This window comes from [Collinsella] massiliensis, from assembly GCF_002161605.1.
Classification (GTDB): Bacteria; Actinomycetota; Coriobacteriia; order Coriobacteriales; family Coriobacteriaceae; genus Enorma.
In genome coordinates, this window is sequence record NZ_NFIE01000017.1 from 1 (window position 1) to 54,296 (window position 54,296).

Sequence of the window (54,296 nt, forward strand, 5' to 3'; positions counted from 1 at the left end):
CTCATCTCGCTAATCGAGCTCGGGAGGGGCGGGAGCCCGTCGATGCGCGAGCGGTACCGCGCCTGGGTCGAGGACGGGTTTCCAATTCCCGCGGATCAGGGTTGACAAACAATAGGAGCGTCGCTTTTGTTGGCTCGTGACCCCTTGCTACTTGAGGGGGTGCCGATAAAACGCTCGCTTCGCGCCGTTTGGGTTTGCGAGCCGTCCGCAGCACGAAAAAACCGCCCGATACCGAGGCGCCAACCTGTTTGAGGAACCTCAACGCCCTGAAAAATGGGTTGGTTGGGGACGTGTTCCTTTCAACCCCTTTTTGGGAGATGACTGAAGCGAACGCGTCCCCGACCGAAAAAAGGGGTTGAAAGGAACACGTCCCCAACCAACCCATTCCCAACCTCCGCCACTTCCGGCGCGCGGGGTATATGAAGAGAAACGACCGCAGGGAGGGCGCATGTCCAGCCAGCTCACCAAACGCGCGCTCGAGGAATCGCTCAAGCACCTGTTGCTCCAAAAACCGCTGAGCAAGATCACCATCGCCGACATCACCGACGATTGCGGCATCAGCCGCATGACGTTCTACTACCACTTCCAGGACATCTACGACCTGGTCGAATGGGCGTGCGAGGAGGACGCCGCACGGATCATCGCGGGCAACAAGACCGCCGATACCTGGCAGACCGGCCTGCTCAACATGTTCCTCGCCCTGCGGGACAACAAGCCCTTCGTGCTCAACGTCTACCACAACATGAGCCGCGACCAGATGGAGCGGATCTTCTTCCCCGTGGTGCACGACCTGGTGAAGGGCGTGGTCGACGAGCACGCGGCGGGCAGGCACATCCGCGAGCGGGATAAGGACTTCATCGCGAACTTCTTCGCCCACGCGTTCATCGGGACCGTCCGCGACTGGATCGCCCGGGGCATGAACGACGACCCGCACGCGCTCGTGCAGGGCATCGTCATCATCTCGGACGGCGCCATCGAGACCGCGCTCGGCCGGCTCGAGATCCCCGGCGGCTACGTCGCGGGAAGCGAGGACGCGCTTCCGGACGAACCTGCCGCGTCATAGGATACGTCCCCTGTCATTCTATACAATCCCGCCGCTTTGATAAGAAACCGTACAGAAGCGCTGCTCTGCTCATGGCGCGCCCGGCCACATGGCGCAATCATGGAATGAGATGCGTCGGACTCGGCCGATGCATGCGTGAGAAAGGTGCAGCCATGTACTATTCAAGCGGAAACTACGAAGCCTTCGCCCGCCCCAAGAAGCCCGCGGGCATCGACCATAAGAGCGCCTACATCGTGGGCACTGGCCTGGCAGCGCTCTCCGCCGCGGCCTACCTCGTGCGCGACGCCCAGATGCCGGGCAAGAACATCCACATCTTCGAGAAGGACGACGTGCCCGGCGGAGCCTGCGACGGCCGGAACATCCCCGGCCTCGGCTACGTCATGCGCGGCGGCCGCGAGATGGACAACCACTTCGAGGTGATGTGGGACCTGTTCCGCTCCATCCCCTCCATCGAGACGCCCGGCGTCTCCGTCCTGGACGAGTACTACTGGCTCAACAAGGAAGACCCCAACTACTCGCTCTGCCGCGCCACGAAGGACCGCGGGCACGACGCCGGCTGCGACGGCAAGTTCGGCCTCTCGGACAAGGCCGCCATGGAGATCATGGAGCTCATCTTCACGCCCGATGAAAAGCTCTACGACCGCCCCATCACCGATTACTTCGACGATGAGGTGTTCTCCTCCAACTTCTGGATGTACTGGCGCACCATGTTCGCGTTCGAGAACTGGCACTCCGCGCTCGAGATGAAGCTCTACCTCAAGCGCTTCATCCACCACGTGGCGGGGCTGCCGGACTTCTCCGCCCTGCGCTTCACCCGCTATAACCAGTACGAGTCGATGATCCTGCCGCTCGTCGAGTACCTCAAGGCCGCCGGCGTGCAGTTCCACTTCAACACGAAGGTCGAGGACATCCAGTTCTCCATCGGGGGCGGCCAGGGCCCGGAGCGCCCGCGCACCGGCACCGGCCAGGACACCATCCAGCGCATCCAGCAGGCAGCCTTCCCGCGCAACCCCTATAGCACGCCCGTGAAGAAGGCCGCGACGCGCATCGTGCTGAGCGAGCCCGCCCAAGACGGCGCGGCCAACATCACCTCGATCGACCTCACCGAGAACGACCTCGTCTTCATCACCAACGGTGGCTGCGTCGAGAACTCCACCATGGGCGCGCAGGACAAACCCGCCGCGTGGAAGCCCGACATCGAGCCCGGCGGCGGCTGGGACATGTGGCGCCGCATCGCCGCGCAGGACCCCAGCTTCGGGCATCCCGACGCCTTCTGCGGCGACCCCGAGAAGTCCAAGTGGATGAGTGCCACGGTGACGACCCTCGACGGCGAGATCCCGCCCTACATCCAGGCCATCTGCAAGCGCGACCCCTTCACCGGACACGTGGTCACGGGCGGCATCGTGACCTGCACCGATTCCAACTGGCTCATGAGCTGGACGCTCAACCGCCAACAGCAGTTCCGCGACCAGCCCAAGAACGAGCTGAGCGTCTGGGTGTACGGGCTGTTCCCGGACGAGCCGGGCAACTTCGTGAAGAAGCCCATGCGCGCGTGCACCGGTGAGGAGATCTGCCAGGAGTGGCTCTATCACCTGGGCGTCCCCGAGGAGCGCATCCCCGAGCTCGCCGCGAACCACGCCAACACGGTGCCGGTCATGATGCCCTACATCACGGCGTTCTTCATGCCGCGCGCCGCGGGCGACCGCCCCGACGTGGTGCCCGATGGCGCGGTGAACTTCGCGTTCATCGGCCAATTCGCCGAGACGCCGCGCGACACCATCTTCACCACCGAGTACTCCATGCGCACCGGCATGGAAGCCGTCTACACGCTCTGCGACGTCGATCGCGGCGTGCCCGAGGTGTGGGGCAGCGTCTTCGACGTGCGCGACCTGCTCATGGCGAGCGTGAAGCTGCGCGATGGCAAGCCCATCACCGACATGAAGCTCGGCCTCATCGAGCGGTTCGCCCTCAAAGAGGTGCTCAAGAAGATCGAGGGCACCGACGTCGAGAACGTCCTGAAGGAGTTCGGCGCCATCCAGTAGGCGAAGCTCTCAATAGCTAGCGATCAGCGCGCGGCGGGTTCATCCTCCTCTCCCCACCGCGCGCTGCGCCGTCTCACTGGCCGCCGCGCGCTACTCCACCGGCAGGTACGTGTCGAGGTACTGTTCGACCGTCTCCATCCACTGCCGGTACACGGCGTTATCGTTCTGCAGACCATGGCCGGAGTGGGGGCACTCAAAGTAGCGGTAGTCCACGCCGTTCTCCTCGAGCGCGGCCTTGAGGCGCAGGGACGCCTTGAACGGCTGGACGCGGTCGTGCGTGCCATAGGCAACCACGGTCGCCGGCGCATTCGGCGCGACCCAATCAGCCGCGGAGATGGGCTTCACGCGCTCAAGGTACGCGCCGCTCTCGACCTCCTCGACCGGGATGAGCTCCCCGAGCATCGCGCTGAACAGGGCTGCGGCGGACTGGCGGCTCTCATCCGTGTCGCGGTCGAGCCCGTAGTTGTCCCAGTCCTCCGTGTGGAAGCAGGACGGGCCGACCGCCCCGAAGGTAAGGACGACGGGCACAGGCGCGTCCGCCGCGTCGCGATAGGCATAGAGCATGGCGAGGGTGTGCCCGGCGGATCCACCCGCAATGGCCATCTTGTCGATTGAGTAGCCCGCCTGTGCGGCCGCCTCGACCACCTGCGGGATGGCGGCCTTGATCTCGTTGGATTGCGTGAGGACGCTCGCGTTGTTGGTCTCGGTGCGCAGCGTGTAGTTGATGCCGCAGGCGACGTAGCCCTTGCTGCAGAGCCACGCGAGCGTTCCCTCGTCATCGCTCTTGTCGCCCGAGGTGAAGCCGCCCGCGTGGAGGTAGACCACGAGGCCATAGTGCTCCTTGGTATCGTCCTTCGGCAGGTAGAGGTCGAACGTGTTGGCCTCGCCGTCGCCGTAGGGGATGTCCACCTTCCGCGTGCCGAGCTCGTCGCTCCAGGTGACGCTGTACGCCTGCGCCCATGCGGGCTTGATGACGAACTTCGACGCGACGCCGCCGATGAAGGCGACGACGAAGATCAAGATCCCGATTCCCACCGACATGGCGCGCGGCCCCTTTCCTTTCGTTGTGCGGCTCATAGGAAGTTTCCTCCGAACAGCGTGCCCCCGAGCAGTAGGTTCAGCACCGCGCGGACTGCGAGCCTGCCGAGGAGGAAGGCGGGGACGGCGATGGCGAGCGCGATGAGCAATCGTTGCTGCATGAGCGTCATGCGGACTCCTTGCGGTCGATGATGGCCGCGGCCGGGGCGGGCGCGGCGCATTGCTGCGTTCTGGTGGTGATACAACTGTTTCAGCGATACAATCGTATCATCGAGCTGCCGAATTGCGATGGAGGGTCACCAAATGGGACAAACCGGGGCGTCTGTATCGCCGATGAGCAACAGGGGACGGAACACGTACGTGCGGACGCACATCACCGCGACGCTGCTGCAGCTGCTACGGGAGCGCCCGCTCGAGGCGATCTCCATCAGCGAAATCTGCTCCCGCGCCGGCGTCGGCCGGGCGTCCTTCTACCGGAATTTCGCCAGCAAGGAAGCCGTGCTTGAGGAACGTGTCCACGAGCTGTTCCAAGATTGGGCGAATACGAGCGAAGGGGGCGCGGGGGTCGCGAGCGCACCGCTGAGCGAGCTGCTGCGGTCGCTCTTCGCCCGGTTCGAGAAGCACCGGGATTTCTACGCGCTGCTCAACGAGCGCGGCCTCATGTTCCTCGTGAAGGATGCCGTCATCGAGCTCTTCGGCCCCAAACCGGAGCAGCCGAAAGAGGAGGCGTACGCGCGCGCCTATTTCGCCTACGCCCTGTACGGCTGGATCGAGGTCTGGTTCCAGCGGGGCATGCGCGAGTCCGCCGAGGAGATCGCGGAGATGTTCCAGCGGCAGGGGCTGTAGCCGGTGCGCGGGGAGGCCGGCGACTCCGTTTGGTGCGCAGCATGCTGCACGGCTTCGCCTCGCTGGAGCACCAGGGGTACCTGAGCCATTTCGATCCCCCGGCGGAGGAGAGCTACCGGTTTGCCATCGACCGCGCCTGCGAGATGCTCGAGCGCGCAGAGGAGCTGAGCTAGATGGGCGCGGCGCGTGAGGATGCCCGCGTGCACGGGGCGGGAAGGCTCATGATCCCCGTCCTCATGACGGGCGCGTTTCTGGGATCGCTCAGCCAGAACATGCTCGCCTCGGCGCTCGCGGCGATCATCGATGAGTTCGGCGTCAGCGCGCTCGTGGGCCAGTGGCTCACCACGGTCTACCTGCTCATGGTGGGCGTGGTCTCCGCGCTCACCGCGACGCTCTTCCAGCGGGTGCGCACGCGCCGGCTGCTCGAGTGCTCGCTCGCGCTCTTCGCCGCCGGATGCCTCGCGGCCATCGTCGCCCCGTCGTTCTGGACGCTGCTCATCGCGCGCCATCCAATCAGATAGTCCCCTGCGCTACTTTGTATCCGCTAGGAAGATTGGATTGCGGATGGCGGCACGTCGGACGCTTCCATATTCGTCTTTCGCCAGTCTCATTAGTACTTCGTGAGGAGTTGATGGGTTTCCCGCGATGACACTGCGTATGTCGTCGTTCTCGTCGCTTGCGAGGCGCACTATGGCGTCTGGGGGGCAGGAGGGGTTGCCGGCGACAGGCTCGCGAACTCTCCAGTCTCTATCGTCTGCAAAGCGCTCGAGAATCTTCGGAGGGCAAGAGGGGTTGCCGGCGATCGCTAGACAGGTAAGGTAGCCCGCGTCTTTCACAAGATGTTCAAGGATGTCCGGGGGACAGGTGGGGTTGTCGGCAACGGCGAAACGCATATCCTCATCCTGACCTTCAGCAAGGTGCCTGATGACGCTCTGCGGACAGGAGGGGTTGCCGGCGGCTTGTAAGCGTACGGAAGCCTCCTCGTCCTTCAGTAGGCGCATGAGGGCGTTTTGCGGACAGGAGGGGTTAGCGGCGACGCACCAGCGCACGTAATCGTCTTCGTCCTCCGAGAGGCGTACGAGAACGTTCGGTGGGCAGACGGGACTGCCGGCAATCCAAACTCGCACAAAATAGCAGCGTTCATCTCGCTCTTTCTCGGAGTATTCAAATTCGTCTTCATCCTTCGAAATCATACCGTAGCCATCCGGCGGAAGGGAGGGATTGAAATCGCGAGTCTCATTCATTAATTTGATCCCAGTCAAACGCGAGGCACTCGAAGGCGTCCGGCGGAAAGGAAGGGTTGCAAACAACAGCCTTAGCGACGTCTTCGTCATAGCTGAACACGAGATACTTGAGAATGTCCGATGGACATGAGGGGTTACCGGCGAGGCGGTAACCCAAGAAGCTGCTTGCGCCTTCCGCAAGGCGTGCAAGGGCGTCTTGCGGGCAGGAGGGGTTGCGGGCAAGGTCAGCGCGAACCCAAGAATCGCTGTCGGTCTCAAGATGCGCAAGGACGTCTTGCGGGCAGGAGGGATTGCCGGCGAGGTGGGCGCGAACAGAGGAATCGCTGTCGGTCTCAAAATGCGCGAGGACGTCTTGCGGGCAGGCGGGGTTGCCGGCGACGCCGGCGCGAACCCAAGAATCGCTGTCAATCGCAAGGCGTCTGAGAAGTGTCTTGGGGCATTTGGGGTTTTGAGCGAACGCAGCAATTGTACTGTCTTCGGAGAGGATGTCGGAAAGTATGTCAAAGACGTCCCGGGGAAGCAACCCGTTTTTGAGTGCCTCAGATAATGCATCCTTGCGGTAGGCAACCTTGTCTCTCGCATCCATTATGTCCATAGCTCTTCCATTCTCTCAACCAGCAAGATCCATGCTTCGGCTGCTTGTCTTCGCTTGTCGTTGCTGTCCTTAATTTGAGAACCTCACGCCATTCTTCGCACTTAAGCTTGTGCGCCGTCCATTTGCTGCGCTTGCCCGTGCGGTGTCACGCTCACTTTCGTGGTGTGCGGCAGCTTTCGTTTGATGAAGATGGTACACCATATACATATACACACCAAAAGAAGGAAACGCCCTGAATCGCAATTGAAACAGGGCGTTTGAACTGGCGTTTTATTTAGTACGGGAAAACCAGTTTATTCCCACTCGATCGTGCCGATGGGCTTCGGAGTCAGATCGTACGTCACGCGGCAGATGCCCGGCACCTCGGCGAGGATGCGGTCGGTGATGCGCTCCAGGAGCGGCCAATCGAGCTCGGGAACCGTCGCGGTCATGGCGTCGACGGTGTTCACGGCGCGGATGATAGCCTGCCACTCGTAGGCGCGCTTGCCGTCGCGCACGCCCGTCGCGCGCATGTCGGGGACCACGACGAAGTACTGCCACACCTTGCCGGCGAGCCCCGCCGCAGAGAACTCCTCGCGCAGGATCGCGTCGGCCTCGCGCAGCGCCTCCAGGCGGTCGCGCGTGATGGCGCCCAGGCAGCGCACACCGAGCCCCGGGCCGGGGAACGGCTGGCGCTCCACCATGCTCTCGGGCAGGCCGAGCGCGCGACCCACCTCGCGCACCTCGTCCTTATAGAGCAGGCGCACGGGCTCGACGAGCTCGAACTGCAGGTCGTCCGGCAGGCCGCCCACGTTATGGTGCGCCTTCACTCCGTCGGACTCCACGATGTCCGGGTAGATGGTGCCCTGCGCGAGGAAGTCCACCTCGCCGGCCACCTTGCGTGCTTCCTCCTCGAACACGCGGATGAACTCGGCGCCGATGATCTTGCGCTTGCGCTCGGGCTCCGCCACGCCCTCGAGCAGGGAGAGGAAGCGATCGGTGGCGTCAACGTAGACGAGGTTCGCATCCATCTGGTTCTGGAACACGTCGATGACCTGCTCGGATTCGCCCTTGCGCATGAGGCCGTGGTTCACGTGCACGCAGATGAGCTGCTTGCCCACCGCGCGGATGAGCAGCGCCGCCACCACACTCGAATCCACGCCGCCGGAGAGCGCGAGCAGCACGTTCTTATCGCCGATCTGCGCGCGGCATGCCGCCACCTGCTCGTCGATGAACGCCTGGGCGCGTTCGGGGGTGTTGATGCGCGCCATGTCGTCCGGGCGCTTGTCGGGAAGGTTCATGCGTCGCTCCTTGCTCTCGCGGTGGGGTACCTCCTCCCCCATTCTATCGCGCATGACCTGCATAAAATCGAGGCGTGCGTGAATCATTCTTGGAGCGGTGCGCTGAGCCGCGCGAACGGGCGGGCGCGGGGCAAAATGATAAAAACCAGCCTGTCTGGATTTTATCATGCGGGAGGAAAGCCATGGCGAGCAGGAAACCTTCGGCGCGGGCGAAGCGCGTCGCTGCGTTCAAGGCGGGGGCATGCGACCTCGACAGCCTCTTCGAGGGCGAGAGCCGCCGTCGCGACGAGCTGGATGTCGAGCGCGAGCGCGCCCGGCGCGAGAAGGCCTGCGCCTCGAAGATGCGCTATGCCACGCGCGCCGACGCCCTGGACGCCATCACGGCGTGCGAGGAGCACGGCAGGCGCGGCCTCTCCACCTACCGCTGCCCCTACTGCGGCGGCTGGCACCTCACCTCGCACCCGTGGAAGTGAGTGGCTCGGCCGCACGGCACGGCGCGCCGTCGTCGCACCACGTCGTGCCGTCGTCGCAGAGCCTGTCCCCAAATGTAGCAAAAAGTATCGTTTTGAACCCGTCCCTACATGACGCGGAAGCGGTTGAGGGCGCAGTGGAGCTCTTGGGGGCGGGGGAGCGCGAGGCCGCAGCCCGTGTCACCGTACGGGGAGAGCAGCTGCCAGCCATCGCGCTCGAGGTCGCGGTAGAGCTCCCCCACCACCTCAGCGAGGCCGCGCGATCCGTCGAGCGCGCGTTCCTCGCCCAGGACGCGCACCATCTGCGCGAGCGCCGCCACCTGCTCGGCGTCGACGAGCTGCTCAACCAGGCGCAGATCGGCCTCGCCCGACCCCACCGAGAACCCGTCGAGCCCGTGCGCGCGCACCTTCGGGCCGCGCCCGCGCCCATCGCGCCGAAACGCGCGCCCGGGAAGCTCCATCCGGCGCTCGGACGCATGGAACGCCGCGCGCTCATCATCCGCGCCCGGAGCATCGTCCTCGGCTGCGTCCACGCCCCCCTCGCGGCAGACCGCGCGCACGCGCTCCGTCACGTCGAGCGCGCGGTACCCGTCCATCTGCACCACGCAGTCGGCCACGGGGAAGAACGCCCCTGAGCTGCCCATCACGAGCACGCAGCTCACCCCGAAGCGCTTCCACAGGCCGCGCACGCGCTCCGCGAACGGCGTGATGGGCTCGCGGTCGGGCGCCACGACGGCCTCCATGAGGGCGTCGCGCACCATGAAGTTCGTGGCCGAGGTGTCCTCGTCGATAAGGAGCGTCCGCGCGCCGGCCTCGAGCGCCTCGACGGTCGCTGCCGCCTGCGAGGTGCTCCCGCTCGCGTCCTCGGTCGCGAACGAGCGCGTATCCCGACCGTCGGGCAGATCGCCGATGAACGGTGAGATGTCCACCGCGTGCACCGCGCGCCCGTCCTCGGCGCGAAGCTTCATCGCGCTCGACTCGGTGATCACGAGCTCGCGCCCATCCCCCGCCACGTGGTTGTAGATGCCCTCCTGCAGCGCCTTGAGGAGCGTCGACTTGCCGTGGAAGCCGCCGCCCACGATGAGCGTGATGCCGCGCGGAAGCCCCATACCGCGCACGCGGCCGCGATGCGGCAGGTCGAGCTCCACGGCCAGGCGCTCGGGAGCGCGAAACGGCACCGCGCCCTCGAGCGGCCGCGACGAGACGCCGGACGCGCGCGGCAGCACCGAGCCGTCCGCCACGAAGGCGATGAGCCCCCGGCGCTCGAGTTCCGCGCGCACAGCCGCCTGGTCGTCGGCGAGCTCCATCGCCGCCCGCGCTGCCCGGCGGCACGCCTCGTCGCATATGAGCGCGCGCTCGACGCACGCGGGCAAGAGCTCGAAGAGCATGCGCGCGAGACCCCGGGCGTCCACCGTGCGCCCGTGCGCGGGAAACCCCATCTCGAGCCGCATGAGCACGCCGGCCGCGCCCGCCTCACATGCGGAGCGCGGCAGCACCTCGGGGCCGGGCACACTCGTAGCGATGAGGCCGCTCTTGCCCGAGCCGCGCACGGCGTAGCTCGCGCACCGTGCCTCGGCCGCGAAGCGCCGCACGAGCAGGTCCTCGAGCGCGGTGCAGCGCTCCGGCGTGGCGTAGAGCTCTGGAGCGAAGCCCGCGCGCGCAGCCGGGACATGCACCGAGAGGGCCGAGGGCGCCGCAAACGGATCGCCCTGTACGCGATCGATGGAGAGCTCGAACGCACCGAGGTCGTACACGCCCCGCAGCGACTTGTACGCCGGGTAGCCCCTCCGGTCGATCCCAGCGAGCCGCCCCTCCAGGTCGCGGCGCGTCCTCATCGCGCATCATCCCCCTTGCCGCGCTTGCGCCGCCGCGCGCGCCGTTCCTTGCCGCCCCCGAAGCTCAGCCACCCGCGCCGGCGAAACACCACGATCTGCGCGATCGCGATGACCACGCACATGGCCACCATCACCGGATAGCCCCACGACGCGCCGAGCATCGGCATGTTCTTGAAGTTCATACCGTACCAGCTCGTGATGAACGTGAGCGGCATGAAGATCGTCGCCACCACGGTGAGCCACTGCATGACGCTGTTCTGCTGGATGTCGATCTCTTCCTGGTAGAGGCTGTGGACCTGCAGGTTGTAATCCTGCAGCGACTCGAGCCGGGCGGAAAGGCGGTCGAGCCGGCGCGCGACGGAGGCGAAGCGCTTGCGGTCCTCGGAGCCGAGCACATCGGACGTTTCATCCGCGAGCACGTCGAGCACGTCGGACATGCCCTGGTAGAAGGCATCGAGGCCGATCAGGCGGCGCACGTCGGCCATCATGCGGGCGCGGTCGACGCGCACCTTCCCCTCGAGCAGCCGCTCCTCGACGACTTCCAGGTCGTCGCGGACACGGGTGAGCAGCTCCGGCTGCTCGCGCAGCGGCGCGCAGAGCAGCGCGCGCAGCACGGACGCGACCGTCTCCATCGACACCCCGTCCGACACGAGGCGCTCGATCACCCGATCGCAGAAGCCATGGTCGTCGAGCAGCATGAGGACGTCGGGCTTGAGCAAGAAGCCGAACCGCGCGGCGCCCGTCGCCTTGTCCAGCGCCTTGCTCGACACCTTGCCCGACGCCCTGCTCATGCACGCGGGGAGCACGACGACGCCCGCCACGCAGGTACCCAGGCGCTCGGCGAACGGCGCGGTAGCGTGCTCGGCCTGGGTGAGCACCTCGCGCACGGCGGGGTCGGCCACGGCATCCAGGCCCTTGGCGTACTGCATGAGCTCGACGCGCGCCTCGGCCGTGTCCTCGGATGCGGCGGCGACGAGCCGCCCGGACCGTATCACCCAAACCTGCGCCATGGAAGCCGCCCTTCAACGTACGCACCCGTCGTGGCCATCGCTTCCATTGTACCCCGCCCCCTCCCGCGCCCCGCCGCCCGAGTCATTGGGGACGGGTTCATTTGACTCACTGAGTCATTGGGGACGGGTTCAATTGACTCACCGCGCCGGCGATGAGCTACCCTTCGGCTTCGATGTGCCGGATGCTCGGAATGCACCAGGTGAGCACGGCGAGTACAAGCATCGCGCAACCCGCTCCCGAGAACCACGCCGGCGCGCCCACGGTATCCGCGAAGAGCGTCGAAGCCGCGAGCCCCAGCGGCATCGCCCAGGACATGATGGCGCCGTAGAGGCCGAAGACGCGGCCGAGGAACTCGGGCGGCACGCGCTCTTGCATGAGCGCGGTCTGCGGCCCGGAGTAGAAGGGCGAGCTCAACCCCATGAGGAAGCTCATGGCGAGAAACGCCGCGAACCCGCCCGCGCCGAGCAAACCGGCAACGAGCGTCGCCGCACCATAGAGCGCCGTCGCCGCCACGACGGTGAGCGCTCGGTTCTTGAAACCGCCCGTCGCCGTGAGCAACGCCGAGCCCGCGATCATCCCGATCGAGAAGACGATCTCGGCCAGGGCGGCATCCGCCGTCGTGCCGCCGAAGTGGTCGAGCGTCATGAGCGGGAAGAGCGCCGAGATGGGCGAGAACACGAGGGTGAACGCGAAGCCGCACCAGAGCAGGGCGAACAGGCCGCGGTAGCCGCGCAGCACCCGGTAGCCGTCGCGGGTTTCCGCAAACAGGGCGCGCATGTCGCCGCCGGGAGCGCTCGAGCCGCCCGCCGAGCCCGGCTCCCTGCCGCCCGCGCGGATATGCGCCGCGAGCACCGCGCCCGCGGCGAAGAGCGCGCCGACGACATCGGGGACGACCATGGGCACGAGGCCGGACAGCGGGTAGATCACCGCCGCGAGCGCTGTTCCCAGGATGTAGCCGCCCGATTGCACCGCCTGCGCCGCGCCCGCCAAGCGGGTCAGGTACTCCGGGGGCGCGAGCAGCGGGGTGAGCGCTTGGAAGGCGGGCGTGTGGAACGCGCTGCCGATCGCGCGGAGGAACAGCGCCGCGATGACCACCCAGACGGGCAGCTCGCCCATCGCGGCAGCCACCGCCACCACGAGGCTCACCGCCGCGATGAACAGGTCCGCGCCGATGAGCGAGCGGCGCAGCGGGAAGCGGTCGACGATGGTGCCCGCGACCATGCCGAAGAGCGCGAGCGGCAGGAAGCCCGCGAGCGAGGCGAGGGAGAGCATGCTCGCGGAGTTCGTCGTGAGCGTGATGTGCCAAATGAGCCCCATCTGCAGCACGGAGCTTGTAAGCACCGAGATGAGCTCGCCGCCCCAGACGCACGCGAGCTTGAGCTTCCACGCGCCGCGTGCAGAGCAATTTGCGCCAAACGCGCCCACAAGCTTCCCCTTCCCTTGAGTCAATGGGGACGGGTTCAAATGACTCACTGAGTCAAACGAACCCGTCCCCAATGTCTCGGCGAGTCAATTGAACCCGTCCCCAATGACTCAGGCGCGGAGCTCTCCGTCGTGCGCCACGCCGTCGGTCGCCTCCGCCACGATGTAGCGCGGGCGCGCCTTCGTCTCGAGGTAGATCTTGCCCACGTACTCGCCCACGATGCCGAGCGAGACCATGATGAGGCCGCCCACGAGCCAGATGGAGACCATCAGGCTCGACCAGCCCTCGACCACATGCCCGAGCGCCAGGCTCACGAGCGTGTAGGCGAACATCGCGAGCGCCACGATGATGGAGAGGCCGCCGAGCAGCGTGACCCAGCGGATGGGCTTCACCGAGAACGACGTGATCCCGTCGAGCGCGAAGGAGGCCATCTTCTTGAGCGGGTACTTCGACTCGCCCGCGAAGCGCTCCCCGCGCACGTAGTACACCTTGTCCGTCGTGAACCCGAGCGCCGGCACGATCCCGCGCAGAAAGAGGTTCACCTCGCGGTAGCCCGAGAGCGCCGCGAGCGCGCGCCGCCCCATGAGGCGATAGTCGGCGGAATCCGAGACGAGCTCCACGCCGAGCCAGCGCATGAAGCCGTAGAACGCCTCGGCCGTTCCGCGCTTGAACGCCGTGTCCGTGCCGCGGCTGCTGCGCACGCCGTAGACGATCTCCGTCCCGGCGCGGTGCTTCTCGAGCATCTCGTCCATGGCGTCGATGTCGTCCTGCAGGTCCGCGTCGAGCGAGATGGCACAGTCGAAGCCCTCGTCGAGCGCGCGCATGAGCCCGGCGAAGAGCGCGTTCTGGTGCCCCTCATTATGCGCGAAGGAGATGCCCTCAAACCACGGGGCATCACCCTCGACGCCCAGGCGTGCCGGGTCTGCGTGGAGCTCTTTGATGAGCGCCCAGGTCGCGTCGCGGCTGCCGTCGTTCACGAAGAGCACGCGGCTGCTCGGCGCGATGGCGCCCCGCTCCACCAGGCTCGAGAGCTTCGCCGCGAGCCGCCGCGCGGTCTCGGGCAGCACCTCCTCCTCGTTGTAGCACGGCACCACCACGCACAGCCGCACTGCGGGCTCCCCCATCGCAGCCTCCGCCATCTCAGACACCCTTCTCGATCCTCGCCAGCACGCGACCCGCCGCGCCGCTAGGCCAGGCGCGCGAACTTGCGCTTCCCCACCTGCAGCACCGCGCCCGCATGGAGCAGCGCGGGGTCGACGTTGTAGCTCTTCGGCGCCACGGGCTGCTGGTCGATCTTCACGCCGCCGCCATCGATGAGGCGGCGCGCCTCGCCCGCGCTCGGGGCGAGCCCGGCCTCCTTGAGCACGCCGGCGAGGTACACGAGGCCCTCGGCGTTCGGCGTGAGGTCCACGTGCACCTCGGCGATGTCCTCGGGCAGCTCGTCCTGCTTGAACACGCGGTCGAACGCGGCCTTCGCCTCCTCGCCCGCGCCGGCGCCGTGGTAGGCGTCCACGATGTTCACCGCGAGCGCGCGCTTGAGCTCGTACGGGTCGGCCGAGCCGTCGGCCAGCGCCGCGTCGATCGCGTCCACCTCGTCCACGGAAAGGGTCGAGGCCAGGCGGTAGTACTTGCCGATCATCTCGTCCGGGATGGACATGATCTTGCCGAAGGCGTCCGCCGGCGCGTCGGTGAGGCCCACGTAGTTGCCGTAGGACTTGCTCATCTTGCGCACGCCGTCCGTGCCCTCGAGCAGCGGCATGGTGAGCGCCACCTGCGGCTCCATGCCCATCTTCTCCATGAGCTCGCGGCCGGCGAGCAGGTTGAAGAGCTGGTCGGTGCCGCCCATCTCCACGTCGGCCTTGATGACCGTGGAGTCATAGGCCTGCATGACGGGGTAGAGGAACTCGTGGAGCGCGATGGGCGTCTGGCTCTGGTAGCGCTTGGTGAAGTCGTCGCGCTCCAGGATGCGCGCGACGGTGAACTTGCTGCAGAGCTCGAGCAGGCCCTTCAGGTCGAGCGAGAGGATCCAGTCGGCGTTGTGCACGATGGTGGTCTTCTCCGGGTCCAAGATCTTCATGGCCTGGGAGACATAGGTCTCGGCGTTCGCCTCGATCTGCTCGGAGCTGAGCTGCGGGCGCGTGGAGTTCTTGCCCGACGGGTCGCCGATGAGCGCCGTGCCGTTGCCGATGATGAGCGTCACCTTGTGGCCGAGGTCCTGGAACTGGCGCATCTTGCGCAGCGGCACCGCGTGCCCCAGGTGCAGGTCCGGGCTCGTGGGGTCGACGCCGAGCTTGATGTTGAGCGGCACGCCGCGCTCAAGCTTCTTGCGCAGCCCCTCCTCCGGGACGATCTGCGCGGTGCCGGACGTGATGATGCGCATCTGTTCATCGATTGGGAGCATAGCTCACCCTCCTGGTATCTCTAGCACCCTCGCCCGCCGGGCGGTGCTCTGGTCACAGATAGTTCTAGTGTAGCCTAGATGCGACGTCCGTGGGGCGGGGTCGGAGCATTGGATGCGCCCGCTCCCGCGCGCCGGGATGGCCGCATGGGCGGCGGCGCCTCACGAGAGCACGGCATGGTAGCCGATGATGCTCTCCTTCCCGTACCACTGGGCGAGGCGGTAGTTGATGTAGTTGTCCATGTTGTCGCGGATGTCGCCCATGAAGAGCACCTTCGGCGCGGCGGTGTAGTACGCCACGTCGACGGAGCCCTCCTCGCTCTCCTCGAGGTACGCGAGGCGCGCCCGCACCTGCTCGTCGTACTCCCGCGCCTCGCCCGAGATGAGCGAGGTCGCCGCCGAGATGGACACGAGGTCGTCGCGGTGCCGCTCGTCGACGGCGAGCGATGCGACCGCCATGACGAGCACGAGCACGCAGCAGCCGAGGTGCGCCGCGAGCGCGCGGCGGCGCGGGAACGGGCGCGCGCCGGCGGCCGTCGCGCCGTCCTGCGCCCGGCACGCCTCCCGCCGCTCCAGGCGCCGCACCACCCAGCCGGTGAGCCAGCCCGCGCACAGCAGCACCGCCGCCACGAAGAAGTCGTAGCGGATGTTCTGCACGCGCCCCGGCCCCACGGTGCCCATGGAGAAGAACGTCGGCGCGAAGCTCGCCATGAACAGCAGCGCGAGCGCGATGGCGGGAGCCCCGGGCAGGGCGAACGAGCAGCGCGACCGCCGGGCGATGCGCGCGAACACCGGCAAGAGCAGCGCGAGCGCGAGCACCATGAAGCCGTTCGTCCACAGCAGCGCGTACTCGAAGCCCGCGAGAGCGCTGCGCGCGAGCGTGGGCACCACGCCGAGGTTGTCGCCCGCGAACTGGCTCAGCTGGCGCTCGACGTTGCCGGGGGCGGCCATGGAGCAGGCGAACCCCACCGCGAGCACGGCGAGTGCCGGGACCAGGAGCCACGCGGAGCGCCGGCCGCGCGCCAGCGCCGCCACGACGGCGCCCGCGAGCGCGACCACCGCCACGAGCCCGGTCACGTAGTTCCCGCCGCCGATCACGAAGGCGAGCAGCACGAGCGCCGCGCTGCGCGCCGCCATGCCCGGCCCGGTGAGCGCGCCGCGGCGCGTCCGCCCGCGCAGGAGGCGCACGGCGAGCCCCGCGCCCACGAGCAGGAGCGCATGGTAGAAGGTGTAGTAGATGGCGGAGTTGTACCACCAGAAGCCCTCAACGGGGCTCGGCAGCAGCTGCGTCTGCAGCAGCAGCGCCGCGCAGGCCACGCAGAGCCACTCCGCGCGCCCCGCGCCGCACACGTCGCGCACGACCACCGAGGCGGCATAGCCCGTGGCGAGCACGAGCGCCGCGATGATGCCCACCGCCCCGAGCCCGTAGAGCCCCTCGCCGAACACCCCGGGCTGCAGCGCCATGAGCACGATGGCCGAGTACGTCCCCTGCCACGAGCTATAGGTGTCCGCCGCCTCAGTGACGGCGGCCGCGACCGCGCCGGGGAGTCCCTCGCCCGCCTCGAGCGCGGCGTGCGCGTCCACGCCGTAGTGCCAGTCGTCGGCGTAGCTGTGGTCGTAGCGCGAGATGGCGAGCATGGGGATGAGCGCGAGCGCGAGCAGCACGGCGAGGCCCACGGCGAGCACCGCGATGGGATCTGCCGGGCGCGGCGCGCGGCGCAGGTGCCGACCGGCCTGCCAGCGCTCCCCTGCCGCGCCCGTCCCCGAGACGGCGGCGCACTCCCCTGCGCCCGTGAACCCGTGCTCCATGTCCCACCTTTCGATCGGCGCCCCGGACGCCTCGCCGAGGGGCGCTTGCGGCCGCGCACCCGTCAAAGCCCGCCAACGGTATGCAATCGGTCTGAAATTTGCCTTTGATAAGCATACCCAAGACCTCGGGCGGCGTTGTTGCGGTAATGTGGTGAAGTGTATGTATGACGAGCATCCGCCCGCGGCGCCCCGCCGCGATGCGCGGCGTCGAAACCTTCAGGAGGTCGATATGGGTCCTCGCCAGCGGCAACGCCGGTTCCGCGCGAAAACGCACATTGCGCCCATCATCATCGGTTCGTTCTTCGGCTTCATGCTCCTCGCGGGCGTCGCCTTCGGTGTCGGCATGATCGGCGTCGTGGAGACCTGGCTCCAGGATCTTCCCGACTACACGGACACCGACCTGTACCTCCCGAGCGAGCCCACGACGATCTTGGACGCCGACGGCAACAAAATCGCGAGCTTCTACACGCAGAACCGCACGACGGTCGATCTCGACCAGATCTCGAAGTACGTCGTCGACGGCACGGTCGCCACCGAGGACGAGCGCTTCTACGAGCACGGCGGCATCGACCTCATGGGCATCCTGCGCGCCGTCGCGGTGCAGCTCACCGGCGGCTCCGAGGGCGCCTCGACCATCACCCAGCAGCTCGTGCGCAACACGATCCTCTCGGACGAGCAGTTCGACGTCACGCTCGAGCGCAAGGTGCGCGAGGCATACCTCGCCATCAAGATGGAGGAGATCTACTCCAAAGACCAGATCCTCAACATGTACCTCAACGTCATCAACTACGGCCACGGCGCCTACGGCATCGAGGCGGCCTCGAACGTCTACTTCTCCAAGAGCGCCAAGGACCTCACCCTCGCCGAGGCGGCGCTGCTCGTGGGCCTGCCGAACGCCCCGTCGCAGTACGACCCCACCGTCAACCCCGACTACGCCCTGAGCCGCCGCAACACGGTGCTCGACCGCATGCTCTCGAACGGCTACATCACCCAGGAGGAGCATGACGCCGCCCAGGCCGAGCCCATCGTGCTCAACCTTTCCGAGACCTCCGGCACGGGCGTCGACATCTACAACTACCCCTACTTCGTCGACTACGTGCGCAACCTGCTCTCCAACGAGTTCGACTACAACCAGATCTTCTCGGGCGGCCTCACGGTGCAGACGACCATCAAGCCCGATGTCCAGGCGGCCGCCGAGGCGGCGGTGATCGACCAGCTCGACGCGGTGGGCGTCGAGAACCTCCAGGCCGGCATGACCGTCATCGACAACAAGACCGGCGCCATCGTGGGCATGGTGGGCGGACGCGACTACTACGCCGACAGCGAGCACACCAACCACGCGATCACCCAGCGCCAGACGGGCTCCTCCTTCAAGGCGTTCACGCTCGCCACGGCCATCCATGAGGGCATGAACCCCAACATCATCATCAACTGCAACTCGCCGCAGACCTTCGACGACGGCACGTACACCGTGCAAAACATCGGCAACGCCCAGTACGGCTACATCTCACTCGCCCGCGCCACGGAGCTCTCGTCGAACACGGGCTACGTGCAGATCGCGAAGGCCGTGGGCGTCCAGAACGTCATCGACATGTGCCACGAGCTCGGCATCGATAACGACATGGATCCCAATTCCTCGCTCACGCTGGGCACGGAGGAGCTCTCCACCCTGCAGATGGCCGAGGCGTTCTCGACGTTCGCCTCCGGCGGCATGCACCGCGACGCCATCGCCATCACCAAGATCACGAACCGCGACGGCGAGGTCATCTACGAGCATAAGGACGAGCCCGAGCGCGTGCTCGAGACGGGCGAGGCCGAGGTGGTAACCGACATCCTCGAGGGCGTCGTCTCCAACGGCACCGCCATGACCGCGCAGCTCTCGGTAAACCAGCCCTTCGCCGGCAAGACGGGAACGACCGAGAACTACGGCGACCTGTGGTTCTGCGGCTACACCCCGCAGTACAGCGTCGCCGTGTGGACGGGCTTCACGGCCGGCGGCTCGAACACGATCTACATCGGCGGCCGCACCGCCTCGACGAGCGACCTGCCGCAGCCCATCGCGCGCAACTTCTTCAACACCATCCTCGACGGCGTGGAGCGCGAGGAGTTCCCCACCGGCACCACGCCCTCCTACCGCGCCGACTCGTACTGGGAGGTCGACGGCAAGCCGCTCACCGGCGGCAGCGCGACCACGGCCGAGACGCCCGAAACCGAGGAAGAGGAAGCGCCGACCACCACGTCACCGAACTCGCCCACAAGCCCGACGAGCCCCACGACGAGCGAGCCCGAGCCGGATCCCGAGCCGGAGGAGCCGCCTGCGACGACGGATCCCGAACCCGCCGCCTGAGTCAATGGGGACGGGTTCAATTGACTCACCGAGTCAATAGGGACGGGTTCAAATGACTCACTGAGTCAAACGAACACGTCCCCAATGACTCACAAACGCCCGGGTATCGCAGCGATGCGGTACCCGGGCGTTTTCGTACGAAGATGCAGATGCAGCAGGCCGCGCGCCCGCGAGAACCCGCCCGCGGAGGGGCCTCGGCTCCTACCGGCGCGAACCGCAGAGCTTCGACATGAGGCTCTCGAAGCGCTCGCCGTCCTCCTCCGTGCGCGTGATGACGAGAATCGTGTCGTTGCCCGCGAGCGAGCCGAGCACGGCGGGGAGCTCAGCGGCGTCGATGGCGGCGGCGATGCCCGAGGCGGTGCCGGGCTGCGCCTTCACGAGCACCTGGTTGCCCGTGCGCACCACTTCCACCACGAGCTCGGACACCATGCGCTGCAGATGCAGGTCCTCCGCGAGCACGTAGACGCCCTCGGGCAGCTTGCGCAGCCCCATATCGGCGATATCGCGCGAGATGGTGGCTTGCGTGCAATCGAATCCATATGCCTTGAGTTCATCGACGAGCATGCGCTGCGTGCGGACGTCCTTGTTGCGGACGATCTCGCGGATCGCTTCCTGCCGGTTGCTGCGCTTCTTTGCCATATGCGCCCATCCTTCGACAAAACGTGGTATGCATAGCGATAGTTTACTGAAATCTGCAGAGAACTGCGGAAATGTAATCATTTGGAAGCATACTCTATGCAGAATATGAAAAACTGCGCGCCGCGAGCCGGGCGCGCGCCGCATCACACGCAGGCAACGAGGTCGAAAGGACTGCGGCCGATGGGCAGCCGCGATATGCGGGCGAGCTGCGCGAAGCGGGCGCTCAGGCAGCATCCCAGGATATTCTTCCGCGCGATCAAGGCATACATGAAGCCGAGGGCGCGCCCTTGCCGCCCCAGGGCGGCGACCGTCTCGCGCGTGCTCGGCGCCGTGACGATGTCGCGCACGCGCTCGGTGCGCTCGATGGACGAGATGCCGTGCTGCGCGTACACGCGCTCGATGCTCACGATGATCTGCCGCATATGCAGCTGATGGATGGCGCGCATGAGCGCCTCGTCATGCTCCCGGTGCCATGCGGCGGCGAGCTGCAGCATGCATTCATGGTCGCGCTCATGCATCCGGTACGTCTCGGCATCGATGCCCGCAAGGCGGGGGTCCATATGGTACAGGGCGCTCTCGACCGCGCCCACGCGCTCGACGTCCTCGATATACGCCGCCATGAAAGCCGTCTGGCTTCCCAAGAGCCCCATGCGCATCCCCAGCCCCTCGATGCGCGCGCGCTCGAAGAGCTTGCCCCGCACGAAGCCCAGGATGCCCTCGTTCATGAAGAGTGGCACCTCGTCGCGGAAGGCCTCGGCATCGGTGGTGGGCTCGACGGAGAAGCGGAGCACATGCGAGGCATGCCCGCCCGAGCCCATCGGCTCGTCGACGGAGAGCGCCATGATGGCGAGCTCGAGGTCGTGCGCCTTGACCGCGCGCTCGAGCGCCGCGAGGGCGCCGGGAGCGAGCCAATCGTCTTGCGCCATGGCCAGGATGTAGTCGCCGCGCGCCTGCTCCAGGGCAGCATCGAACGCCTGGGCGTAGTCCACCTCGCCGTTCTCGATCACGTCGACGCGGATGTCGCGCTCCGCGATGCTCCGGCACATGGCAACGGTGCGGTCGCGCGAGCCGCAGTCGCTCACGACCACCTGGACGCTGCCGAAGGACTGGTTGAGCGCGCTCTCGAGGGAACGGACGATGCGCCGCTCGGCATCGCGCACGACGAGCACGACCGTCGCAAACGGCTTCCGCACGCCATGGAGCGCCATGTGCCCAGCCCCCTCTCGCTTCTCGCAAGCGTCACTTGGCTACATGGTAGCACCCGCGCTTTTCCCTCGATTTCAGGGGATGGGGCTGCACGTCTTGTTCAAATGTTCTGCATCTTCCCAGCACAACATGGCGGCATCGTGCGGGGGTGCGGGCAGACGGCGGGCACATGCTCGGCCGCCGCGTGCGGTCACGCGAGGGGCGTGAGCGCGCCCTCCGGGTAGGCGACATCGGCGAACACGAGGCCGCACGCGGGAGCCGTGGGACCTGCCGCCGCGCGGTCGCAGGCGGCGAGGGCATCCGCCACCCACGCCTCGTCCCGCCGGTGCGCGCCCACCTCGACGAGCGTCCCCACGATGGTGCGCACCATCGAATGCAAAAACGCATTGCCGGTGATGGTGAACGCGAGCACCTCCTCGCCGAGCTCGCGCCCGCGCTCGAAGCCCACCGCCATGACGTTGCGGCACGTGGGCTTCCCCTCGGCCGACGACGCCTTGCAGAAGCTCTTGAAGTCATGCTCGCCCACGAGCGCCTGGGCGGCGCGCGCCATCGCGGCATCGTCGAGCGGCATGCGCTGCCACCACACGTGGTCGCGCGTGAGCACGGGGCGGTTCGGGCGGTCCGCGATGCGGTAGATGTAGGTGCGCGCGCAGGCGTCGAAGCGGGCGGAGAAGCCCTCCGCCGCGTGGAACACCTCCTGGACGGCGATGTCCCGGGGCAGGAGCGCGTCCATGGCGCGCAGCCAGCGCCGCGCGGGGATCTCGAGCTCGTCGTCTGCGGCCGGGAAGCTCACGTACTGGCTGAGCGCGTGCACGCCGGCATCCGTGCGCCCAGCGCAGGTGAGCTCCACGGGGCGGCGTAGGAAGACCTCGAGCGCGTGCCGAAGCTCGCCCGCGACCGTGCGCACCCCCTCCTGGGGCTGCTCCGCGAACCCGCTGTACGCGCCGCCCGAATATGCGAGCCGAAGCACGATGGTCGCCGCGCTCCCCGCGCTGGCCGCCGTCTCGTCCATGCCGTATCCCCTTAGCATCCGGGAAGCCGACGTATCGGCTCCAGCCTTCCTACCATAGATGAGAAGCTACCACGATGGCCGCCATCGTGCATAGCCCCCCGATGAGCGCGAGCCGGTCGCGCGCCGCGAGCGGGCGCGGGCGGGCGCGGTGCGCATGCGGCTCGAACCCGCGCGCGTCCATGGATTCCGCGATGCGGTCCGCCCGCCGGAAGAGTCCCACGACGAGCGGCGTGATGACCGTGCCCCATGCGCGCACGCGCTTGAGGACGCCGCCGGCGAACGATACGCCGCGCGCCGCCTGCGCCCGCTGTATGCGCTCCGCCTCCTGGCTGACGAGCGGGATGAGCCGGAGCGCCATCGAGAGCGCGAGGCCGATGTCGCCCACCGGCACGCCCATGCGCCCGAGCGGCGCCATGAGACGGACGAAGGCGTCGGCGAGCTCCGTGGGCGTCGTGGATGCGCCCACCGCGAGCGCGAGGCAGGCGAGCACGATGATGCGCGCCATGGCAAGCCCCGCCCGCGCCGCGCCCGCAACGCTGATGCCGAACGGGGCAGCGACCATGATGTCGGCGCTGCCGTCGAGCGAGATGACGTTCGCCGCGATCACGAGCACGAACAGGACAAGCAGTGCCCGGAGCGACCGCGCGGCCGACCGGACTCCCACGCCCGCCGCCCTGAGCGACACGAGGGCGAGGGCGAGCCACGCGAGCAGCGCCCAGGGCGCGGGCGAGAGGAACACCGCCACGGCCGCGGCGAGGAACAGGAGCACCTTCACCCGTGCGTCGATCGTTGCGAGCAGCGTCGCGGGGGTTTGCGCGGGCTGCGGCGCGGGAGCAACGGGCTGACGCGTGGCTCCTCGCTCCTCCTGCACCGCCGGCTCCTCCGCCGCCAGCAGCGCATCGACCGCGTGCCGGAGCTGCATGGTTTCCGGGGGCGCGATGCCGGAGCGCTCGAACGCCGCGATGTCGAGCTCCTCCGGGGTGCCCGCCCACGCGATCGCGCCCGCGCGCATGAGCGCCACGCGATCCGCATCCGCCAGCCATTCCTCAAGGTCGTGGCTGACCACCATGATGGGCATCCCATCGCGCGCAAGCGAGCGCACGAGATCGTGCAGGGCGGCTCGACCCGCCGCATCGAGGCCGGCGCTCGGCTCGTCGAGCACGAGGGCGCGCGGTGCGGCCGTGAGGATGCCGCCGAGCGCCACCCGGCGTGCCTGCCCGCCCGAGAGCGCGAAGGGATCGCGGTCGAGGAGCTCACCCACATCGAGCATGCGGGCGACGCGCTCCACCGCGGCCGTGATGCGCTCCTCCGAGAAGCCGAGATTCCGCGGGGCGAAGGCGAGTTCCTCCGCGACCGACTCCAAGAAGAGCTGGGACTCGGGATCTTGGAATGCGACGCCCACCGCGCCCGCCGTGACCGGCCGCCCCGCGAGCGCCACGGTGCCCGCGTCCGGCGGGGTGAGCCCCGCCATGGTGCAGGCGAGCGTCGTCTTGCCGGCGCCCGAGGCACCCGCGACGAGCACGACCTCGCCCGCGGGGATGTCGAGCGAGACACCGTGCAGCACCTCGGTGCCGCCGCGCGAGGCTCGCACATCGCGGGCGCTCAGGCCTTGGCGCTCACCGTCTTCGACATCTCGCGGCGCGACCGTCCGCAGCCCGCTGCGAGCCGCCCGTGCTACCGCGGCAACACTCCGGGCATCAAGCGCCCCCTCTTCCAACTGCCCAGCGAGCCAGGACGCCACCGGGCCAGGCTCTACACCCCAAGCGGGGTCATAGCCCTGCGCGACGGCCGCGCGCAGCGCATCCACGTAGGTAGAGGGCGGCAGCACCTCGACGAGCCTGCCGTCTCCGGCGGCAAGCAGCTCGCGCGGAGTCGCCTCCCAGGCGATGCGCCCGTCATCGAGGCAATACACGCGGTCGCACATGAGCGCCTCGAGGGGGTCGTGCGTGATGAGCGCCACGCCGGTGCCCGCGCGCGCAACAGCGCGCACGAGCGATCGGAAGGACGCGCGCGCCGCGCTATCAAGCTGCGAGGTGGGTTCGTCGAGCACGAGGTACGAGGGCTCCATGGCGAGCACCGCCGCCAAGATGAGGCGCTGCTGCTCGCCGCCGGATAGGCTCCCCACCGCGTGCGCCTCGAACCCCGCAAGGCCCACGGCAGCAAGCGCCCGCGCGGTGCGCTCCTCGATTGCCCGTTCGTCAAGATCAAGGTTCACGAGGCCGAACGCGACCTCGTCTGCGACGACGGTCGAGATGATCTGGTCAGCGGGAGCCTGCCCCACGCAACCGACGAGCCGCCGTACGCGCTCCCTTCCCCCTTCGTCAGCAGACGAGGTGCCATCAACCAGAATCGTGCCCTCAGAGGGCATCTGCGCAGCACACATGAGGCGCGCGAGCGTGCTCTTGCCCGACCCGTTCGCCCCGACGAATGCTACAAGCTCTCCGGGGGCGATGTGACACGAGACATCGCGCAGGGCGGGAGCCGCGTCTTCGAGCAGAACGCGCGCATTCCAGACCTCGAGCATGGTCTTCCCTCCCCTTCAAGCGCCCCGAATAGAACAAACAACGCGAAACGAACGTTTTATACGGGGGTGGCCGAGTAGCCGCAACATCGGCAACACAACTACCTGCTGTTTTATTGGTACGCACCCTCTTGCTACTTCAGGAGGTGCCTATAAACCGTTCGTTTCGCGCAGTTTGGGTTTTCAAGCCATCAAACTGCCGATAAAAAAGGCCCCGCCGCAGGGCAGGGCCTTCCACATGCGATTGCGGCACGCCGCTACTCAGAGGCCTGCTCCTCGGTCGCCTCGGGCTCAGCGGCCTCGACCTCGACGGTCTCCTCGGCAGCAGCCTCCTCGACGGGAGCCTCCTCCTCGGTCTCCTCGGCCTTCTTCGGCGCGACGGGCTTCACGGGAGCCGGCGCGGCCTTCTTGGCCTTGGGGGTGCAGGGCTCGGAAACGATCTCGATGATGACCATCGGGGCGTTGTCACCCTTGCGGGGGCCGAGCTTCATGATGCGGGTGTAACCGCCGTTGCGGTCGGCCCACATGCCCTGAGCGGCCTTGTCGAAGATCTCGGCCACGAGGTCCTTGTCGCCGAGCTTGGCGATGGCGAGACGGCGGGAGTGAAGGTCGCCCTTCTTCGCCCACGTGATGATGGGCTCGGCATAGCTGCGGAGCGCCTTGGCGCGCGTCTCGGTGGTCTTGATGCGATCATAGGTGAACAGCGCCTGGGCAAGGCTCTTCTTCATGGCCTTGGTGTGGCTCGCATCGGTACCGAGCTTCAGGCCCTTCTTCTTGTTGTGACGCATGGTCTCGTTTCTCCTCTATATGCTGACCGCTTAAGCCTTCAGGCTCAGGCCCATGGACTCAAGCTTGTCCTTGACTTCCTCGATCGACTTCACGCCGAAGTTGCGGATGTTGAGAAGATCGTTCTCGGAGAACTCCACAAGCTGGCGCACCGAATGGATGCTCGCGCGCTTCAGGCAGTTGTAGGAGCGCACGGAGAGATCCAGGTCCTCGATCTGCTTATCGAGCTCGGCGTTGTCGTTCGTGACCTCGGGGGCGAAGATCGAAGCCTCCTCCTCGACCTCGGGGGTCTCGGCGAGGTTCATGAACGCAGCCATGTGCTGGTTGATGATGTTCGCGGCCTGCACCACGGCCTCGCGGGGCGTGATGGCGCCGTTCGTCTCGATCTCAAGCACCAAACGGTCGTAGTCGGTACGCTGACCCACGCGGCACGCCTCGACGAGCTTGGCGCAGCGGCGCACCGGCGAGAAGAGGGAGTCGACGTGGATGTAGCCGATCGGGTCGCTCTCGCGCTTGTTGCCCTCGTAGGACACATAGCCGCGACCGTGACCGATGCGCATGCTCATCGTGAGGTGGCCGCCCTCGTTCAGCGTGGCGATGTGCTGCTCGGGGTTGACGAGCTCGAACTCGGACGGGATGAAGAAGTCAGCACCGGTGACCTCGCACGGGCCGTCGATGGAGATGGTCGCCGTGCCCTCGTCGACCGACGTGCCGTTCGCGCGGAACACGAGACCCTTCACGTTGAGGACGATGTCGGTGACATCCTCCACCATGTTCGGGATGGTCATGAACTCGTGCTGAACGCCATCGATCTTGATCGCCTCGACGGCAGCGCCCTCGAGCGAGGACAGCAGCACGCGACGAAGCGAGTTGCCGAGGGTGTCGCCGTAGCCGCGCTCGAGGGGCTCGGCAGACACGCGCGCCGACGTCTCGTTGATCTCTTCGACCTGAACCTGAGGCCTAATGAATTCTGACATGTATTAAAACCTCCAGCCTCAGCAGCCCAAAGCGGACTACTTCGAGTAGAGCTCGACGATGAGCTGCTCTTGGATATCGGTGCTGATCTGCTCGCGAGCGGGCAGCGAGAGCACGTTACCGGAGAGCTTCTCGATGTCGACCTCGAGCCAGCCGGGAACCTCGAAGCGCTCGGACTGGATGAGGGCCTCCTTGATGGGGAGGAGGTCGCGGTACTTCTCGCCCACCGCGATGACGTCACCGGGCTTGACGAGGTAGCTCGGGATGTCGACGCGACGGCCGTTCACCGTGAAGTGGCCGTGGGTGACCGTCTGGCGCGCCTCGCGACGGGTGCGGGCGAAGCCGAGGCGGAACACGACGTTGTCGAGACGGCTCTCGAGGAGGACCATGAGGTTCTCACCCGTGATGCCGTTCATCTTGCGGGCACGCTCGTAGTAGCGGCGGAACTGCTTCTCGAGCACGCCGTAGATGAACTTCGCCTTCTGCTTCTCGCGCAGCTGCATGCCGTACTCAGATTCCTTGCGGCGACGCTTGGGCTGACGCTTCGATTCCTTCTTGCTGCTATAGCCGAGCTCCACGGGATCGATCCCGAGCTGGCGGCAGCGCTTAAGAACAGGAGTCCTGTCGATTGCCATGGTAGTGCGATCCTTTCAGAAGTTACACGCGGCGACGCTTCTTGGGGCGGCAGCCGTTGTGCGGGATGGGGGTCTTGTCCTGGATGCTCGTGACCTCGAGGCCGGCGGCCTGCAGCGAGCGGATGGCGGTCTCGCGGCCGGAACCCGGACCCTTCACGAACACGGCGACCTTGTGCATGCCGTGCTCCATGGCGGCCTTGGCGCAGGCCTCGGCAGCCATCTGGGCAGCGAACGGGGTGCTCTTACGCGAACCCTTGAAGCCCACCTGGCCAGCCGACTTCCAGGCAATGACGTTGCCCTGCGGATCGGTGATGGAGATGATCGTGTTGTTGAACGTGGAACGGATGTGAGCCTGCCCCACGGAGATGTTCTTGCGGTCGGCGCGCTTCACACGGGTCGTGGCGCCGCGCTTGTTCTTAGCAGTAGCCATGTGTTAAGCGCTCCCTACTTCTTCTTCTTGGCACCGATCTGACGCTTCGGACCCTTGCGGGTGCGAGCGTTGGTGTGCGTGCGCTGGCCGCGGACCGGGAGGCCCTTGCGGTGGCGCAGGCCACGATAGCAGCCGATGTCCATGAGGCGCTTGACGTTCTGGTTGCGCTCACGACGGAGGTCGCCCTCGATCATGAGGTGCTGCTCGTCGATGTACTTACGGATGACGTCGACTTCCTCGTCGGTGAGGTCCTTGACGCGGGTATCCGGGTTGATGTTCGTCTCGGCGCAGATCTTCGACGCCGTGGTGCGGCCGATGCCGTAAATGTAGGTCAAACCGATCTCGATGCGCTTCTCGCGCGGCAGATCGACACCGCTAATACGGGCCAATGTAGTTCTCCTCTCTTAACCCTGACGCTGCTTGTGGCGCGGATTCTCGCAGATGACGAGAACCTTTCCGTGGCGCCTGATGATCTTGCACTTATCGCACATCTTCTTGACCGAAGGACGTACCTTCATCGTTCTTCCTTTCGGTAGTGCTCAAACTACAAACCTACTATCTACTCGTCCAGCCGCAGACGTGAATTACCAAGGCTGGGTGCGCGCGATCCGGTTGAGCGAGCCGGATGCCCGCGCTGGGGCGGACGCCCCGCGCTGCCTACTTGTACCGATAGGTGATGCGCCCGCGCGTGAGGTCGTAGGGCGAGAGCTCTACGACGACCTTGTCGCCGGGAAGGATGCGGATATAGTTCATGCGGATCTTGCCCGAGATGGAGCAGAGCACCGTATGACCGTTACCCAGATCGACACGAAACATCGCGTTGGGCAGCGGCTCGGTGACCGTACCCTCGAGCTCGATTGCGTCTTCCTTCTTCACAAGCACATCTTTCTCTCGAATGATGACAGCAGCGACTTATGATACATCATCTTCTGTGTCGTTCATGTGGATTTCACATCGAACGCACACCGGGGGCGGCGTGGTGCGTGCCGGGAGCGCGGACGGGTCGCGTTTGACTTGCATCCCCTGGGCTCGGGCGCGCGGGTCATATCATCCCGTGCTCAAACAGCGCTGCGCGAACTGCGCGCGGGACGATATGACCCGCCCGCTCTGCAGCCTTGATCCACGTGCTCTTCTTCGTGACAACATGGGTATAACTCGTATCAGAGTCCTACTCTACCGCTTATCGTTGCATCAAATACAAGGCGGTGACGACTATGAATGGCAGCAACCCCTTTACGAGAGAGGGTTCCCTCTTCAATCATCCGAACTACTACGTTAAAACCGGGTTCTTTCCCGCAATAGCTTTGGTGCTGTTGAGCACCTTCGTTAAGCCTACCAACATCTGGCCTCATGTCTTGCTTGTCGTCGTTACCGCCTGGATTTTTGTCGTTTACCTTATTCGGCGACACAATCATTCCCTATCGAGCAAAACCCTTACCCGCATCGAATCCGCCACGATTGTCGGCGCAAATGCTCTGACAGCGCTCGCACTTGTACTAGCGCTTGTTCCGAAATTCTTTGGGTAGCGACACACTGGCTTCCCTGATGGAACTCCCTTCGAACCTCGAACACCCTGTAGCTCGATGGGGATGCACGTTGACCTTTGATTCAAAAACGCCACACAGCCTGGACGAATATCACTCGTCCAGGCTATGTGGGGCTCTGCGCAATTCGTCTAAGTTGTGTGGCGATGCGTTCCGGAACGGCACTTCGTCTACCTGGTGTTTTCCCGACCACGCATCCTCTCCTGCCATTCGTCCGCCGTGTGTGGCCACATTGCCCGGACGTATTGCAGGCACACCCTTCCGCATGCGGCAGACTAACCTGTCCCCATTGACTCCGTGAGTCAATTGAACCCGTCCCCAATGACTCAAATAAGCGGGGGCGACTGCCTTATATCGTTCCGCGCGCAGTTCGCGAAGCGCTGTTTGAGCACGGAATGATATAAGGCGGTCGCCCCCGCCCTGGCAGACAGTGACCGGGCGCGCTACATGACCCCGCCCTGGAGGCTGCACCAAGGACCCTGGGCGTCGGCGGTGAGGATCACCGGGCCGTCGTTCGTGATGGCGATGGTGTTCTCGTAGTGCGCGGCGGGCAGATGGTCGTTCGTCGTGACGATCCAACCATCGGCGCCCGTGCTCACGCGGTGCGCGCCGAGCGTGATCATGGGCTCGATGGCGATGACCATGCCGGCCTCGAGGCGCACGCCGCGCCCCTTCTTGCCGTAGTTCGGGACGTTCGGCTCCTCGTGCATCACGTGGCCAACGCCGTGACCCACGTACTCGCGGAGCACGCCGTAGCCGTGGCTCTCGGCGAGCGTCTGGATCGCGTGGCCGATGTCGCCGATGCGGTTGCCGGGCACAGCCTGCTCGATGCCCGCCTTCAGGCAGTCCACCGTAACCTCGCAGAGCGCCTTCACCTCAGGCGCCGGGTTGCCCACGAAGAACGTCCAGGCGTTATCGCCCACCCAGCCGTCGACGATGGCGCCGGTATCGATGGAGATGATGTCGCCGTCGCGCAGGATGACGTCGGGGTTGGGGATGCCGTGCACCACCGCGTCGTTCAGCGAGGCGCAGATGGAACCCGGGAACCCGCCGTAGCCCTTGAAGGCCGGCGTGCCCCCGTGCATGCGGATGATCTGCTCGGCGAGCTGGTCGAGCTCGAACGTGGAGACGCCGGGGCGCACCATGGCGCCCACATGGCGAAGCGCCATCTTGGAGAGCGCGCCCGCCTTCTTCATCTCCTCGATCTCAAAAGGCTCCTTGATCTTGATCATAGACCGAGCGCTTCCTTGACGTCGGCGTAGACCTCGTCGATGGAACGGGCGCCGTCGACGCTCTTGAGGAGGCCCTGGCCGCGGTAGTACTCGACGAGCGGGCTCGTGGCGGTCTCGTAGACGTCGAGGCGGTTCTGGATGGTCTCCGGCTTGTCGTCATCGCGCTGGTACATCTCGCCGCCGCAGCTCGGGCACACGGCGTCGGCCGCAGTGCCGGTGTAGCCGCAGGCGCGGCAGGTACGGCGCGCGGAGAGGCGCTCGATGATGACCTCGGGCGCGACGTCGATGAGCAGCGCCGCGTCGATGGAGCGGCCGAGCGCGGAGAGCTCGGAATCGAGGGTCACGGCCTGCACGGTGTTGCGCGGGAAGCCGTCGAGGATGAAGCCCTTCTGCGCGTCGTCGGCAGCGAGGCGCTCCTTCACGAGATCGATGACGAGCTGGTCGGGCACGAGCTCGCCGGCGTCCATGTACTGCTTCGCCTGGACGCCCAGCTCCGTGCCGCCTTTCACGGCAGCGCGCAGCAGGTCGCCGGTGGAGATGTGCGCCACGCCGTAGTCGGCCACGAGGCGCTGGGCCATGGTGCCCTTGCCCGCCCCGGGCGCTCCCAGAAGTACGATGTTCATAGGAGTCTCCTCTCCCATAGTATGAGCAAAAGCCCCCGCGCTCAGCACGGGGGCTCCTGCAAGAACCTACTTGAAGAACCCGTCGTAATTATAGGTCTTCAACTGACCCTCGAGCTTGTCGACGGTATCGAGCACCACGCCCACCATGATGAGCACCGAGGTGCCACCGAAGGATTGGATGAGCTGGTTGCCCGTCGCCGAGAACACGATCGAAGGCACGATGGCGATGAGCGCGAGGAACACGGCGCTCGGCAACGTGATCTTGTTGAGCACGTTCTTGATGTAGGCCGCGGTGGCGCGGCCGGGGCGCACGCCCGGGATGAAGCCGCCCTGGCGCTTGAGCTGGTCGGCCGTCTCGTCCGGATTGAACACCATGGAGGTGTAGAAGTACGCGAAGAACACGATGAGGACCACGTTGAGGATCCAGTTGATCCAGCCCTGCGCGAGCGCGTTCGCCACGGCCATCACCCAGTTGACACCGGGGAAGAACACGGCGATCTGCGCCGGGAAGTAGAGCAGGGCGCTCGCGAAGATGATCGGCACGACGCCCGCGGTGTTCACCTTGATGGGCAGGTAGGTGGACTGTCCGCCCATGACGCGGCGACCCACCACGCGCTTGGCGTAGCTCACCGGGATGCGGCGCTGGCCGCGCTCGAGGAACACGATGAACGGGATCACGACGAGCACGACCACGACGGCCACGATCGTCACGACGGTACCCATCACGTCGCCGTCGAGCGAGGCGAAAATCGCCTGCGGCAGGCCGGACATGATGTTCGCGAAGATGATGAGCGACATGCCGTTGCCGATACCGCGCTGGGTGATGAGCTCGCCGATCCACATGATGAGCATGGAGCCCGCGACGAGCGTGCCCACGACCATGATGTCGAAGATGATCTCGGGAGCGTCGGCGTTCGCGAAGCTGATGCCGTAGCTCTTGAACAGGAACAGGTAACCGATCGCGTTCAGGATGGAGAGGCCGAGCGTGAGGTAGCGAGAATACTGGGTGATCTTCTGCTGGCCGACCTCGCCCTCACGGGCAAGCTCGTGCAGGCTCGGAATCACGCTCTGCAGGAGCTGCAAGATGATGGAGCTCGTGATGTAGGGCATGATGCCGAGCGAGAACACCGACACATAGCTCAGCGCACCGCCGGAGAAAAGCGTCAGCAACCCCATAGCGCCCTCGGTGGGGAAAAGGCCCGCCATCCCCTGGAAGGGGACGCCGGGCACAGGGACGTGTGCACCGATACGGTACAGCACGAGCATCGCTATGGTGAAGAGAATCTTATCCCGAAGGTCCTTGACCCGGAACGCGTTCTTCAGGCCAGTTAGCACGGGAGCTCGACCGACCCTCCGGCCGCCTCGATCTTGGCCTTGGCGGCAGCGGAAACCTTGTCCACGCGGACGGTGAACTTCTTGCTGGTCTCGCCCTCAGCAAGGATCTTGACGGGCTGGAATTCCTTCTTGATGATGCCGGCTGCCTTGAGCGCGGCGCCGTCGATCACCGCGCCGTCCTCGAACTTCTCGTCGAGGCGGGCGATGTTCACGGGCGCGAACTCGATGCGGCGCGGGTTACGGAAACCCGGGAGCTTGGGCAGGCGCATCGCGAGCGGGGTCTGACCGCCCTCGAAGCCCGAACCCTTGCCGCCGCCGGAACGGGAAAGCTGACCCTTCTGGCCGCGACCCGCCGTGGTGCCGTGACCAGAGGAGTTGCCGCGACCGATGCGCTTGCGGCGATGCGTCGACCCCTCTTGCGGGGTGAGGTCATGAAGCTGCATTGCTACTCCTCTACAATCTCAACAAGGTGCTTGACCTTGAAGATCATTCCGCGGACAGATGCGTTGTCGGGAAGCTCGTGAACACGGTTGATCTTCCCGAGGCCCAGGGCCTTGATGGTCCTGACCTGATCCTGCTTGGCACCGTTGGTGCTGCGGACCTGCTTGACCTTGATGGTATCTGCCATGCTTAACGCTCCTTCTTGCCAACGAACATCTCGGAGACGGTGAGGCCGCGGCGGGCAGCGACGTCCTCAGGGCTCGAGAGCTCCTTCAGGCCCTCGGCAGCGGCCTTGATGATGTTGAGGCCGTTGTCGGTGCCGAGCGACTTGGACAGCACGTTCTTGATGCCGGCAAGCTCGAAGAGGGGGCGCACCGCGCCACCGGCGATGACGCCGGTACCCTCGACAGCGGGCTTGATGATGATGCGGCCGGCACCGAAGTGGCCGATGACCTCGTGGGGGATGGTGCCCTCGTCGGTCACGGGCACATGAAACATGTGCTTCTTCGCGTCGAGCGAAGCCTTGGAGATGGCCAGCGGCACCTCGGCCGACTTGCCCATGCCCAGGCCGACGTTGCCCTTGCCGTCGCCGACGACGACGAGCGCCACGAGCGACATGCGACGGCCGCCCTTGACGGTCTTGGCGACGCGGTTGATGAAGACGACGCGCTCCTCGAACTCGGAGGCCTCGCGCTGCTTGTTGTCACGATTACGAGCCATGCTCTAACCTCCTAGAACTCGAGGCCGGCGGCACGGGCGCCGTCGGCGAGGGCCTTCACGCGGCCATGGTAGATGCGGCCGCCACGGTCGAAACGAACGGCGGTGATGCCAGCCTCGATGGCGCGCTTGCCGATGAGCTCGCCCACCTTCTCGGCGGCCTCCTTGTTCGACGTGTGGGTGCCCTTGAACTCGGCCTCGAGCGTGGAGGCGGAGACGAGGGTGTGGCCCTTGGTGTCGTCGATGATCGCCGCGTAGATGTTGGCGTTCGTACGGGTCACGCGCAGGCGCGGACGCTCGGGGGTGCCGAAGATCTTGCCGCGGACGCGACGCTTACGGCGCGCAAGGCCTGCAGCTTTCGCTTTATTCTTGTCCATGTGAAATCTCCTTGAGAATCCTCGCCCGCACCTAACGGGGTGCGGGACTTGTCCGGGCGGGTCTTACTACTTGGCGGCCTTACCGAGCTTGCGACGGATGTGCTCGCCGACGTAGTGGATACCCTTGCCCTTGTAGGGCTCCGGCGGACGCTTGCCGCGGATCTCGGCCGCGACCTGGCCGACCTGCTGCTTGTCGATGCCCTTCACGTTGATGTGCGTGTTGTCGGGCACCTCGAAGGTGATGCCGGCGGGCGCGTCGTAGATCACGGGGTGCGAATAGCCGAGCGAGAGCTCGAGCGAGGTACCCTTGAGCTGGACGCGGTAGCCGACGCCCGCGAGCTCGAGCGCCTTGGTGTAGCCCTCGGACACGCCGGTGACCATGTTCTGGATGAGGGCGCGGGTGAGGCCGTGACGGGCACGGGTCTCGCGCTCATCGTCGGGACGGCTCACGGTGAGCACGCCATCCTCGACGGTCACGTCGAGCTTGTTGTAGACATCGAGCTCGAGCTGGCCCTGGGGACCCTTGACGGTCACATGCGAGCCGTCGACTGCCACTTCGACTCCGGCGGGAATCTGGACAGGCTTCTTACCGATACGGGACACGGTGTTCTCCTTCCTTCTACTCGCCTAAGCGCTTACCACACGTACGCGACGATCTCGCCGCCCACGCCCGCCTTGCGGCAGTCGCGGTCGGCCATGACGCCGTGGCTGGTGGAAACGATGGCGGTACCAAGACCACCGCGGACGCGGGGAAGGTCGGCGACACCGGCGTACTTGCGCAGGCCGGGCTTCGAGATGCGGCGGATGCCGGAGATGACCTTCTGCTTCTTGGGGCCGTACTTGAGCGTGATGTGGAGGGTCTTCTGGGGCACGGTGTCCTCGACCGTGTAGCCCTCGATGTAACCCTCCTCGAAGAGGACGCGCGCGATCTCGACGAGCTTCTTCGAGCTCGGCATGGAGGCGGCGGCCTTGTTCGCAGCGTTCGCGTTACGGATACGCGTAAGCATGTCTGCGATCGGGTCAGTGAGGTTCATGCAGATTCTCCTTCGTTCTAGATGAACTCGTGCGACCGGTTCTCGCCCACCCATAGCGGACGAGCCTGCATGCACGTTCTTCCCTGCCGGGGCTGCAAATCCCCGACGCTGGCAGTGACTTACCAGCTGGCCTTCTTGATGCCGGGAAGCTCGCCGCGGAGCGCCAGCTCGCGGAAGCACACACGGCACAGGCCGAACTTGCGGTAGACCGAGTGCGGGCGACCGCAACGCTGGCAACGGGTGTACTCGCGCGTCGAGAACTTCTGCTTGCGCTGCTGCTTGACGATCATCGATGTCTTAGCCACATTTCCTCCTAACGTAAGGTATCCATAGCCCCGCGCGGCGACGGGCACCTACCCGCCGCCGCGTGCGCGAGGCAAAAACTACTTCTTGAACGGGAAGCCGAACCCGTCGAGGAGGGCGCGGCCCTCTTCATCGGTGTTCGCGGTGGTAACGATGGTGATGTCCATACCGCGGGTACGGTCGACGGAGTCGAAGTCGATCTCCGGGAAGATGAGCTGCTCGGTCACGCCCATGGAGAAGTTGCCACGGCCGTCGAAGCTCTTGGGGTCGATGCCGCGGAAGTCGCGGATGCGCGGGATCGCGATGGCGGTGAGGCGATCCAGGAACTCCCACATGCGGTCGCCGCGGAGGGTGACCTTGGCGCCGATGGGCATGCCGGCGCGCAGGCGGAAGGACGCGATGGACTTGCGGGCGCGGGTGATCATGGGCTGCTGGCCGGTGATGGCGCGCAGGTCGCGCACGGCACCGTCGATGGCCTTGGAATCGGTCGCGGCCTCGCCGACGCCCATGTTCACGACGATCTTCTCGATCTTGGGGATCTGCATGACGTTCTTGTACTGGAACTTGTCCTGCAGCTGCTGGCGCACCTCGTTCTGGTACTTGGTCTTGAGACGGGGCACGTACTTCTCTTCAGCCATCTTCACTCCTTTGGGGTTTTAAGCACGGGGCGTGGCCTTCCATGTAAAAACACCCCAGGGGTTATTTTACATAGCGGTTGTCCTCGTGCCTCCTGCCGCGCCGTGCGCGCGCTTGGCTTCTCGCGGCACGACGAATCTCCGGCAGGAGCCGGGCAATACGAGTCGGTATGATACGCGCTTGCGGGCGGAATTGCCAGAGAAACTTGCGGAAACCCGCACTGGCTGCGGATTTCCATATTTACAGCGCGCGGAGCGGGGCGGGCGGCATTTGCGCGCCCGCTACTCCCCCGCCGCGCCGCCTACCACGCGTTCGCTTCGAAGAACGCGAGCGCGTTGCCGCCGCACAGCGCCATGCACAGCTGCGCGCCGAAGCGCTTCGTCAGCTGCTCCTGGAACGCTCCGAGCTTCGAGGCGTCCGCCAACCACGACGGGGTCTCGCAGCCGTCGAAATCGCTGCCCAGCGCCACCACGCGCTCGCCGCCCAGGTCGAGCCAGTGCTCGATGTGGGCGCACACGTCGTCGTAGGTGGGCTCCGCCTCCTGCGGGTCGTCCACGAGGAAATCGCTGCAGTAGTTGAGCCCGACGATGCCGCCACGGTCGCGGATCTCGCAGAACTGCGCATCCGTGAGGTTGCGCGGGTGGCCGCACACCGCGCGGGCATTGGAGTGGCTCGCCACGAACGGACGCTGGGCGATGCGAGTCACCTCGTCGAAGCAGGCGTCGTTCAGGTGCGACACGTCGAGCACCATGCGCTCCGCTTCCATGCGGCGCACGGCGTCCCGCCCCAGCGGCGTGAGCCCCGCGTCCTCGTCGTCGTGCCCGCTCGCGAGCGGCCCCCGGGCGTTCCAGCTGAGCGACGCCATGCACACGCCCTCCTGCGCGCAGCGGTGCACCCATTCGAGGTCGTCGGCGAAAAGGCGGGCGTTCTCGATGGTCTTCACCACGCCGAGCCTGCCCGCTGCGATCGCCGCGCGCGCGTCCGTGCCGCCTCGCACGGCGGCGAGCGCGTCCGGATGCGCGTAAACCTGCTCGTCGAGGTAGGCGGAGATACAGCGCCAAAGGCCCACCCCCTGCTCCGCGTCCAAGCCGTCGGGGATGAAGCAGGCGAAGCACTGCAGCCAAGGGACGCCGCCGGCTGCCGCCGCCGACACCGCAAGCGAGCTTGCCGCCAGGTCCTGGCCGGCGGCGGGAATGAGGGCCTCGGGCACGCCGGCCGCCATGACGACGTCCGCCGGCACGTTTCGCAGCGAAAGCATCGTCGCGGTATCGCAATGCAGGTCGAAGACGGGATATGCCATGGCAAAGCCTCCTTAGATGAGCGAACTCAAAAGACCGGCGGCGTCTCGGCGGAAAACGCCCGATCCCCGGGCGGAGTCGCCGCGGCACCGGGTCACTACTCGTTCTCGCTGCGCGCCTTCTCGAGATAGCGATAGACCGTCGCGACCGACATACCGCATTCCTCAGCCACGATGGAAACGGCGCCTTTCATGAGGAACACACCCTCGCTATACATCGAAAGGATCGCCTCATGCTTCTGCGCGCTCGAAAAGCTCGACGGCGGCAAAGGATACTTCGACAGAACCGAGCGCACCATGCGGCGCGTCGTCTCGGCGGGGTCGCCCTGAAGCGTCTCCTCAAGATCACGATGGTCTTCACCGGGCGAGCCGCTTGCATAGTCGGGAATAAACTTCGACAGCATGCCAACCAGTGTCTCAACAATCGTGACGTCGATATTGACGCACAGAAGGCCGATCAGCCGCCCATGCTCATCATGTATGAACAGGGTGGAAGATCTGAATCGCCTTCCCTGCGCCGACTTGGCCGCAACGCCGACAACGTACCCGCACGTCGTCGTGTCACCCTCTTTAATTAGCTTGAGCGCGGCGTCGGTCGCGCCGTCGCCCACCTTGCGCCCAGAGAGATGGCCGTTTCGAATGTAGACGATCGACGACTCGAAATCCCGTGCGTCGTGAACGACGACCTCGGCGAACTCGCCAAGCCCGTCGCTGATGAAATCGGCGAGGGTGAAAACGTCTTCAATCTTGTGCACGGTCAGCGCCATAGTCGATTAACTCCCGTACGGATGAGATGCCACTTGGACGAGCACGTGGCGTGGCCGGTTCGCCCGTCCTGAATCAACGATACCATGTAAAGCGCAGGAAACACCCTATATCAGTACATAGGATTCCTTGGGCTCCCCAAACTGAGCGGCAAACCCTGCGCGGGCGCTCTCGAGCATGTCTCCCCCGGAGAGGGCGCGCGCCTGGACAGGGCACGCTGCGATGCAGCGGGTGCAGGAGATGCACGCGTCCGCATCGGTCTGACTAGGGTTCTCCGCGTCGATGGCACCGACGGGGCACTGGGCAGCACAGGAGCCACATGCTATGCACAGGCTCTCGTCCGCCTGCGCCTTGAAGGGAACGCCACCGTAGGGCGTATACGGGCGCGAACCGGGAATCTCACGAAGTTCCGCCTCCCCCGCGCGGGAAACGGCAGCGAGTTTGGCGAGCACGTCGCGCGCGACGCTGTCAACGACCTGGAAATCCTCCTCATCGGGACGTCCAATTGCGACGTTCGTCATGAGCGAGTGGTGCGCAACGACGGCGACGCCCGCGACGGGCACGAACCCGTGCTCTGCGATCGTATCCGCGAGCTCCAGGAACGTATCGTCTACGGCACGGTTGCCGTATGTCACCATGAGCACAGCAGGCGTCTCGTCGCCCGTGCAGGCAGCGATGCGCTCGAGCGCCGGCGCGGGAACGCGCCCACCGAACGCGGGGACAGCGAAGATGGCGAGTTCCCCCACCCTGAAGTCTGGAGCGTCCGCTCCCTGCGGCGTGATGTCGCAGAGCTTGAAGGGCAATCCGAACGCCGCACCCATGCGTTCCGCCACCGCGCGCGTGGTCCCCGCACCCGAGAACACGATTGCTTTGACATCGCCGATCTTCATACTCACCCTTCCTTTCTGTCACGAGCGGGCGCCGACAAAAGACACGATGCCGGCGCCCGCCTGTAGACGGAATACGATTGTCTCACCTTACGCCGCAGCGACAACCTCGATCTCGACGAGCCCCTGCATGGGGAGGTTCGCGACCGCGAACGCGCTGCGCGCGGGATACGGCTCGCTGAACGCCTGGGCATACACGTCGTTTACGGCAGCGAAGTCAGCGATGTCCGCGAGGTAGATCGTCGTTTTCACCACGTCGGCAAGCGTGAGACCGCGCGTGGCGAGGATCGCGGCGATGTTCTTGATGGACTGCTCCGCTTGGGCGACCACGCCCTCCGGCATCGCACCGGTCGCGGGGTCGATGCCGAGCTGCCCGGAGAGGTAGACCATCTCACCCGCGGCGACACCCTGGGAATACGGCCCGATCGCCGCCGGAGCCTGGTCGGTATTGAGAACGGTCTTGTCCACAGTCATTCCTTTCGAGTCGGGGGGCGGCGGCCAGAAGCTGCGCGGCCACCGCCCATGGGTGTCGTGATGTTGCCTGCGAGCGCCTACGCCGCGGAATAGAGTGCCTTCAGGCACGCCTCGGTGCGCTCCACAGCCTGCTCGATAACGGAGCGCGGCGCCGCGAGGTTAAAGCGAATGAAATGGCCTTCGTCCTCGAAGAACTCCTCGTCGTCTTCGAGCGCGACACCGTGCTTGCAGAACTCGTAGGTAAGGCGCTCGGCTTCTCCATAGTTCTTGAACTGGATCCAAGCGAGGTACGTGCCCTGCATATCGCTCACCACAATTTCGTCCGCGAAGGGCAAAGCGGCGAGACGGTCGCACAGGTAGCGGTAGTTGTCATATACGTAGCTGCAGAGCGCATCGACGTACTTGCTGCCGTTCTCGGTGTAGACCTGCTCGAGCGCGAGGTAACTGAAACCGCCCAGCATCTCACTCGCGTCGAAGAACGTCGCGGACGCGGCGATCTTTGCCTTCATTTCCTCGCCATGGATGATGTAGTAACCCGCGTTGATGCCGGCGCAGTTGAAGGTCTTGGAGATCGAGGACGTCGTGATGACGTTCTGGTCATACCCGAGCTTGCGCGCGACCGACGCCGTCGGGATGAACGTGTGCCCTGGCATGATGAAGTCGCTGTGCACCTCGTCAGAGACAATCGGCACACCGTGCTTCTGGCAGATGGTGATGAGCTTGGTAAGCTCCTCCTCCGTCCACACTCGCCCGACCGGGTTGAACGGGCTGCAGAAGATGAGCAGCTTGATGTCGTGCTCGGCAAGCGTCGCGTCGAGTGCGTCGAAGTCGATGCTGTAGCCGTTCTCGTCGTGGACGAGGTGCGGCATCACGGGCACGCGGCCCATGTTGACCACGTACTTATGGAAGTAGCCGTAGGTGGGCAGGAACATGAGCACTTCCTCGCCCTCCTTGGCCAGCGCATGGATGGCGAGCTTCACGCCGGTGAGCGCGCTCTCGCCGAAGAAGACGTCATCCTCGGCATACTCGATGCCATTGCGCTCGCGCTGCCAGTCGACTACAAAGTGATGATATGCCGTCCCGCTCAGCTCGGGGTAGCCGTAGATTCCGCACTCCGTACGCTTGCGAACGGCTTCGATGAGCTCCTGCGGGCAACGGAATTCCATATCCGCAATCCACATAGGAACGAGATTGTCGCCGGGGAAGAACATCCCCATAGAGTCATACTTCGCGCAGTGCGTGCCCGTGCGATCCGTGACCTGGTCGAAATAGTCCTTCGTGTATTCCATGATGCGTCCTTTCTAAGATCTATGCATCCTCTGTAGAGCAAACCAATAGCTGCAAGCGCGCCGTCTGCTATGCGGGACTGCCCGCGAATTATGCTGCCTCCACCGCGTTCGCCGTGGGCAGAGCTGCCCGACGCTCGATGCCGCTGAACAGCACGACCGCGATGATGCACGCTGCGAATACGATGCCGATCAGGTAGACGTTCGAGGACATCAGACCCGGCATCATGCCCGTGATGGCACTGAAGATCGGCGCTCCCACGATATAGCCGCCGGCACCGAAGACCTGAAAGAGACTGAAGACCGTGGGAATCTGACTGGGGCGCACGCTCTCTGCGACCAGCACGCCGATGCGCGTCGTCGCGATGCCATATGTCATGCCGCACAGGAAGGCGCCGATGAACAGGACGATGGCGGTAGGCGCGATGAAGATGAGCACGTAGCCGATGAGATCGAGCGTATAGGCCACAATGAGCGTCCGCTGCTTGGCCATCTTGAACACGAAGGGCGCAAGGATGCCGGAGACGATGAGGCCAGCCTGATAGGCGGAGATGGTCATGCCCGCTGCAACCGAACCACCCAGGTTGTTCGCCTCAGCGTGTATGGAGATGTAGTTGTAGATGCCGCACTCGAGGAACGTGGTCGCCGTAATGAGAAGCAGGAACATGATGGTCGTCCACGACGTGAGCTTCCTGCCGTGCTCCTGCACGCTGGCAGGCGCGCCCGCCGCCTTCTCCGCCTTCTCCTCTTCCTTATGGAACGGCGGCTCGCTCGGAAGCAGGATGACCGCCGCAAGAAGCGCAACTGCGAAGACGAGATAGAGACCGAAGCAGTAGTACCAGGTAATTGCCGTCAATACGCCTGCCCCTGCAGAAAGGGCGACATTCGACAATCCCTGCGCACTCGTGCGCCATGCCATGACCTCGCCGCGCTGATCGCCGTCAAAGTGCAGGCTGATATAGGACTGTGAGGTCGCGCCCATGATGCCCATGCCGACGTTGCAGGTCATGAGCGCCACGTACACCACAGTGAAGCTGTTGTTGATGAACAACGGGGCGGCGCCCACAAGGGCGAGGGCAGCCGCGAGGATGATGACGACCCGCTGAGCAACGAAGCGCTGCAGCAAGCCCGCCACCAGGGCGCCCACCAAGTTTGCGATGGCAGCCAGGCTCAACATGCTCGAGAGCACGTCGGGCGCGACGTTGAACGTGGACTGGACGCTCGCGACCGCCGGAGAGTAAATCACCGTCGCCCCCGACAGGCACGTCGCTATGATGGTGCCTACTATAAGTTTCCAATTTCTCCCTGAAGCCATGAAAATTCTCCCTTCGCGTACCAAGGAATAGCCTCCCTAGAGAGAATTTATCAAAACTGGTGAGAATTTCTAATAATTTTTTATTATTTATCGCGAACGGCAGATTTACCAGGATGAGCGGAACCGCACGCGGCCTATGCGTTGAACACGTACTTGTCCAGGCGATCGAACGCCTCCTGCACGCGCGAGAACGGCACGGCGAGGTTCATGCGAATCGCGTTGGGGCCGTGGAACGGGCGGCCGTCCTGCCAGCCCACGCCCACGTTCCAGCCAGCCTTCTGCAGCCAGGCGATGTCGCGACCGTGTTCCTCGAGCCATTCGGTGCAGTCGAGGAAGAGCATGTAGGTGCCCTCGGGCTTGGAGAGCGTGACGCCCTTGAAGTGCTCGGTGATGTAGTCGTACGCGTAGTCGACGTTCTTGCCCAGCACCTCGCAGAGCTCGTCCACCCACTCGTAGCCCTCGGGCTTGTAGGCGCCGATGAGCGCGTGCATGGAGAGCACGTTCATGTCGTTGTAATGCGCCTTCGAGGCCGTCGCGGTCTCGCGGTCGCGCAGGTACTTGTTGTAGATGATGTGGTAGCTGCCCACGAGGCCGGCGAGGTTGAACGTCTTCGACGGCGCGTAGAGCGCCACAGTGCGGTTGCGGGCGTCCTCGGAGACGGACTGCGTGGGGATGTGCTTGTGTCCGGGCATGATGATGTCAGACCAGATCTCGTCGGACACGACGACGCAGTCGTACTTCTTGTAGAGCTCCATCGCCTGCTCGATCTCCTCGCGCTCCCACACGCGGCCGGTGGGGTTGTGCGGCGAGCAGAACACCGCGGCATGGATGTTGTTCTCGGCGAGCTTCTTCTCCATGTCCTCGAAGTCCATGCGCCACGTGCCGTTCTCGTCGAGCACGAGCGGCGAGTGCACGATCTTGAAGCCCGCGTTCTCGATGCAGCCCGTGAAGCCGATGTACGTGGGGCTGTGGAGCAGCACGGCGTCGCCCGGCTGCATGAACGACTTGAGCGTGGAGACCACGCCGCCGAGCACGCCGTTCTCGTAACCGATGCACTCCTTGGTGAGCCCCTCGACGCCGTTGCGCGTCTCGTGCCACTTGATGATCTCGTCGAAGTACTCATCGCGCGGTGCGAAATAGCCAAAATGCGGCTGCTTCGCGCGTTCGATGATGGCCTCCTGGATGGTGGGCACCACGGGGAAGTTCATGTCGGCGACCCACATGGGAATGAAGTCGAACCCCTCCTGCGGGGGCTCCGGCGTCATGCCGGGCCTCTGACCGAGCCCGTCGACGGCAAGGGAATCCTGCCCATGGCGGTTCAGAATCGACGTGAAATCGTACTTCATGATCATTCCCTTCCCATTTCGGCTTTCATCCGACGCTCGGGTTGACCCCGGTCGTCGCGCCCTCCGCGCGCAAAGCACTTTGAAGTGTACGCCGGAACGGAGGGAAACTAGCCGAAGAAGTTGGTCATGCGCTCGCGGCGGCGCGCGCGACATTCGCCGCCGCGTACGGCAAGCGGCAGGAATCCTATCGGTTGGTGTAGATTGTTGCTACCGAAGCCCACCGGAAGCAGCGAAGGAGTGCACCATGTCCAAGGACGCGAATCCCACCCGGCCTAGCCCCGAGGATGTCCCGCTCATCGTCCGCCGCGAGATCGAGGCACGCGCCATCGCCCCGATCTATGAGGCGTTCGTCCGTGAGCTCGGCCGCGAGCGCGCCGACGCCATCGTCGAGGAGGCCGTGGCGGAGCTGGGGACAGCCGCGGGCGAGGCACTCGCCGCCGAGGTTCCCGAGGGGACGTCCCCGCTCGCGTACTACCACGACGTCGCGATCCCCCGCTTCTCGGCGGGAGACGCCATGGAGTGGGGCCGCATCGAGCTCGACGAGGAGGCGGGGACGCTCGCGATGGACGCCGTCCGCTGCGAGTTCGCCGAGATGTACCGGCGCCTGGGCCTCGAGCACCTGGGCACCCTGCTCTCCTGCCGTCGCGACCCCTACCTGTTCCGCGGCCTCTGCCCGTGCCTTGAGCTCACCCGAACCGAAACGCTTATGGAGGGCGGCGCGCGTTGCGATTTTCGCATTCAAAGTGTGTGACAATGGGTTGTTCCACCCCAAGCGCGTGAACTGCGGGCCATAGCGCCGCTCGATGAGCCGTCGCGCACGCACCGCGGCGCGCCTTGGGTCACGTCGTATGCCGAAAGGAACCCCGAGCATGCCCACCCGCTCCCCCGAGCTCCTCGCGCCCGCAGGCGGCTCGGCGCCCTTCGCCGCCGCGCTCGCCGCCGGAGCCGATGCCATCTACCTCGGCATGGGCGCGTTCAACGCGCGCCGCAAGGCGCAGAACTTCACCGACGACGCCTTCGCCGAGGCGTGCCGAACCGCGCACCTCGCGGGCGCGCGCGTGTACGTGACCATCAACATCGTCATCAAGGATCGCGAGATGACAGACGCCCTCGAGCTCGTGCGCCATTGCTCGCAGCTCGGGGCGGACGCCTTCATCATCCAGGACTGGGGCCTCTTCGCCGAGGTGCGCCGGCTCATGCCGGGCATCGAGACGCATATCTCAACCCAAGCGAACATCCACGACGCGCGCGGAACGGCCTGGTGCGAGGCCGCGGGCGCCGACCGCGTGACGCTCTCGCGCGAGCTCTCCATCGACGAGATCGCGCAGATCCACGCCGCGTGCCCGGGCATCGACCTCGAGGTCTTCGCCCACGGCTCCATCTGCTTCAGCTACTCGGGCATCTGCCTGCTCTCGAGCTTCTGCCAGGCGGGGCGCTCGGCGAACCGCGGCATGTGTGCGCAGCCCTGCCGCCTCCCCTACGGGCTCTTGGACGAGAACGGGCGCGTGATCTCCGCCCCCGGGCGCGGGCGACCGCTCTGCCCGCGCGACACGAACACCACCGAGCTGCTCCCGCGGCTCGTCGATGCGGGCGCCGCAGCCCTCAAGCTCGAGGGGCGCATGAAGGCGGCCGACTACGTCTTCGCGGTGACGGACGCCTACCGCCGCGAGCTCGACGACGTGCTCGCCGGGCGCGCGGTGGGCGCCGAGGAGCGCGCCGCGCGGCAGCGGCAGCTCAAGCGCTGCTTCAACCGCGATTTCACCCATGCCTACCAGGACGGGCGCTCGGACGACGACATGATGAGCTACGAGCGGTCGAACAACCGCGGCGAGGTCGTGGGGCGCGTGACGGCCTTCACCGCGCGCGAGCCGCTCACGAAGGGCGAGCGCATGCGTGCCCAGATCAAGGGGCCGGCCGGCACCGCCCACCTCGCCCTCGATGCGCCCGTGGGCACCGGCGATTTGCTCGAGCTGCGCGACGATGCGCACCCGGACACGTTCCTCACCACGCTCGCCCGCCGCGACGCGCGTACAGGCGAGCTCCTCGAGGTCGAGGTGCCGCGGCCGGTTGAGGTGGGCTGGCGCGTGCGCGTCATCCGCAGCCAGGAGGCGATCGATCGCGCCGACGCCGTGCTCAAGCGCGCCGTCCCGCGCAAGCGCATGGTGGACGTGCGCGTGCGGGCGCGCCTGGGCGAGCCGTTCCGCGTCGAGCTCGCCTGCTGCGACGACCCCTCGCTTGCCGCTGCCGCCGAGGGCTTCACCGTGGAGCCAGCGCGGACGCGCGCGGTGAGCCGCGACGATCTGGCCGAGCACGTGGGCCGCATGGGTTCGACGCCGTTCGAGATGGCGTCGTGCGCGGTCGAGCTCGACGAGGGGTGCGGCATGGGCTTCTCCGCCGTGCATGCCGTGCGCGCCGAGGCATGCGCCGCGCTTGAGGGGGCCATCTTGCGGCCGTATGAGCAGCGGGCGAAGGAGCTGGAGAGGCTCGACCTGGCGACGGGCGTGGGTGCTCCCACGGAGCTCGCCGCCACGGGCGCGGCGGCGGAGCGCCCGACCATCCTCTGCGCCATCGCGACCACCCGCGCGGGCGCCCAGGCCGCACGCGAGGCCGGCGCGGAACGCGTCTACATAGCCGTGGACGACCTCCTGGCGGAGGGGCTCGCTCCCGAAGATGCCGCCGAGCTGGGCATCATCCCCATCCTCGACGAGGTGTGCCGCGAGCGCGACCACGAGCGCCTCGACCCCTGGGTCGCACCGGAGGCACCCGTCGCCGTGGGCACCATCTCCGAACTCGCCCTCGCCGCCCAGCGCGGCGCTGCGGCCGAGCTCCGCTCCTGCATTCCCACGCACAACGCCGCCTGCCTCGCGTTCCTCGCTCAGGCGGGCGCGCAGGTCGCCTGGCTCTCGCCCGAGCTCTCGCTTGCCGAGATCGAGCGCCTCGCGCCCAAGACGGACATCCCGCTCGGCGTCATGGTGTTCGGCAAGCCGCGCGTCATGACGAGTGAGCACTGCATCCTGCAGGTCGCCGACGCCTGCATCCACGATTGCGCACGCTGCGCCCTGCGCCGCCGCAACCTCGTGCTGCACAACATCGACGACAAGCTGCTCCCCGTGCGCACCGACCTCCACGGCCGCTCGCACCTCTACGATGCGTACGCGCTCGATTACACCCCGCAGCTGCCGCAGCTCATCGCTGCCGGCGTGTCGCGCTTCCTGGTCGACGGCACCCTGCTTTCCACCGATGAGCTCGCCGCCCAGGTGGCTCGCGCACGCCGTTCCCTCGACGCCGCGCTCGCCGGGCGCCGACCGCCCGCGCGGCAGAAGGGCGCGAGCTCGGGCTGCCTCTTCGCCGAGGTCGAGTAAGGTGGCACGCGCGGAATCCACAGGCGAGCCCACGGGCTCTGACGCCGTGCTCTACGTGTCCGAGATGCTGCTCGCGGTCGACAAGCCCGCGGGCATCATCGTGCACGGAGACGGCACCGGGGCCCCAACGCTCACCGGGCTCATGGCCGAGCGCATCCGCGGCGGGAGCGTCCCCGGCGTCTCCCTCGCCCAGGCAGACGAGCTCCAGGCACTCCAACGGCTCGACCGCGATACGAGCGGCATCGTGCTCTTCTCCCTCTGCAAGCGCACGCAGGGCGCCTACGACCGGCTCATTGCCGAGCGCTCCATCTCCAAGCGTTACCTCGCCATCGCGTGCGGGAAGATCTCCTGGGACGAGCGATCGCTCACCTGGCCGATCGGCCGCGACCGCCACGATGCGCGACGCATGCGCGTGAGCAAGACCGGCAAGGCGGCGCACACGCATGCAGCCGTGCTCGACCGGCGGCGCGTCGATGGCCGCTGGCTCACGCTGCTCGACGTGCAGCTCCACACCGGGCGCAAGCACCAGATCCGCGTGCACCTCGCGCACGCCGGCTTCCCCCTGCTGGGTGACGCGCTCTACGGCGCGCCCGATTCGCGCGGCCTCATGCTGCACGCGCACGAGCTCGCATTCACCGACCCCGTCTCCGGCGAGCCGGTGCGCATCGTCGCCCCCGTACCCGCCCGCATGCTCGCGCTCTTCCCACACATGTAAAATTACCCCAGCGACTTTTTTACATTGCCTGACGTGTAAAAATACCCCAGCGACTTTTTTACATTGTGCAACGAAAACGCCCCAATCGGATGGGGGCGACGTGGGATGTAAAAAAGTCGCTGGGGTATTTTTACACGAGGGCAGCGGGCAATGTAAAAAAGTCGCTGGGGTATTTTTACATGCAGCCTGGCTAGAGCACTGCGATGGCCTCGATCTCCACGAGCGCGCCCTTGGGGATCGCTGCCACCTGGAAGGCGCTCCGCGCGGGATACGGCGCGGCGAGGAAGCTGCCGTACACCTCGTTCACCGCGGCGAAATCGTCGATGTCGGCAAGCAGCACCGTCATCTTCACCACGTCGTCGAAACTCGCGCCCGCCTCCTCGAGCACCGCCGCGATGTTCTGCATGGCCTGGCGCGCCTGCGCCTCCACGCCCTCGGCGAGCTCGCCCGTCGCAGGGTCGATGCCGAGCTGTCCCGAAAGGTACAACGTGTCCCCCGCGCGCACCGCCGAGGAATACGGCCCCAACGCCGCCGGCGCCTTCGCCGCGATGATCGCCTGCTTGCTCATACCGCTCCCCTTTCCCACGTGATAAAAAGGTGTCTGACACCATTTTATCATCAGCTACCTGAGGAACCCTCGTTCGCCGCTACTTGGACACGGAGATGAGCGGCGCGCCCGCCTCGACCAGATCTTCGGCAGCGGGGATGGGCGACACGTCCGAAAACTCGGCGGTGTTCGAGACGGCGACCACCACGCAATCCGGATGCCCGGCCGCCGCGATGGCGTCGCGATCGAACGAGAGCAGGGCGTCGCCCGCCTTCACCTTCGCACCCTCCGCCACGTAGCCGGTGAATCCCTTGCCTTCCATGTCGACGGTGTCAACGCCAACGTGCACGAGCACCTCGACCCCAGCGTCCGACGTCAGACCCACGGCATGGCCCATAACCACCGAAACGGTCCCCGCGCACGGCGCATACACCACGGTGGATTCCGGCCAGATGGCGCACCCCTTGCCGAGCACCTCGGTGCTGAACACGGGATCCGGGATGTCGGCCATGGCGATCACGCGGCCGGATACGGGAGCCTTGAGCACGACCGGCCACGTCTCGCCCGCGGCCTGCTTCGAGGCCTCTTTCTTCTTGAACACATCAAACAAACCCATACGGCACTCCTTTGAACGGTTCTGGCGAACGGACGGGCTGTGCGATGCCTGCGATCCCGCCGCCTAGTTATCGGGGGTTAGAATCTCGACGTATCTCCCAAGCTGGTCGTCCCCGGTTTCCGAGATGATCGAAAGCCCGTCAAGACCGAAGACCCGGACATTCGAGACGCGATGGAACTTGCTGCTGTCGCACAGGATGTACGTGCGGTTCGAATTCTCCTTGACCAGCTGCTTCTTGATCGCCTCGTCATGGCTCGGATTCGTGACGCCGCGGTCGATGCTCACCGCGTTGACACCCAGGAACGCCTCGTCGAAGTACAGGTCCTTCAGGATGCCCTCGGTGATAGGGCCGGTCATGGACAGCGTCCGCGGGTTGTACGCGCCGCCGATGATGATGACCTGCGCCCGCATGTCGCCCGTGATGTAGCACGCGCTGCCGTTCGCCGTGTAGATCGTGACGTCGCGGTCGATGAGGTGGCGCAGGAGCGCCGTGCAGCTCGTTCCCGAGTCGAGGTACACGGTGTCGCCGTCGGAGACCTCTTCGAGCGCGCGCTGCGCCATGCGCTCCTTCTCGGCCGCATGGAGCGCGCCGGTGACCATGACGCCCAGCTCGTGCGAGACCGCGTTCAGGCGCACCGCACCGCCGGCCAGCATCTCGACGCGCCCCTGCTTCTCGAGCTCCTTGAGGTCGCGCCGAAGCGTCGATACCGAGGTATCGGGAAGCAGCTCCTGAAGGTCCTCGATCTTCAACAGATCCGACTCGCTGAGATGCTGCAGCACCAGCTGCTGGCGTTCGTAGGGAATCATCGTGCCTCCTTGTGGAATCCTCGCCCTATTGTAGCGTCATCGTCCCACGAGCGGCTCGACGGGCAACCAGTGCCGACCCCCTCGACGCGCAAGCCGCCTACGCCCGCGGCCGCCGGCATGCAACCCTTCCAGGCATGCCGGCGGCCGCTCGCATTTCGCTTTCCCAGCTTATATCCGTCTCACCGCGCGAATCCACGCCGCGCGCGCAAGCCGGTTAGCGCGCATGCTTACGCGAGCTGGTCATCGCGACCGGTGAAGATGAAGCCGAGCACCGCGCCGACCACCGTCGAGATGAGCATGGCGATCATCGCGTAAACGAAGTTCATCGCATCCGGGCTCACGAAGGCCGGGAACGTCGTCACCGAACCGAACACGAACGCCGTGCAGACCACGTGGGTGAGTCCGCAGAACGCGCCGCCCGCAGCGCCCGCGATGATCTGAGCGCCCCAGAGCTTCTTGTTCTTGACGAGCATGCCGAAGAGCGTCGGCTCGATGATGGCCGAAAGCGCGATGGTGACCACGCCGGATGCCGCGAAGCTCTTGAGCTTCTGGTTACGCGCCTTCAGGAACACGCCGAGGGCGACGCCGATCACGCCGAAGTTGCACGCGAAGGTGAACGGGCAGATGTAGTCGAAGGTGTTCTGGGCGATGTTGTTGATCATGATGGGGTTCACGGCCCAGTGGATGCCCATGGAGACGAGCACCGACCAGCCGCCGCCCACGAGGATGCCCGCGAGCACGGAGCTCCTGTCGATGACCCAGTTGACCACGAACGCGACGCCCTCGCCGGCATACACGCCGATGGGGCCGATAATCATCATGGTAAGCGGCACCATGATGATGAGCGAGACGGCGGGAAGCACCACGAGCTTGAGCGTCTCGGGGATCTTATCGTCCAGGAACTTGTAGAGGAACGAGTACGCCCACACGGCAAGGATCGCCGGGACGACCGTGGAGTTGTAGTTCATGAGCACGACGGGGATCCCGAAGAAATCGGTGGTCGCACCGTTGCCGATCTCGCCCATGAGGTTGATGAAATCCGGGTAGAGCAGGCACGCGCCGATAAGCGCCGAAAGGTACGGGCTCGCCCCGAAGCGCTTGCCCGCCGAGAACGCCAGAAGCACCGGCAGGAAGTAGAACACGCTCATCGAGAGGGTGTACCAGATCACATAGGTACCCGAACCCTCGGTGATCACGCCGAGCTGCGTGAGCAGGATCAGGATGCCGCGCAGGATACCGGAGCCCGCCATGGCAGGAAGCAGCGGCGCGAAGATGCCCGAGACGGCACCGAAGATCTTGCTGATCACGCCCTCGTCGCTCGATCCCGAGGTCGTGGAGACCTGGGTGTTCGTCCCCTTGACGAGCGGCTCGAACTTCTCGTAGAGCTTCGGCACCTCGGTGCCGATGAGGATCTGATACTGGCCGGCGGAATTGACGGTGTTGATGACGCCATCGACCTCTTTGACCGTCGCGTCATCGTACTTCGAATCGTCCTTCAGGTTGAGACGCAGGCGCGTCGCGCAGTGCGTCAGACCCGAGATGTTCTCGGGCCCACCCACGGCATCGAGAATGCCGCGAGCCGTAGCATCCCAATCGCGTTTTGCCATAAGGGCTCCCTTCCCTTCTTTATCGCGACCGGACGGCTCCCTGCGCCCGGCCCCCTCTTTTCCATCCGCAGGGGCATGTGGGTTCGCCCCGACGGATGCGCCACGGTACCGGCTCGGGAATGAGAGCCGGTTCCGATTGTGACTGAACTGGTGAACTGATGCCGGGGGCGATACGCGCCCCGGGTGGCGTGGTTACTCCGTGCAGGCGCACAGGAGGCGTCGCATGAGCTTGGCCGCCTCGATCCCGCTGTTCGCGTCGATGACGCGCTGCACCTCATCGAGCCCCACCGCATCGAGCGCGCGGTCGAGCATGCCGATCATCGCGATGTTCTGGGCGCACTCCTCCTCGGCATCCTCGATGGTGGGGAACGTGTCGAAGTAGATCGCGCTGTCGTAGCTGTGCTTCTTGAGGTAGTAGATGAATTCGAGCGTCTTCATGGGCGATGCCGTCCCGATCATGAGGCCGTCGTCCATGACGCCGTAGCCGTCGTTGAGGTGCACGCCGAAGAGCTTGCCGCGGCCGCCGAAGATGTCGCATGCCATGGCGGGGTTCTCGTGCTTCATGAGCATGTGGCAGTAGTCGAGGGTGACGCCCAGGTTGGGGCGGTCGACCTCGGCGAGCATCATGCCTGCGATGCCCATGCTGTCGATGAACGCGTAGGAGCGCTCCTCATACGGCTTGTACTCGATGCTGATCTTGAGGTCGGGCGCATAGTCGCACACGGTGCGATATGCGTTGACGAGCTGGTTCCACACGCGGGTGTAGTCGATCTGGAAGCTGTAGTCGAACCCGTCGAACCCCAGCCAGATGGTGACGGTATCGCCGCCCACGGCACGGCAGTAGTCGCACGCCTCGCGGCAGAGCCGCAGTGCCTTGCCCGCGATGCTCGGATCCGCGTTCCCCAGCTCACCGTTGATGAAATCGCCGCGAAAGCGCAAGGCCACCCCGTTGAGCTTGAGGCCATGCGATTCGAGCAGCTGCTTCATTTGCTCCGCCGGGGTCTCACCCACATGCTCCGGATAGTTCAGATCGACATGGGTAAGCCCGACCTCCTCGAATTGCGCGAACACGCGATCGAGGTTTTTGTCTCCCGAGCGGAAATACGAGTTGATTCGCGTGGCCAGTTTCAATTCGAGCCCTCCTCATGTTCAGGCGCTCTGCACGCGACCGCGATTACCGCGTTCATCACGCCGGCTTTCGGCACTCATTGTATTCCAAGTTTTTTCAAAATTTGCCACAGTTTTTTAAGATTTGTCATAAAATTTTGAGGTAAGGGATGACATGCTCCCATGACTACCCTTATTTACCTGCTGTTTTATTGGATGCTTGATTATTGGAGGATTTGAATTTATTTGAAATAATCTAGTTTTCTATGAAGCCATGTACCGTTCAGCGACGATTTTCTACCGTTCACCCGAACATAGAGAAAGGAAGCGTGCCATGTTACTCTGCCCGAGCATGATGTGCGCCGATTACGGGAACCTGCGCTCCGAGGTTCAGGAGCTCGACGCGGCCGGCGCCGATATGTTCCACTGCGACGTGATGGATGGGTCGTTCGTGCCCAATATCGCCATGGGCCTCATGGACATCAAGGCGGTGCGCAGCGCCACGGAGAAGCCTATCGACTGCCACCTCATGATCGAGCACCCCGCGCGCTCGATAAACCTGTTCCTCGATGCGGGCGTCGACCTCATCTACATCCATCCCGAATCTGAGCGCTACTGCGTGAAGACCCTCGCCGCCATCCGCGACGGCGGGGCGAAGGCCGGCATCGCCATCAATCCCGATACCTCAATCCCCTCTATCGAGGAGCTGCTCAACGTCGTGGATTACGTCATGGTCATGACCGTGAGCCCGGGCTTCGCCGGCCAGGCGTTCATCGAGTTCACGAAGGATAAGATCGCCCGCCTCGCCGAGCTCAAGCACCGCTACGGCTTCACGCTCACCGTGGACGGGGCGTGCAGCCCGGAGCGCATCGCCGAGCTCTCCGGCCTGGGAGCCGATGGCTTCATCCTGGGCACGAGCGCGCTCTTCGGGAAAGGCGATTACGCGCAGAGCATCAAGGCCCTTCGGGCGCTTCATGCATAGGCGAGCTGCCTTCCAGCAGCCCGCAGGTTAGGTAGGGTACCTACAGTGAAAGGAACCACCATGAAAATCGGTATCGGCAACGACCATGTGGCCGTCGAGCTCAAGAACATCATTAAGGAGCACCTGGAGCAGCAGGGGCACGAGGTGGTCGACTTCGGCACCAACAGCACCGAGCGCTTCGATTACCCCATCTCCGGCTATGCGGTGGGCAAGGCCGTCGCATCGGGCGACGTGGACCTCGGCGTGCTCATCTGCGGCACAGGCGTGGGCATCAGCCTCGCTGCCAACAAGGTGCACGGCATTCGGGCCTGCGTGTGCTCGGAGCCCTATTCGGCCAAGCTGAGCCGCGAGCACAACAACACGAACATCATCGCCTTCGGCGCGCGCGTCGTCGGCCCCGAGCTTGCCAAGATGATCGTCGATGAGTGGCTCGGCGCCGAGTTCCAGGGCGGCCGCCACCAACGTCGCATCGACATGATCGCAGAGATCGAGGAGACTCAGAACCTTTCGACCGATCGCTAACCCGGCGCGCATCTCCCAACCGTTTTCTTCCCCACGCTCGGCTACGCGATCAAACGCAAAAGACCCCGGAAGGCATCCGATATCGGAGCTTTCCGGGGTCTTTCAATGCGTGGTGAGCGCGTCGTTTAGAACTCGGCGCCGCACTTCTTGCAGACGCGGATCGAGGTCTTGTGACCGTCGAGCTCGCCCTGCTTATGGCCGACGCGGGTCGCCGCGCCGCACTTGGGGCACACGAGCATCGCGTTGGAGGCGTCGATCTTGGCCTCCTGCGGCACGATGCCGCCCTGCTGGTTCTGCTGGTTGGGCTTGACGGCCTTCTTCACGATGGCCACGCCCTCGACCTTGATCTTGCCCTCGGCGGGGTACGCGCGCAGAACGGTGCCCTGCTTGCCGCGATCCTTGCCGGAGAGAATCTTGACGGTGTCGCCCGTCTTGATCTGCATCTTAGGCATATGCGTTCTCTCCTCTCTTTACAGGGTCTCGGGAGCAAGCGAGACGATCTTCATGTACTTCTTGTCACGCAGCTCGCGCGCCACGGGCCCGAAGATACGGGTGCCCACGGGCGAACCGTCGTTGTTGATGACGACGCAGGCGTTGTCGTCGAAGCGGATGTAGGAGCCGTCCTTGCGGCGGACCTCCTTCACCGTGCGCACGACGACGCACTTCACAACGTCCTTCTTCTTGACGTTGGCGCCGGGCGTGGCCTCCTGCACGGCAGCCACGATAACGTCGCCGATTCCTGCATAGCGGCGCTTGGAGCCACCGAGCACCTTGATGCAGCGAACCTTGCGCGCACCGGAGTTATCGGCGACGT

Annotated in this window: 60 protein-coding genes (1 of these 60 running past the window's edge); 13 read left to right on the forward strand and 47 right to left on the reverse strand. The window is 65.5% G+C overall.

Going from position 1 to position 54,296, the window contains the following annotated elements; genetic code table 11:
* Nucleotides 1-448: 448 nt before the first annotated feature.
* Together B5G02_RS07515 and B5G02_RS07520 are read left to right on the forward strand one after the other, a co-directional pair.
* Nucleotides 449-1,063 carry a TetR/AcrR family transcriptional regulator gene (locus tag B5G02_RS07515; protein ID WP_094335788.1) on the forward strand — a complete coding sequence of 205 codons (615 nt, stop codon included), beginning with the start codon at nucleotides 449-451 and terminating at the stop codon, nucleotides 1,061-1,063.
* Nucleotides 1,064-1,215: 152 nt separating this feature from the next.
* Entirely contained in the window at nucleotides 1,216-3,105 is a 1,890-nt protein-coding gene (locus B5G02_RS07520; RefSeq protein WP_094335789.1) for an oleate hydratase, read from the forward strand.
* A 90-nt stretch (nucleotides 3,106-3,195) separates the two neighbouring features.
* Here the strand turns inward: B5G02_RS07520 and B5G02_RS07525 are convergent, their stop codons facing one another.
* Together B5G02_RS07525 and B5G02_RS10265 are read right to left on the reverse strand one after the other, a co-directional pair.
* Nucleotides 3,196-4,182: an alpha/beta hydrolase gene (locus B5G02_RS07525; protein WP_241146196.1), complete on the reverse strand. Its 987-nt coding sequence runs from the start codon at nucleotides 4,180-4,182 to the stop codon at nucleotides 3,196-3,198.
* Nucleotides 4,179-4,313, reverse strand: a complete 135-nt coding sequence (locus B5G02_RS10265) for a hypothetical protein (RefSeq protein WP_019239595.1) — start codon at nucleotides 4,311-4,313, stop codon at nucleotides 4,179-4,181. The genes B5G02_RS07525 and B5G02_RS10265 overlap by 4 nt, the downstream gene beginning before the upstream one ends.
* A gap of 163 nt (nucleotides 4,314-4,476) precedes the next feature.
* Between B5G02_RS10265 and B5G02_RS07530 the strand changes: the two genes are divergently transcribed.
* Genes B5G02_RS07530 through B5G02_RS07535 form a run of 3 tightly spaced genes read left to right on the forward strand, consistent with a single transcriptional unit; the run spans nucleotide 4,477 to nucleotide 5,510 of the window.
* On the forward strand, nucleotides 4,477-4,989 hold the full coding sequence (locus B5G02_RS07530; protein ID WP_026089038.1) for a TetR/AcrR family transcriptional regulator: 513 nt from the start codon (nucleotides 4,477-4,479) through the stop codon (nucleotides 4,987-4,989).
* Entirely contained in the window at nucleotides 4,920-5,162 is a 243-nt protein-coding gene (locus B5G02_RS10275; RefSeq protein WP_332306271.1) for a TetR-like C-terminal domain-containing protein, read from the forward strand. The genes B5G02_RS07530 and B5G02_RS10275 overlap by 70 nt, the downstream gene beginning before the upstream one ends.
* On the forward strand, nucleotides 5,163-5,510 hold the full coding sequence (locus B5G02_RS07535; RefSeq protein ID WP_094335791.1) for an MFS transporter: 348 nt from the start codon (nucleotides 5,163-5,165) through the stop codon (nucleotides 5,508-5,510).
* A 9-nt stretch (nucleotides 5,511-5,519) separates the two neighbouring features.
* On the opposite strand, the gene B5G02_RS10235 is transcribed toward B5G02_RS07535, so the two are convergent.
* The 3 genes from B5G02_RS10235 to guaA form a co-directional block, all read right to left on the reverse strand.
* Nucleotides 5,520-6,182, reverse strand: coding sequence for a HEAT repeat domain-containing protein (locus tag B5G02_RS10235; RefSeq protein WP_241146197.1), 663 nt, complete (start codon nucleotides 6,180-6,182; stop codon nucleotides 5,520-5,522).
* Between the two features lie 43 nt (nucleotides 6,183-6,225).
* Nucleotides 6,226-6,828, reverse strand: a complete 603-nt coding sequence (locus B5G02_RS10240) for a hypothetical protein (protein ID WP_241146198.1) — start codon at nucleotides 6,826-6,828, stop codon at nucleotides 6,226-6,228.
* Nucleotides 6,829-7,121: 293 nt separating this feature from the next.
* A complete protein-coding gene (gene guaA, locus B5G02_RS07545) occupies nucleotides 7,122-8,108 on the reverse strand; it encodes a glutamine-hydrolyzing GMP synthase (RefSeq protein WP_094335792.1) in 987 nt (328 codons plus the stop codon).
* 182 nt (nucleotides 8,109-8,290) lie between these two features.
* Here guaA and B5G02_RS07550 point away from each other — a divergent pair, with 182 nt between their 5' ends.
* The gene (locus B5G02_RS07550; RefSeq protein WP_094335793.1) at nucleotides 8,291-8,581 is read left to right on the forward strand and encodes a hypothetical protein; all 291 of its coding nucleotides are present in this window, start codon (nucleotides 8,291-8,293) and stop codon (nucleotides 8,579-8,581) included.
* A 104-nt stretch (nucleotides 8,582-8,685) separates the two neighbouring features.
* Here the strand turns inward: B5G02_RS07550 and B5G02_RS07555 are convergent, their stop codons facing one another.
* The 6 genes from B5G02_RS07555 to B5G02_RS07580 form a co-directional block, all read right to left on the reverse strand.
* Nucleotides 8,686-10,413 (reverse strand): ABC-ATPase domain-containing protein, encoded by a 1,728-nt coding sequence (locus tag B5G02_RS07555; protein WP_094335794.1) that lies wholly within the window; start codon nucleotides 10,411-10,413, stop codon nucleotides 8,686-8,688.
* A complete protein-coding gene (locus B5G02_RS07560) occupies nucleotides 10,410-11,423 on the reverse strand; it encodes a CorA family divalent cation transporter (RefSeq protein WP_094335795.1) in 1,014 nt (337 codons plus the stop codon). The genes B5G02_RS07555 and B5G02_RS07560 overlap by 4 nt, the downstream gene beginning before the upstream one ends.
* A 157-nt stretch (nucleotides 11,424-11,580) precedes the next feature.
* Entirely contained in the window at nucleotides 11,581-12,849 is a 1,269-nt protein-coding gene (locus B5G02_RS07565) for an MFS transporter (protein ID WP_094335796.1), read from the reverse strand.
* Between the two features lie 108 nt (nucleotides 12,850-12,957).
* Nucleotides 12,958-13,986, reverse strand: coding sequence for a glycosyltransferase family 2 protein (locus B5G02_RS07570; protein WP_094335797.1), 1,029 nt, complete (start codon nucleotides 13,984-13,986; stop codon nucleotides 12,958-12,960).
* A gap of 47 nt (nucleotides 13,987-14,033) precedes the next feature.
* Nucleotides 14,034-15,248, reverse strand: coding sequence for a tyrosine--tRNA ligase (gene tyrS / locus B5G02_RS07575; RefSeq protein WP_164476336.1), 1,215 nt, complete (start codon nucleotides 15,246-15,248; stop codon nucleotides 14,034-14,036).
* Between the two features lie 159 nt (nucleotides 15,249-15,407).
* The gene (locus B5G02_RS07580; RefSeq protein ID WP_094335798.1) at nucleotides 15,408-17,054 is read right to left on the reverse strand and encodes a DUF6056 family protein; all 1,647 of its coding nucleotides are present in this window, start codon (nucleotides 17,052-17,054) and stop codon (nucleotides 15,408-15,410) included.
* A 229-nt stretch (nucleotides 17,055-17,283) separates the two neighbouring features.
* On the opposite strand from B5G02_RS07580, the gene B5G02_RS07585 reads away from it, so the two are divergent.
* Complete coding sequence (locus B5G02_RS07585) at nucleotides 17,284-19,401, forward strand: transglycosylase domain-containing protein (protein ID WP_094335799.1); 2,118 nt, start codon at nucleotides 17,284-17,286, stop codon at nucleotides 19,399-19,401.
* A gap of 201 nt (nucleotides 19,402-19,602) precedes the next feature.
* On the opposite strand, the gene B5G02_RS07590 is transcribed toward B5G02_RS07585, so the two are convergent.
* The 11 genes from B5G02_RS07590 to infA form a co-directional block, all read right to left on the reverse strand.
* A complete protein-coding gene (locus tag B5G02_RS07590; RefSeq protein WP_019239613.1) occupies nucleotides 19,603-20,040 on the reverse strand; it encodes an arginine repressor in 438 nt (145 codons plus the stop codon).
* A 143-nt stretch (nucleotides 20,041-20,183) separates the two neighbouring features.
* On the reverse strand, nucleotides 20,184-21,248 hold the full coding sequence (locus B5G02_RS07595; protein ID WP_094335800.1) for a glycosyltransferase family 2 protein: 1,065 nt from the start codon (nucleotides 21,246-21,248) through the stop codon (nucleotides 20,184-20,186).
* Between the two features lie 188 nt (nucleotides 21,249-21,436).
* Complete coding sequence (gene truA, locus B5G02_RS07600) at nucleotides 21,437-22,258, reverse strand: tRNA pseudouridine(38-40) synthase TruA (RefSeq protein WP_094335801.1); 822 nt, start codon at nucleotides 22,256-22,258, stop codon at nucleotides 21,437-21,439.
* 49 nt (nucleotides 22,259-22,307) lie between these two features.
* Nucleotides 22,308-24,782: an ATP-binding cassette domain-containing protein gene (locus B5G02_RS07605; protein ID WP_094335802.1), complete on the reverse strand. Its 2,475-nt coding sequence runs from the start codon at nucleotides 24,780-24,782 to the stop codon at nucleotides 22,308-22,310.
* A gap of 254 nt (nucleotides 24,783-25,036) precedes the next feature.
* A complete protein-coding gene (rplQ, locus tag B5G02_RS07610; protein WP_094335803.1) occupies nucleotides 25,037-25,567 on the reverse strand; it encodes a 50S ribosomal protein L17 in 531 nt (176 codons plus the stop codon).
* Nucleotides 25,568-25,597: 30 nt separating this feature from the next.
* Nucleotides 25,598-26,542, reverse strand: a complete 945-nt coding sequence (locus tag B5G02_RS07615) for a DNA-directed RNA polymerase subunit alpha (protein WP_094335804.1) — start codon at nucleotides 26,540-26,542, stop codon at nucleotides 25,598-25,600.
* Nucleotides 26,543-26,578: 36 nt separating this feature from the next.
* Nucleotides 26,579-27,175: a 30S ribosomal protein S4 gene (rpsD, locus tag B5G02_RS07620; RefSeq protein WP_019239619.1), complete on the reverse strand. Its 597-nt coding sequence runs from the start codon at nucleotides 27,173-27,175 to the stop codon at nucleotides 26,579-26,581.
* A 22-nt stretch (nucleotides 27,176-27,197) separates the two neighbouring features.
* Nucleotides 27,198-27,605, reverse strand: a complete 408-nt coding sequence (gene rpsK, locus B5G02_RS07625) for a 30S ribosomal protein S11 (protein WP_019239620.1) — start codon at nucleotides 27,603-27,605, stop codon at nucleotides 27,198-27,200.
* 14 nt (nucleotides 27,606-27,619) lie between these two features.
* Nucleotides 27,620-27,994: a 30S ribosomal protein S13 gene (gene rpsM, locus B5G02_RS07630; RefSeq protein ID WP_019239621.1), complete on the reverse strand. Its 375-nt coding sequence runs from the start codon at nucleotides 27,992-27,994 to the stop codon at nucleotides 27,620-27,622.
* Between the two features lie 15 nt (nucleotides 27,995-28,009).
* Nucleotides 28,010-28,123, reverse strand: coding sequence for a 50S ribosomal protein L36 (rpmJ, locus tag B5G02_RS07635; protein ID WP_006363204.1), 114 nt, complete (start codon nucleotides 28,121-28,123; stop codon nucleotides 28,010-28,012).
* A 139-nt stretch (nucleotides 28,124-28,262) separates the two neighbouring features.
* Nucleotides 28,263-28,481, reverse strand: a complete 219-nt coding sequence (gene infA / locus B5G02_RS07640) for a translation initiation factor IF-1 (protein ID WP_019127912.1) — start codon at nucleotides 28,479-28,481, stop codon at nucleotides 28,263-28,265.
* A gap of 338 nt (nucleotides 28,482-28,819) precedes the next feature.
* On the opposite strand from infA, the gene B5G02_RS10065 reads away from it, so the two are divergent.
* The gene (locus tag B5G02_RS10065; protein ID WP_143758296.1) at nucleotides 28,820-29,131 is read left to right on the forward strand and encodes a hypothetical protein; all 312 of its coding nucleotides are present in this window, start codon (nucleotides 28,820-28,822) and stop codon (nucleotides 29,129-29,131) included.
* A gap of 461 nt (nucleotides 29,132-29,592) precedes the next feature.
* Here B5G02_RS10065 and map read toward each other — a convergent pair whose 3' ends face one another.
* From map to B5G02_RS07730, 18 genes are all read right to left on the reverse strand, one after another.
* A complete protein-coding gene (gene map / locus B5G02_RS07645) occupies nucleotides 29,593-30,381 on the reverse strand; it encodes a type I methionyl aminopeptidase (protein WP_094335805.1) in 789 nt (262 codons plus the stop codon).
* Entirely contained in the window at nucleotides 30,378-31,004 is a 627-nt protein-coding gene (locus tag B5G02_RS07650; RefSeq protein ID WP_094335806.1) for an adenylate kinase, read from the reverse strand. Before B5G02_RS07650 ends, map begins: the two co-directional genes overlap by 4 nt.
* A 66-nt stretch (nucleotides 31,005-31,070) precedes the next feature.
* On the reverse strand, nucleotides 31,071-32,339 hold the full coding sequence (secY, locus tag B5G02_RS07655; RefSeq protein WP_094335807.1) for a preprotein translocase subunit SecY: 1,269 nt from the start codon (nucleotides 32,337-32,339) through the stop codon (nucleotides 31,071-31,073).
* Complete coding sequence (rplO, locus tag B5G02_RS07660) at nucleotides 32,333-32,782, reverse strand: 50S ribosomal protein L15 (RefSeq protein WP_019239625.1); 450 nt, start codon at nucleotides 32,780-32,782, stop codon at nucleotides 32,333-32,335. The genes secY and rplO overlap by 7 nt, the downstream gene beginning before the upstream one ends.
* Before the next feature lie 2 nt (nucleotides 32,783-32,784).
* Nucleotides 32,785-32,967 (reverse strand): 50S ribosomal protein L30, encoded by a 183-nt coding sequence (gene rpmD / locus B5G02_RS07665; RefSeq protein WP_019239626.1) that lies wholly within the window; start codon nucleotides 32,965-32,967, stop codon nucleotides 32,785-32,787.
* A gap of 2 nt (nucleotides 32,968-32,969) precedes the next feature.
* Nucleotides 32,970-33,500: a 30S ribosomal protein S5 gene (gene rpsE, locus B5G02_RS07670; protein WP_019239627.1), complete on the reverse strand. Its 531-nt coding sequence runs from the start codon at nucleotides 33,498-33,500 to the stop codon at nucleotides 32,970-32,972.
* 11 nt (nucleotides 33,501-33,511) lie between these two features.
* Nucleotides 33,512-33,874 (reverse strand): 50S ribosomal protein L18, encoded by a 363-nt coding sequence (gene rplR, locus B5G02_RS07675; RefSeq protein ID WP_019239628.1) that lies wholly within the window; start codon nucleotides 33,872-33,874, stop codon nucleotides 33,512-33,514.
* A gap of 66 nt (nucleotides 33,875-33,940) precedes the next feature.
* The gene (rplF, locus tag B5G02_RS07680) at nucleotides 33,941-34,477 is read right to left on the reverse strand and encodes a 50S ribosomal protein L6 (protein WP_019239629.1); all 537 of its coding nucleotides are present in this window, start codon (nucleotides 34,475-34,477) and stop codon (nucleotides 33,941-33,943) included.
* Nucleotides 34,478-34,509: 32 nt separating this feature from the next.
* The gene (rpsH, locus tag B5G02_RS07685; RefSeq protein WP_094335808.1) at nucleotides 34,510-34,908 is read right to left on the reverse strand and encodes a 30S ribosomal protein S8; all 399 of its coding nucleotides are present in this window, start codon (nucleotides 34,906-34,908) and stop codon (nucleotides 34,510-34,512) included.
* A gap of 119 nt (nucleotides 34,909-35,027) precedes the next feature.
* The gene (locus tag B5G02_RS07690; RefSeq protein ID WP_026089044.1) at nucleotides 35,028-35,213 is read right to left on the reverse strand and encodes a type Z 30S ribosomal protein S14; all 186 of its coding nucleotides are present in this window, start codon (nucleotides 35,211-35,213) and stop codon (nucleotides 35,028-35,030) included.
* 78 nt (nucleotides 35,214-35,291) lie between these two features.
* Entirely contained in the window at nucleotides 35,292-35,849 is a 558-nt protein-coding gene (rplE, locus tag B5G02_RS07695) for a 50S ribosomal protein L5 (protein ID WP_019239632.1), read from the reverse strand.
* Nucleotides 35,850-36,148: 299 nt separating this feature from the next.
* Nucleotides 36,149-37,147, reverse strand: coding sequence for a dipeptidase (locus B5G02_RS07700; protein ID WP_094335809.1), 999 nt, complete (start codon nucleotides 37,145-37,147; stop codon nucleotides 36,149-36,151).
* A gap of 95 nt (nucleotides 37,148-37,242) precedes the next feature.
* Nucleotides 37,243-37,911 carry a helix-turn-helix transcriptional regulator gene (locus B5G02_RS07705; protein ID WP_019239634.1) on the reverse strand — a complete coding sequence of 223 codons (669 nt, stop codon included), beginning with the start codon at nucleotides 37,909-37,911 and terminating at the stop codon, nucleotides 37,243-37,245.
* 105 nt (nucleotides 37,912-38,016) lie between these two features.
* Entirely contained in the window at nucleotides 38,017-38,799 is a 783-nt protein-coding gene (locus B5G02_RS07710) for a 4Fe-4S binding protein (RefSeq protein ID WP_094335810.1), read from the reverse strand.
* A gap of 87 nt (nucleotides 38,800-38,886) precedes the next feature.
* Nucleotides 38,887-39,264 (reverse strand): Rid family detoxifying hydrolase, encoded by a 378-nt coding sequence (locus tag B5G02_RS07715; RefSeq protein WP_094335811.1) that lies wholly within the window; start codon nucleotides 39,262-39,264, stop codon nucleotides 38,887-38,889.
* Between the two features lie 83 nt (nucleotides 39,265-39,347).
* Nucleotides 39,348-40,559, reverse strand: a complete 1,212-nt coding sequence (locus tag B5G02_RS07720; protein ID WP_094335812.1) for a MalY/PatB family protein — start codon at nucleotides 40,557-40,559, stop codon at nucleotides 39,348-39,350.
* Nucleotides 40,560-40,647: 88 nt separating this feature from the next.
* Complete coding sequence (locus B5G02_RS07725) at nucleotides 40,648-41,871, reverse strand: MFS transporter (RefSeq protein WP_275080508.1); 1,224 nt, start codon at nucleotides 41,869-41,871, stop codon at nucleotides 40,648-40,650.
* A 134-nt stretch (nucleotides 41,872-42,005) separates the two neighbouring features.
* Nucleotides 42,006-43,217 (reverse strand): MalY/PatB family protein, encoded by a 1,212-nt coding sequence (locus tag B5G02_RS07730; protein WP_026089045.1) that lies wholly within the window; start codon nucleotides 43,215-43,217, stop codon nucleotides 42,006-42,008.
* A 244-nt stretch (nucleotides 43,218-43,461) separates the two neighbouring features.
* Here B5G02_RS07730 and B5G02_RS07735 point away from each other — a divergent pair, with 244 nt between their 5' ends.
* The 3 genes from B5G02_RS07735 (at nucleotide 43,462) to B5G02_RS07745 (ending at nucleotide 47,294) form a co-directional block, all read left to right on the forward strand.
* Nucleotides 43,462-43,968, forward strand: a complete 507-nt coding sequence (locus B5G02_RS07735) for an L-2-amino-thiazoline-4-carboxylic acid hydrolase (protein WP_019239640.1) — start codon at nucleotides 43,462-43,464, stop codon at nucleotides 43,966-43,968.
* A 118-nt stretch (nucleotides 43,969-44,086) separates the two neighbouring features.
* Nucleotides 44,087-46,579, forward strand: a complete 2,493-nt coding sequence (locus B5G02_RS07740; RefSeq protein WP_094335813.1) for a U32 family peptidase — start codon at nucleotides 44,087-44,089, stop codon at nucleotides 46,577-46,579.
* 1 nt (nucleotide 46,580) lies between these two features.
* Nucleotides 46,581-47,294, forward strand: coding sequence for an RluA family pseudouridine synthase (locus tag B5G02_RS07745; protein WP_241146200.1), 714 nt, complete (start codon nucleotides 46,581-46,583; stop codon nucleotides 47,292-47,294).
* Between the two features lie 190 nt (nucleotides 47,295-47,484).
* Here the strand turns inward: B5G02_RS07745 and B5G02_RS07750 are convergent, their stop codons facing one another.
* The 5 genes from B5G02_RS07750 to B5G02_RS07770 form a co-directional block, all read right to left on the reverse strand.
* Nucleotides 47,485-47,862, reverse strand: coding sequence for a RidA family protein (locus tag B5G02_RS07750; protein ID WP_094335814.1), 378 nt, complete (start codon nucleotides 47,860-47,862; stop codon nucleotides 47,485-47,487).
* 79 nt (nucleotides 47,863-47,941) lie between these two features.
* Nucleotides 47,942-48,457 (reverse strand): PTS sugar transporter subunit IIA, encoded by a 516-nt coding sequence (locus tag B5G02_RS07755; RefSeq protein WP_094335815.1) that lies wholly within the window; start codon nucleotides 48,455-48,457, stop codon nucleotides 47,942-47,944.
* 63 nt (nucleotides 48,458-48,520) lie between these two features.
* Nucleotides 48,521-49,264: a DeoR/GlpR family DNA-binding transcription regulator gene (locus B5G02_RS07760; RefSeq protein WP_094335816.1), complete on the reverse strand. Its 744-nt coding sequence runs from the start codon at nucleotides 49,262-49,264 to the stop codon at nucleotides 48,521-48,523.
* 227 nt (nucleotides 49,265-49,491) lie between these two features.
* Nucleotides 49,492-50,871 (reverse strand): PTS transporter subunit EIIC, encoded by a 1,380-nt coding sequence (locus B5G02_RS07765; RefSeq protein ID WP_094335817.1) that lies wholly within the window; start codon nucleotides 50,869-50,871, stop codon nucleotides 49,492-49,494.
* Between the two features lie 192 nt (nucleotides 50,872-51,063).
* Nucleotides 51,064-52,002 (reverse strand): sugar phosphate isomerase/epimerase family protein, encoded by a 939-nt coding sequence (locus tag B5G02_RS07770; protein WP_094335818.1) that lies wholly within the window; start codon nucleotides 52,000-52,002, stop codon nucleotides 51,064-51,066.
* 310 nt (nucleotides 52,003-52,312) lie between these two features.
* On the opposite strand from B5G02_RS07770, the gene rpe reads away from it, so the two are divergent.
* Nucleotides 52,313-52,960: a ribulose-phosphate 3-epimerase gene (gene rpe, locus B5G02_RS07775; RefSeq protein ID WP_019239649.1), complete on the forward strand. Its 648-nt coding sequence runs from the start codon at nucleotides 52,313-52,315 to the stop codon at nucleotides 52,958-52,960.
* A gap of 60 nt (nucleotides 52,961-53,020) precedes the next feature.
* A complete protein-coding gene (gene rpiB / locus B5G02_RS07780) occupies nucleotides 53,021-53,482 on the forward strand; it encodes a ribose 5-phosphate isomerase B (RefSeq protein ID WP_019239650.1) in 462 nt (153 codons plus the stop codon).
* Nucleotides 53,483-53,607: 125 nt separating this feature from the next.
* Here the strand turns inward: rpiB and rplX are convergent, their stop codons facing one another.
* Both rplX and rplN read right to left on the reverse strand, forming a co-directional pair.
* Complete coding sequence (rplX, locus tag B5G02_RS07785; RefSeq protein WP_019239651.1) at nucleotides 53,608-53,934, reverse strand: 50S ribosomal protein L24; 327 nt, start codon at nucleotides 53,932-53,934, stop codon at nucleotides 53,608-53,610.
* A gap of 18 nt (nucleotides 53,935-53,952) precedes the next feature.
* On the reverse strand, nucleotides 53,953-54,296 hold the 3' portion of the coding sequence (gene rplN / locus B5G02_RS07790) for a 50S ribosomal protein L14 (RefSeq protein WP_019239652.1). It continues 25 nt past the right edge of the window; 344 of the gene's 369 nt are visible here — the last part of the coding sequence; its start codon lies beyond the right edge, outside the window — the gene reads right to left on this strand; its stop codon occupies nucleotides 53,953-53,955.

Excerpts from the sequence above, each read along its gene's own strand:
- rplR (WP_019239628.1), bottom strand. The coding sequence starts at position 33,874 with ATGGACAAGAATAAAGCGAAAGCTGCAGGCCTTGCGCGCCGTAAGCGT.
- B5G02_RS07725 (WP_275080508.1), bottom strand. The coding sequence starts at position 41,871 with ATGGCTTCAGGGAGAAATTGGAAACTTATAGTAGGCACCATCATAGCG.
- B5G02_RS07720 (WP_094335812.1), bottom strand. The coding sequence starts at position 40,559 with ATGGAATACACGAAGGACTATTTCGACCAGGTCACGGATCGCACGGGC.
- rpmJ (WP_006363204.1), bottom strand. The coding sequence starts at position 28,123 with ATGAAGGTACGTCCTTCGGTCAAGAAGATGTGCGATAAGTGCAAGATC.
- B5G02_RS07580 (WP_094335798.1), bottom strand. The coding sequence starts at position 17,054 with ATGGAGCACGGGTTCACGGGCGCAGGGGAGTGCGCCGCCGTCTCGGGG.
- map (WP_094335805.1), bottom strand. The coding sequence starts at position 30,381 with ATGATCAAGATCAAGGAGCCTTTTGAGATCGAGGAGATGAAGAAGGCG.
- B5G02_RS07550 (WP_094335793.1), top strand. The coding sequence starts at position 8,291 with ATGGCGAGCAGGAAACCTTCGGCGCGGGCGAAGCGCGTCGCTGCGTTC.
- B5G02_RS07555 (WP_094335794.1), bottom strand. The coding sequence starts at position 10,413 with ATGAGGACGCGCCGCGACCTGGAGGGGCGGCTCGCTGGGATCGACCGG.
- B5G02_RS07760 (WP_094335816.1), bottom strand. The coding sequence starts at position 49,264 with ATGATTCCCTACGAACGCCAGCAGCTGGTGCTGCAGCATCTCAGCGAG.
- rplX (WP_019239651.1), bottom strand. The coding sequence starts at position 53,934 with ATGCCTAAGATGCAGATCAAGACGGGCGACACCGTCAAGATTCTCTCC.
- B5G02_RS07650 (WP_094335806.1), bottom strand. The coding sequence starts at position 31,004 with ATGAACATCGTACTTCTGGGAGCGCCCGGGGCGGGCAAGGGCACCATG.
- B5G02_RS07615 (WP_094335804.1), bottom strand. The coding sequence starts at position 26,542 with ATGTCAGAATTCATTAGGCCTCAGGTTCAGGTCGAAGAGATCAACGAG.
- rpsH (WP_094335808.1), bottom strand. The coding sequence starts at position 34,908 with ATGAACCTCACTGACCCGATCGCAGACATGCTTACGCGTATCCGTAAC.
- B5G02_RS10065 (WP_143758296.1), top strand. The coding sequence starts at position 28,820 with ATGAATGGCAGCAACCCCTTTACGAGAGAGGGTTCCCTCTTCAATCAT.
- B5G02_RS07535 (WP_094335791.1), top strand. The coding sequence starts at position 5,163 with ATGGGCGCGGCGCGTGAGGATGCCCGCGTGCACGGGGCGGGAAGGCTC.
- B5G02_RS07730 (WP_026089045.1), bottom strand. The coding sequence starts at position 43,217 with ATGAAGTACGATTTCACGTCGATTCTGAACCGCCATGGGCAGGATTCC.
- truA (WP_094335801.1), bottom strand. The coding sequence starts at position 22,258 with ATGGACGAGACGGCGGCCAGCGCGGGGAGCGCGGCGACCATCGTGCTT.
- guaA (WP_094335792.1), bottom strand. The coding sequence starts at position 8,108 with ATGAACCTTCCCGACAAGCGCCCGGACGACATGGCGCGCATCAACACC.
- B5G02_RS07765 (WP_094335817.1), bottom strand. The coding sequence starts at position 50,871 with ATGGCAAAACGCGATTGGGATGCTACGGCTCGCGGCATTCTCGATGCC.
- B5G02_RS07525 (WP_241146196.1), bottom strand. The coding sequence starts at position 4,182 with ATGAGCCGCACAACGAAAGGAAAGGGGCCGCGCGCCATGTCGGTGGGA.
- B5G02_RS07590 (WP_019239613.1), bottom strand. The coding sequence starts at position 20,040 with ATGGCAAAGAAGCGCAGCAACCGGCAGGAAGCGATCCGCGAGATCGTC.
- B5G02_RS10240 (WP_241146198.1), bottom strand. The coding sequence starts at position 6,828 with ATGGACATAATGGATGCGAGAGACAAGGTTGCCTACCGCAAGGATGCA.
- rplQ (WP_094335803.1), bottom strand. The coding sequence starts at position 25,567 with ATGCGTCACAACAAGAAGAAGGGCCTGAAGCTCGGTACCGATGCGAGC.
- rpe (WP_019239649.1), top strand. The coding sequence starts at position 52,313 with ATGTTACTCTGCCCGAGCATGATGTGCGCCGATTACGGGAACCTGCGC.
- B5G02_RS07595 (WP_094335800.1), bottom strand. The coding sequence starts at position 21,248 with ATGGCGCTCCATGGCGTGCGGAAGCCGTTTGCGACGGTCGTGCTCGTC.
- B5G02_RS07570 (WP_094335797.1), bottom strand. The coding sequence starts at position 13,986 with ATGGCGGAGGCTGCGATGGGGGAGCCCGCAGTGCGGCTGTGCGTGGTG.
- B5G02_RS07740 (WP_094335813.1), top strand. The coding sequence starts at position 44,087 with ATGCCCACCCGCTCCCCCGAGCTCCTCGCGCCCGCAGGCGGCTCGGCG.
- rpsD (WP_019239619.1), bottom strand. The coding sequence starts at position 27,175 with ATGGCAATCGACAGGACTCCTGTTCTTAAGCGCTGCCGCCAGCTCGGG.
- B5G02_RS07735 (WP_019239640.1), top strand. The coding sequence starts at position 43,462 with ATGTCCAAGGACGCGAATCCCACCCGGCCTAGCCCCGAGGATGTCCCG.
- B5G02_RS07710 (WP_094335810.1), bottom strand. The coding sequence starts at position 38,799 with ATGAAGATCGGCGATGTCAAAGCAATCGTGTTCTCGGGTGCGGGGACC.
- rpsE (WP_019239627.1), bottom strand. The coding sequence starts at position 33,500 with ATGGCTCGTAATCGTGACAACAAGCAGCGCGAGGCCTCCGAGTTCGAG.
- B5G02_RS10265 (WP_019239595.1), bottom strand. The coding sequence starts at position 4,313 with ATGACGCTCATGCAGCAACGATTGCTCATCGCGCTCGCCATCGCCGTC.
- B5G02_RS07530 (WP_026089038.1), top strand. The coding sequence starts at position 4,477 with ATGAGCAACAGGGGACGGAACACGTACGTGCGGACGCACATCACCGCG.
- rplO (WP_019239625.1), bottom strand. The coding sequence starts at position 32,782 with ATGCAGCTTCATGACCTCACCCCGCAAGAGGGGTCGACGCATCGCCGC.
- B5G02_RS07705 (WP_019239634.1), bottom strand. The coding sequence starts at position 37,911 with ATGGCGCTGACCGTGCACAAGATTGAAGACGTTTTCACCCTCGCCGAT.
- B5G02_RS07755 (WP_094335815.1), bottom strand. The coding sequence starts at position 48,457 with ATGGGTTTGTTTGATGTGTTCAAGAAGAAAGAGGCCTCGAAGCAGGCC.
- tyrS (WP_164476336.1), bottom strand. The coding sequence starts at position 15,248 with ATGCTCCCAATCGATGAACAGATGCGCATCATCACGTCCGGCACCGCG.
- B5G02_RS07520 (WP_094335789.1), top strand. The coding sequence starts at position 1,216 with ATGTACTATTCAAGCGGAAACTACGAAGCCTTCGCCCGCCCCAAGAAG.
- B5G02_RS07585 (WP_094335799.1), top strand. The coding sequence starts at position 17,284 with ATGGGTCCTCGCCAGCGGCAACGCCGGTTCCGCGCGAAAACGCACATT.
- B5G02_RS07750 (WP_094335814.1), bottom strand. The coding sequence starts at position 47,862 with ATGAGCAAGCAGGCGATCATCGCGGCGAAGGCGCCGGCGGCGTTGGGG.
- B5G02_RS07560 (WP_094335795.1), bottom strand. The coding sequence starts at position 11,423 with ATGGCGCAGGTTTGGGTGATACGGTCCGGGCGGCTCGTCGCCGCCGCA.
- rpsK (WP_019239620.1), bottom strand. The coding sequence starts at position 27,605 with ATGGCTACTGCTAAGAACAAGCGCGGCGCCACGACCCGTGTGAAGCGC.
- rpmD (WP_019239626.1), bottom strand. The coding sequence starts at position 32,967 with ATGGCAGATACCATCAAGGTCAAGCAGGTCCGCAGCACCAACGGTGCC.
- rplE (WP_019239632.1), bottom strand. The coding sequence starts at position 35,849 with ATGGCTGAAGAGAAGTACGTGCCCCGTCTCAAGACCAAGTACCAGAAC.
- B5G02_RS10235 (WP_241146197.1), bottom strand. The coding sequence starts at position 6,182 with ATGATTTCGAAGGATGAAGACGAATTTGAATACTCCGAGAAAGAGCGA.
- B5G02_RS07700 (WP_094335809.1), bottom strand. The coding sequence starts at position 37,147 with ATGGCATATCCCGTCTTCGACCTGCATTGCGATACCGCGACGATGCTT.
- B5G02_RS07605 (WP_094335802.1), bottom strand. The coding sequence starts at position 24,782 with ATGCTCGAGGTCTGGAATGCGCGCGTTCTGCTCGAAGACGCGGCTCCC.
- B5G02_RS07515 (WP_094335788.1), top strand. The coding sequence starts at position 449 with ATGTCCAGCCAGCTCACCAAACGCGCGCTCGAGGAATCGCTCAAGCAC.
- rpiB (WP_019239650.1), top strand. The coding sequence starts at position 53,021 with ATGAAAATCGGTATCGGCAACGACCATGTGGCCGTCGAGCTCAAGAAC.